This is a genomic window from Azonexus caeni (assembly GCF_048146105.1).
Classification (GTDB): Bacteria; Pseudomonadota; Gammaproteobacteria; order Burkholderiales; family Rhodocyclaceae; genus Azonexus; species Azonexus aromaticus_B.
The window spans coordinates 1-53243 of record NZ_JBKJAD010000001.1 but is presented as its reverse complement, the minus strand read 5'-3'; the positions used below and the strand labels follow the sequence as shown (position 1 = coordinate 53243).

The window sequence follows — 53243 nt, the reverse complement described above, 5'->3', positions numbered from 1 at the left end:
TTCAACGTGATCGCCGCCGCCGCGTCGTCGGGCAAGGTGCGCGAAGGCCTGGCCAAGCTCAAGTACCTGGTGGTGATGGACCCGCTGCAGACCGAAACCTCGTCGTTCTGGCAGAACCACGGCGAGTTCAACAACGTCAATCCGGCCGACATCCAGACCACGGTGTTCCGCCTGCCGTCGTCCTGCTTCGCCGAGGAGAACGGTTCGATCGCCAACTCCGGCCGCTGGCTGCAATGGCACTGGGCGGCGCAGACGCCGCCGCACGAAGCCTGGCACGACGGCCGCTTCCTCGGCACCCTGCTGATGAAGCTGCGCGAGCTCTATGCCAAGGAAGGCGGCGTCTGCCCCGAGCCGCTGATGAACGTGGACTGGAACTACCACGATCCGAAGGACCCGCATCCGGAAGAAGTCGCCAAGCAGCTCAACGGCTACGCGTTGGCCGACCTGTTCGACGACAAGGGCAACCAGATCGCCAAGAAGGGCGAGCTGCTGTCGAGCTTCGCCCACCTGCGCGACGACGGCACGACGACCAGCCTGTGCTGGATCTACACCGGCCAGTGGACGCAGGCCGGCAACATGATGGCCCGCCGCGACAATACCGACACCGGCCTCGGCAACACGCCGGGCTGGGGCTTCGCCTGGCCGGCCAACCGCCGCCTGCTGTACAACCGCGCTTCGGCCAACCCGGCCGGCGAGCCGTGGGATCCGAAGCGCAAGTTCCTGCACTGGGACGGCGTCAAGTGGAGCGGCGCCGACGTCCCCGACTATCCGCCGACGGCCGCGCCGGACAGCGGTGTCAGCCCGTTCATCATGCTCCAGGACGGCGTCGGCCACCTGTTCTCGATGGGCGCGATGACCGACGGGCCCTTCCCCGAGCACTACGAACCCGAGGAAAGCCCGATTCCGGCCAATCCGCTGCATTCGGGCAGCGGCAAGAGCCCGGTGGCGCGCGTGTTCAAGGACGACAGGGACAGTTTCGGCAGCCGCGAGGAGTTCCCCTACGTCGCCACCTCGTACTCGATCACCGAGATGTTCCGCCACTGGACCAAGCACTCGCTGCTCAACGCCATCGTCCAGCCCGAGCAGTTCGTCGAAATCAGCGAGAAGCTGGCGGCGAGCAAGGGCATCAAGGCCGGCGACCTGATCAAGGTGTCGAGCAAGCGCGGTCACATCCGCGGCAAGGCGGTGGTGACCAAGCGCGTGATGACGCTGCAGGTGGCGGGGCAGGAAGTCGAGCAGGTCGGCATCCCGGTGCATTGGGGCTTCGAGGGCACGGCGCGCAAGGGCTACCTGGCCAACACGCTGAGCCCGCGCGTCGGCGACGCCAACACCCATACGCCCGAATACAAGGCCTTCCTGGTCAACATCGAAAAGGCTTGAGGAAACCATCATGTCCATGCAATCCCAAGACATCATCCGGCGCTCGGCCACGTCGAGCCTGACGCCGCCGCCGCAAGTCCGCGACCACAAGCTGGAAGTCGCCAAGCTGATCGACGTTTCCGTGTGCATCGGCTGCAAGGGCTGCCAGGTCGCCTGTTCGGAGTGGAACGACATCCGCGACGAAGTCGGCCACAACCACGGCGTCTACGACAACCCGGTCGACCTCAGCGCCAAGAGCTGGACGGTGATGCGCTTTGCCGAACACCAGGACGAAGGCGGCCGCCTGCAGTGGCTGATCCGCAAGGACGGCTGCATGCATTGCGCCGATCCCGGTTGCCTGAAGTCCTGCCCGTCGCCCGGCGCGATCATCCAGTACGCCAACGGCGTCGTCGATTTCCAGTCCGAGCAGTGCATCGGCTGCGGTTACTGCGTCACCGGCTGCCCGTTCAACGTGCCGCGCATCAACAAAGACGACAACAAGGCCTACAAGTGCACGCTGTGCTCGGACCGCCTGGCTGTCGGCCAGGAGCCGTCCTGCGTCAAGACCTGCCCGACCGGCGCCATCCAGTTCGGGACCAAGGAAGACATGAAACTGGTCGCCGAGGACCGGGTCAAGGACCTCAAGGAGCGCGGCTTCGCCAATGCCGGCCTGTACGACCCGCAAGGGGTGGGCGGCACGCACGTCATGTACGTGCTGCATCACGCCGACCGGCCCGAGCTGTACAGCGGCTTGCCGGCGAATCCGGCGATCAGCCCGCTGGTCTCGATCTGGAAGGGCGTCACCAAGCCGCTGGCGACGCTGGCGCTGGCCGGCATCGCGCTGGGCAGCCTGTTCCACTACGTGACCAAGGGTCCGAACGAGGTTTCCCGCGAAATCGAGGAAGAAATCGAAGCCGAAGACAAGGAGGCAGCAAAATGATCCGCGATCCCAAGGACCTCAAGCGCTACAACGCATCCGAGCGGGCCAACCACTGGCTGATCGGCATCAGCTTCATCCTCCTGGCGCTGTCCGGGCTGGCCTTCTTCCACCCGGCCTTCTTCCCGCTGACGCAATTGTTCGGCGGCCCGGTCTGGGCGCGCATCATCCATCCCTACCTCGGGGTGATCATGGCGCTGGCCTTCCTGGTCATCTTCTTCCGCTTCAAGCATCTGAACAAAATGACGCCGGCCGACAAGGAATGGCTGGCCAAGGCGAAGAACATGGTCGACGGCAACGACCACGACATGCCGGAGCAGGGCAAGTACAACGGCGGGCAGAAGGTGATGTTCTGGGCGCTGGCCGTGTGCATGCTGCTGATGGGGGTGTCGGGCCTGCTCATCTGGCGCGCCTGGTTCGGTTTCGACATCACGCTGGTGCGGTTGGGGGCGGTGGTTCACGCCGCTGCCGGGGCGGTGATGATCGGCCTGATCATGGTGCACGTCTATGCCGCGATCTGGGTCAAGGGCACGATCCGCGCCATGTGGTACGGCACGGTCACCCGCGCCTGGGCCAAGCAGCACCATCGCGGCTGGTACCGCCAGGTCTCCGGCAAGTAAGCCGCACCTTTGCAGCGATTGTTTACCTTGCGTTATCGGGGCTCTGCAGGTTTTCCTGCATCCCCGCTTTTTTGGCAAAACGGATAGCGCCATGAGTCTGCGGAATTTGAGCCTTGCCGACACCGGCTCGGAAGAGAAAATGCCGGCGGTTGTCAGCACCGGCGTGCATCGTCTGCGCGGCGATGCCTGGTCGGCAACGAGCGACGACCTGATTGAAGAAGTTCCGGTCGCGCTCGTCTATAACGGCATCTCGCACGCCGTGATGCTCGCCTCGCCGGCTGACCTGGAGGATTTCGCGCTCGGCTTCAGCCTCTCGGAGGGCATCCTCAGGCGCCCGGGCGAGCTGTACGACATCGAGATCGATAGCGCCTGCGATGGCATCACGCTCGATCTGAGCATCGCCCACGAACGCTTCGCCGGCCTCAAGGAGCGGCGGCGCCAGCTCGCCGGTCGCACCGGCTGCGGGCTGTGCGGCGTCGATAGCCTGGCCGCCCTGCCGGCCATGCCGCAATCCGTCCCGCCGGGCGCGGGCGGCATCTCGCTCGCCGCCATCCGCGAAGCGCTGCGCCAGTTGCCGCACTGCCAGACCCTGCGCCAGCGCTGTGGTTCGGCGCATGCGGCGGCCTGGGCCGATGAGCAGGGCAACATCGTTTGCGTGCGCGAGGATGTCGGTCGGCACAATGCGCTCGACAAGCTGATCGGCGCCTTGGCGCGCGGCAAGGTGGCGAGCGCCGGACAGGGCTTCGTCGTGGTCACCAGCCGGGCCTCCTACGAAATGGTCCAGAAAACGGCCAGCGCCGGCTTGTCGGCGCTGGTCGCGGTTTCCGCGCCGACTGCGCTGGCGGTCCGCCAGGCCCGTGCCGCCGGCCTGCTGCTGGCGGGTTTTGCGCGCGCCGAAGGCTTGGTCGTTTATGCTGGCGCCGAACGCCTGTGCGGCGACGGGGTCGGCCCGGCGCCGGCCATCCTGATGTAACCCGAGAAAACACATGCAATTTTCCCCGCAAACCCTGCCTTCAACCGACGATTACCCGAGCCTGCTGCGTCCGGGAACCAGCGTCTTCGCCCGCCGGGCCAGCCGCCTGCGCACGCTGGCTGGCGCCTCGCCGGCGGCCGACTGGCTGAATCGCCTGGCACTGCTGTGCGACGCGCAGCAGACGGCGTTCGACGCGCTGGGCGACCTCGGCCTGCGCTTGCCGGCCGGTTTTGACTGGCAGCAGGCCGCGGTGGCCGGTCGCCAGAAGGAAATCGAAGCGGCGTGGCCGGCGATCTACCCGCAACTGGCCGGCGCCATGGCCGCCGCGGGCGTTGCCGTCGCCGACCTGGAAGCGGCCAAGGCCAGCCTGCCGGCAGTGCGCGCCTTGCTCGAGGGCGAGGCCGAGGCCGCCTTGCGGGCGCCGACCGAAGCGGTGCTCGCCGCCGCGCTGCAGGTGGTGTGGACGCGCTTTGCCCAGGGGCTGGACGTGCCGGCCGGCAAGGTCTTGCTGGCCGAACGGGGGCATTGCCCGTGCTGCGGCAGCATGCCGCTCGGCAGCATCGTCTTTGCCGGGCAGGGCCGGGGCGGCGCCCGCTATCAGGAATGCAGCCTGTGCGCGACGCGCTGGAACGCGGTGCGCGCTCGTTGCACCTTGTGCGACGATCCGGGCGTGGTCGCCTACCTCGGCATCGAGGACGCCTTTCCGGCGGTCCGCGCCGAGGCCTGCGAACACTGCAAGGGCTACAGCAAGCTCTATTTCCAGGACAAGGACCTCGCCGTCGATCCGCTCGCCGACGATCTGGCGAGCCTCGCGCTCGATGTCCTGGTCGGCGAACAGGGCTATGCCAGAGGCGGGCCGAATCCCTTCCTGCTGCTCGGCGGGAATGCTGAACCGGACTGAAACGAAGGCTGGGTGAATGCACAACAAATGCTCATCTGAGCGCTCCCGGATCACCGGCGTCGTCCTGGCCGGCGGTCTCGGCCGGCGCATGGGCGGCGTCGACAAGGGCCTGCAGGAACTCGACGGGCGGCCGCTGGTGGCGCACGTGATTGCCCGGCTGGCGCCGCAGGTGGGCAGCCTGCTGATCAACGCCAACCGCAATACCGAGCGTTACGCCGCTTTCGGTCATCCGGTGGTGGCCGACGCCATCGACGGTTTCGCCGGGCCGCTGGCCGGGTTGCACGCGGCACTGGCGGCGGCCACGACGCCCTACGTGGTGACGGCGCCCTGCGATTCGCCCTTCCTGCCGGACGACCTGGTTTCCCGCTTGTTTGCGGCCTTGACCGCGAACGCCGCGCAGATCGCCGTCGCCCGCACCGGCGAGCAGGCGCACCCGGTGTTCTGCCTGTGCCGGCGCGAACTGCTGCCGTCGCTGGCGGCCTGGCTGCAAGCAGGCGAGCGCCGCTTCGGCGGCTGGACGGCGACGCTGGCCGCGGTCGAGGTCGCTTTCGACGACCAGCCGGCGGCCTTCGAGAACATCAACACGCGCGAAGAACTGGCGCGTTACGGCGGCGCCTAGCGCCCTTTCTGTTCGATGCGCTGGCCGGCTTTGCGCAGCGTGCCGTCGCCGAGGTCGAAGTGCGCCGAGAAATAGGTCTCCTCGGTCGGGATGTCGCCGGCAATGTGCCATTCCCAGACCTCTTCGCCGAGATTGCTGAATACCTCGCGGCGCGCCGGCTGGCCGAGTCGGCGGCGCAACTCCTGCTGCGTCATGCCCGGCGCGACGCGTGCCAGGTTTTCCGGAGTCAGGACCTGTTCCAGTTCGCTGACGATGTCGCGGCCGTCGAAGCTGATCATGTAGCAGTGGATGCCGGCTGGCTGGCGGCTGTATTCCCAGGTCGCCGTACCGTCGTCGTTGCGGTGGATGAAGCCGGGCTCGCCCATGCGGCTGCGCACTTCGGCCAGAGTAGTGATGCCCGGCTTGATCTCGGGCAGATTGACCGCATCGCAGGCCGGCAGGAGGGTGGCGGCAAGGGCGGAGAAGACGGTGGCGATCCAGCCGGGCAGTTTCATCGAAATTTCCTCTTGGGTGATGTTGCTCAGTTTACGCAAATTGCCGTCGGGCTTTCATAATAGGGCTCCTGACCCATTTTCCGACCGCCAATGCAGCATCTCGACCCCCACGCCGCCCACCTTTTCCTGCAACAGACGCCGGAGGCGGTCCTGGTCGACTGCCGGACCGAGATCGAGCACATGTACGTCGGTCACCCGATCGGCGCCGAACACGTCGCCTGGCAGGAAGGCCCGGACTGGGAAATCGACCCGGATTTCGCGGCCAAGGTGAAACGCCTGCTCAGGGGCGAGCTGGCCCGGCCGGTGCTGCTCATCTGCCGCAGCGGGGTGCGCTCGCTGGCCGCCGGCGAGGCGTTGGAGGCGGCGGGTTTCACGCAGGTGATCAACGTTGTGGAAGGCTTCGAGGGGCCGCTCGACGAGGATTTTCATCGCGGCACGCTGGGTGGCTGGCGCTATCGCGGCCTACCCTGGCAGCAATCTTAGCCGCCGGTGGGCGAGGGCGGCCAGGCCGCCGATGGCGAGCAGGCCGGCCATTCCCAGCGCCAGATGCAGGGTTGAACTCCACAGGGCCGGTGCAATCAAGGCCGCGGCGACGCCGTTGAAACCGGACTGGAAGAAGGTCTGGCAGGACGCTGCCAAGCCGCGTTGGGCGGGGAAGGGGTCGAGCGCGAACAGCGTCAGGTTGGGCATCGCCAATGACATGCCGAGGGTGTAGACGAAAAGCGGCGCGACGCTCCACGGCAGGCCGGGCGGCAAACTCAGGTTGAGCGCCAGGTTGAAGCTGGCGGCGCAGCCCATCACCAGATAGCCGACGGCGATCGTGCGGCCAGGGGCAAGGCGGCCGGCGAGCCGACCGGAGCACCATGAACCGCTCATCAGTCCCAGCATCGCCGGGCCGAACAGCCAGAGGAAGGCGGTTTCCGGCAGACCGAGGTGACGCATCAGGAATACCGGCGACGACAGCACGTAAATGAAGAAGCCGCCGAAATTGAGCGCCAGCGCGGCGCAGGCGAAAAGGAAGCGGGGCGAGCTGAAGACCTTGCGATAGGTGCTGGCGAGATAGGCCGGGCGTAGCGACTGGCGCTTTTCCGGCGGCAGGGTTTCCGGCAGCAGGTGGAGACAGGCGATCAACAAGACGATGGTCGACAGGCTCAGGAAAGCGAAGACCGAGCGCCAGCCGAAAGCGCTTTGCAGCCAACCGCCGATTACCGGCGCAATGGCCGGCGCCAGTGCGAACATCATCGTGATTTGCGCCATCAGGCGTTGCGCGTCGGCGCCATCGTAGAGATCGCGGACGATGGCACGGCTGATGACGATGCCGGCGCCGGCGGTGATACCCTGGATGGCGCGCCAGAACCACAGTTGCCCGATGCTGCTGGCGAGCATGCAGCCGAGCGAGGCGACGCCGAACAGCGCGAGCGCGCCGAGGATCACCCGACGGCGCCCGAAGCGGTCGGCAATCGCGCCGTGCCACAGGGTCATCGCGGCGAAGGAGAAAAGGTAGGCGGACAGCGTCTGCTGCACCTCGATCTGCGTCGCGCCCAGGCGTTGGGCGATGTCCGGGAAGGACGGCAGGTAGGTGTCGATCGAGAACGGACCGAGCGCGGACAGGCAGGCGAGCAGCAGCGCCAGGCCGCGGGTACTGCGGGAGGATGGGGGCATGGAATCAGTCGGCGGCGAAGCGTCGGTACTGGATCGCTTCGGCAATATGGGCAGCCGTGATGATATCGCTTTCCGCCAGATCGGCGACGGTGCGCGCCACGCGCAGCACGCGGTGCCAGGCGCGCGCCGACAGGCCGAGCCGCTTGGTCGCCTGCTGCAGCAGGATGCGGCCGGCAGTGTCCGCCTGGCAATGCGCATCGACGCCAGCGCTGTCGAGACGGGCGTTGGCATCGCCCTGGCGCTGCTGCTGGCGGGCCCAGGCGCGGTTGACCCGCTCCCGGACCACCGCCGAGCTTTCGCCGCTGGCCGTTCCGCTCAGCGCCTCGCCGGGCAGTGCCGGGACCTCGATGATCAGGTCGATGCGGTCGAGCAGCGGGCCGGACAATTTTCCCCGGTAGCGGGCGACCTGCTCGGGCGTGCATTGGCAGCGGGCGTCGCCGTGGTGGCCGCAGGGACAGGGATTCATCGCCGCCACCAGCTGGAAACGGGCGGGAAATTCGGCCTGGCGGGCGGCGCGGGCGATGTGGATGCGGCCGGTTTCGAGTGGTTCACGCAGGGTTTCCAGGACTTTGCGGTCGAATTCGACGATTTCGTCGAGGAACAGCACGCCGTGGTGGGCCAGGCTGATTTCGCCGGGGCGCGGCGGGTTACCGCCGCCGACCAGCGCCGCCGCCGACGCGGTGTGGTGCGGACTACGGAAAATGCGCTGGCGATAGCGTTCGGCGCGGAACTGGCCGACCAGCGACAGCACGGCGGCCGATGCTCTTGCTTCGCCGTCGCTCAACGCCGGTAACAGGCCGGGCAGACGGGCGGCGAGCATCGACTTGCCGGCGCCGGGCGGGCCAATCATCAATAGCGAATGGCGCCCGGCGGCAGCGACTTCGAGCGCCCGTCGCGCCTGCGCCTGGCCGCGCACGTCGGCGAGGTCGGGCGGGGCGTCCGCGGGCGCTGCCGTGGTCGGCGCCGGGGGCGCCAGCGCACTCTGTCCCGCAAGATGGGCGCAGACGGCGAGCAGTGAAGATGCGGCGAGGATGTTGCCTTGCCCGGTCAGCGCCGCTTCGCCGGCGCTCGCCGCCGGCAGGATGAAGGTCTTGCCGTCGCCGGCTGCCTGCAGGGCCATCGCCAGCGCGCCGCGTACCGGGCGCAGTTCGCCGGAGAGCGAGAGTTCGCCAGCGAATTCGTGGCCGTTCAGGCTGGCCGCCGGAATCTGCCCGCTGGCGGCGAGGATGCCGAGGGCGATGGGCAGGTCGAAACGGCCGGATTCCTTGGGCAGGTCGGCCGGCGCCAGGTTCACGGTGATGCGGCGGGCCGGGTATTCGAAGCCGGAATTGACGATCGCGGCACGGACGCGGTCGCGCGCTTCGCGCACTTCGGTGTCGGGCAGGCCGACCAGGGTCAGTCCGGGCAGGCCGTTGGCCAGGTGCACCTCGACCGTGACCGGCGGCGCATCGAGGCCGTCGAGTCCCCGGCTGAGGGCGACGGCCAGCGCCATGAATTTATTGCGGGCTGTCGCTGCGCGCCTTTTCCAGCGCCTCGACGCGGGCTTCCAGCGCCTGCAGGCGCTCGCGGGTGCGGGCCAGCAATTGCGCCTGGATGTCGAATTCCTCGCGGGTGACCAGGTCGAGCTTGCCGAACAGGCCGCCGAGCAGCGCCTTGGCATTCTTCTCGATGTCCTTGGCCGGCGAATTGGCGAGCAGGGCACTCATCTTGTTGCCGAAATCTTCCAGGATCTTGGGGTCGAGCATGGTTTTCCTCCGTGGCCGGCGAGTTTAGCACAGCGGTATTTGCTGCGTTTTACCCCGTCGCTCGTCGCTGGTGCGTAACGGAGTGTAACTGCACCGCCTTGGTGCTCTGTTTCGGTGCGCATTCCTGGTGCGGCGCAGCAAGTCAATGAAAAAGCAGGGAAATGTGATGTTGGCACGGGTCATGCATTAGTGGCAGTACAAAACGTTTTCCTTTTCAATTTTCCTTTACAGGAGAGACACCATGAAGAAATCCCTGATCGCCGCGGCATTGCTTGGCGCTTTCGCAGCACCCGGTGCGATGCAGGTTGCGATGGCCGACGAAGCCAGCCCGCACACCATCACCGGCAACCTGACGCTGGCCAGCAGCTACCGTTTCCGCGGTATCGACCAGACTTTCGGCAAGCCGACGCTGCAGGGTGGTATCGATTACTCCCACGCCAGTGGATTCTACGCCGGTAACTGGAACTCGAACGTTTCGTCGGGTGCGGGCTTTGCCGAAGGTAACCTGGAAATGGACTTCTATGGTGGTTATCGCACCGCCTTCGGCGACGTTGGTGTCGATGTTGGTGGCATCTATTACTACTATCCGGGCTCCCATTCCCAGCCGCTGTCCGGCACCAATGCCAAGCATCCGACTTCGAACGCCAGCGGTACCGTGGACAACACTGAACTGTATGTTGCCGCCAGCTACAAGTTCCTGAGCGCGAAGTACAGCTACTCCGTCGGCGATTATTTCAATCTGCCGAAGTCCAAGGGCACCAGCTATCTCGAATTGAACGCCAACTACGATCTGGGTAACGGTTGGGGTGTCAATGGTCACGTCGGTCACTTGTTCCCGAGCGGCTACAAGTACAACACCGCTGGCTCGCAGAGCATTTCCTACACCGACTGGAAAGTTGGCGTGACCAAGGATGTCAGCGGCTGGCTGGTTGGTTTGGCCTATGTTGGTACCAATGCCAATGGTTCTTGCAGCAGCGGCGAGTTCTACTGCTTCGCCAGTTCGCTGGACAAGTCCGGTGCTCTGGGTAGCAAGACGAAGGATGCCGGTCGTGGCATCGCCGTCCTGTCGGTGACCAAGTCCTTCTGATTCATCAGTCATCTCTCCGCCGTTGCACGGGCCCGGGCGGCGGGGAGATAAAAAAAGTTTTAACCAGTTAGGGGAACACTCATGAAATTCGTTACTGCCATCATCAAGCCGTTCAAGCTTGACGAAGTGCGTGAGGCGCTGTCCGCCATCGGCGTGCAGGGCATCACGGTAACCGAGGTCAAGGGTTTCGGCCGCCAGAAAGGTCATACCGAGCTGTATCGCGGGGCCGAGTACGTCGTCGATTTCCTGCCCAAGGTGAAGCTGGAAGCTGCCGTCAAGGCCGACCAGATCGACCAGGTCATCGAAGCCATCGAGAAGTCCGCCAGCACCGGCAAGATCGGTGACGGCAAGATCTTCGTCTTCGATCTTGAACAAGTCGTCCGCATCCGCACCGGCGAGACCGGCGGCGATGCCCTGTAAGGAGTCGTGACATGAAACGAATTTTCGCAATGCTGGCCCTGCTGGGCGCGGTGACCTTCGGGGCGCCGGCCTGGGCCGAGGAAAAGGCGGCGGATGCCGCGCCCGTGGCCGCTGCCGTTGCCGAAGCGCCGGCCGCTGAAGCCGCTGCTCCCGCTCCTGCCGCTGAAGCCGCCGCTCCGGCGGAAGCGCCGGCCGCTGCGGCGCCGGTTCCCGACAAGGGCGACAACGCCTGGATCATGATCTGTGCCGCATTGGTGATCCTGATGTCGATCCCCGGCCTGGCGCTCTTCTACGGCGGTCTGGTGCGCGCGAAGAACATGCTGTCGGTACTGATGCAGGTCTTCGTCGTGTTCTCGCTGATCTCCGTCCTTTGGGTGGTCTATGGCTACTCGCTGGCCTTCACCGAGGGTAACGCCTTCTTCGGCACGCTCGACAAGTTGTTCCTCAACGGAATCACGATCGAGTCGGTTGGAGCAACCTTCACCAAGGGCGTGGTGATCTCGGAACTGATCTTCGTGATCTTCCAGGGGGCTTTTGCGGCCATCACCTGCGGTCTGATCGTCGGTTCCTTCGCCGAACGCGCCAAGTTCTCCGCGATCCTGGTCTTCATGGTCATCTGGTTCACCCTGTCCTACCTGCCGATGGCTCACATGGTCTGGTACTGGGCCGGTCCGGACGCCTACACCGATGCCGCCGCGGCTGAAGCTGCCGGTGCCACCGCTGGCTTCCTGTTCCAGAAGGGTGCCCTCGACTTCGCTGGCGGTACGGTCGTCCATATCAATGCCGCGATCGCCGGTCTGGTCGGTGCCTACATGATCGGTCGCCGTACTGGTCTGGGCTCGGTTGCCATGGCTCCGCACTCGCTGACTTTCACGATGATCGGTGCCTCGCTGCTGTGGTTCGGCTGGTTCGGTTTCAACGCCGGCTCGGCGCTCGAAGCTTCCGGCGGTTCGGCCCTGGCGATGGTCAACACCTGGGTTGCCACCTCCTGCGCGACGCTGTCCTGGATGTTCGCCGAGTGGATCTTCAAGGGCAAGCCGTCGATGCTGGGTGCCGCTTCCGGCGCCGTCGCCGGCCTGGTGGCGATCACCCCGGCTGCCGGTTTCGTCGGTGTCATGGGCGCCATCGTCATCGGCCTGCTCGCCGGCATCGTCTGCCTGTGGGGCGTCAATGGTCTGAAGCGCCTGCTCGGTGCTGACGACTCGCTCGATGTCTTCGGCGTCCATGGCGTCGGCGGCATCCTCGGTGCGATCCTGACCGGTGTCTTCGCCGATCCGGCGCTGGGCGGTACCGGTGTCTATGACTACGTTGCGAATGCGGTTGGCAGCTACGACATGGTTGCCCAAGTGACGGCCCAGGCCTGGGGCGTCGGCACCGTGATCGTCTGGTCGGGGGTTGTCTCCCTGGTCGCCTACAAGCTGGTCGATATCGCGATCGGTCTGCGGGTGCCGGAAGACGAAGAGCGTGAAGGTCTCGACCTCACCTCGCACGGCGAAAGCGCCTACCACCACTAAGCAGATTCGTAGTCTCTCTCCCTTCACGGGCACCCCAGGGTGCCCGCTTTTTTTTGTTATTCTGGCGCCATGCGCATCGTCCAGATATCCGACCTGCATCTGCAATCCGATCTCCTGTCAGGCGAGATCGATCCGTGGGCGGCGCTGGCCATGGCGCTGACCCGTCTTGCCGGTCTGCAGGCTGACGCGCTGTTGATCAGCGGCGATATCGCCGAAGCGGGTGATTCCGGCTCTTACACGCGACTGGCGTCGATCCTGGCCGGTCTGCCCCTGCCGCTGGCATTGTTGCCCGGCAATCACGACCGGCGCGCCGCGCTGTTCGCCGCTTTTCCCGGGCACTGGGACAATCCCGAAATGCTCTGTCGACGCCTCGATCTTGGGCCCTTGACCCTGCTCCTGCTCGACAGCCTGGTGCCGGGCAAGCCTTGGGGCGAGATCGGCAACGCCCAGTTGCGCTGGCTGGATGCAAATTGTCCGGAACGCCGGCGCAGCATTGTCGTCCTGCATCATCCGCCGTTTGCGGTGGGCATTCCCGGCATGGATGGAATCGGCTGTCGGGGTGGCGAGGGGCTGGCGAACTGGCTATCGCAGCGACCGCAGGTCGAGGCCGTCTGGTGTGGCCACGTGCATCGCCCGGTGTTTACCTGTTTTGCCGGAAAAATGGCGGCAACGGCGCCGTCCACCGTGCATCAGATCGCCCTGCAGGACGGGGCGTTGTCCTGGACACCCGAGCCACCGGGGCTGCTGGTGCATGACTTGCTGCCGGGCTCGCCGTTGCGCAGCCATTATCTGCCGCTGCAGGCGGCGCCAGTCATTCCCTACTGACGCGTTCAGCGAATCAGCGGCAGCAAGGCTCGGAACTCGTCCGTCCCGGCGCGCTGCAGCCATTCGAACAGCACCATCTCGGTACTGACGATGTGTACGCCGGCGCTGCGTAGGCGCTCGATCGCCAGTTGGCGGTTCTCTGGTGTGCGGGACGACGCGGCATCGGCGACGAGAAATACCGAAAAACCCTCGCCGAGCATGCCGAGCGCCGTCTGCAGCACGCAGACGTGGGTTTCGGTGCCGGTCAGGACAATCTGCCGGCGCCCGCTGGCGCGCAGCAGGTCGGTGACGCCGGGTTCGGCGGCGCAGGAGAAGTGGATCTTTTCGAAAAAGCGCGCGGTGCTGGCGGCTTCGCGGATCGCCGCGAGGCTGGGGCCAAGTCCCTTGACGTACTGTTCTGAAACGAAGGCCGGAACCTTCAGCTGGCGGGCGGCTTCGAGCAGGCGTACCGAATTGGCAGTGACTGTCTCGCTGTCGTGGATCGCCGGCGCCAGCCTCTCCTGAATGTCGACGACAAGGAGCAGCGAATCGGTGCGGGAGAGCAACATCAGCGGAAGACCACCGTCTTGTTGCCGTGCACCAGGACGCGATCTTCCAGGTGGTAGCGCAGGCCGCGCGCGAGCACCGTCTTCTCGATGTCCTTGCCGTAACGGACCATGTCTTCCGGCGAATCGGAATGGTCGATACGGATCACGTCCTGTTCGATGATCGGCCCGGCGTCGAGTTCGCTGGTCACGTAATGGCAGGTCGCGCCGATCAGCTTGACGCCGCGCTGGTAGGCCTGATGGTAGGGGCGGGCGCCGACGAAGCTGGGCAGGAAGCTGTGGTGGATGTTGATGATCTTGCCGGACAAGGCGTCGCAAAGTTCCGGCGAGAGGATCTGCATGTAGCGGGCAAGCACCATGGTGTCGCCGCTCACATCGTCGAAGATACGCTGGATTTCGGCGTAGGCGGCGGCCTTGTTGTCGGCGTTGACCGGCACGTGGATGAAGGGAATGCCGTGCCACTCGACGAAACCCTTGAAGGTGTCGTGGTTGGAGATGACGCAGGGAATCTCGATGTCCAGTTCCTTCGACTGCCAGCGCGCCAGCAGGTCGTAGAGGCAGTGCTCCTGCTTGGAAACCAGAACGACGACGCGTTTCTTCACCGCGCTGTCGTTGATCCGCCAGTCCATCGCCAGCGGTTCGGCGACATCGCGGCGGAAGCGCTCACGGAACTCGGCGAGCAGGAAAGGCAGCGAATCGGCCTTGATCTCGATGCGCATGAAATAGCGACCGGTCAGGTCGTCCGCGTGGAAACTCGATTCGAGAATCCAGCCGCCATGCTCGGCGATGAAGCCGGAAACGCGGGCGATGATCCCGACCTGATCGGGGCAGGAGGCGGACAGCGTGTAAAAACGATCTCTATGCATGGTGTTCACAGGCTATGTCGAAGCGTCCAGCCCCCCCGGGGGGCGGCGAACGCAGTGAGCGGGGTGGTGCAATGCGCCGCTGGCTTGCGCCAATGGCCGTCAGGCCTTGGCGAAAGCCTTGTCGATTTCGGCGCGCAGCGCGTCGTAATCGCGCACCACCGGGAACTGCGGGAATTCGCGGACGACGTTTTCCGGCGGGTGGAAGAGGATGCCGCCGTGGGCTTCGCCGAGCATCGCCGTGTCGTTGTACGAATCGCCGGCAGCGACGATGGTGAAGTTCAGTTCCTTGAAGCGCTTGACCGCTTCCTGCTTCTGGTTCGGCATGCGCAGGTGGTAGTTGACCAGCATGCCGTCGGCGTCGGCTTCCAGCGAATGGCAGAACAGCGTCGGCCAGCCGAGTTGGCGCATCAGCGGATGGGCAAATTCGTAGAAGGTGTCGGACAGGATGACCACCTGGTAGTCCTCGCGAAGCTGGTCGAGGAAGGCGCGGGCGCCCTGCATCGGGCCCATTTCGGCGATCACCTTCTGGATGTCCGGCAGGCCGAGCTGCTTCTCGCGCAGCAGGTTCAGCCGGTAGGTCATCAGCGTGTCGTAGTTCGGCTCGTCGCGCGTCGTCCGCTTCAGTTCGGGGATGCCGGTACGCTCGGCGAATTCGATCCAGATTTCCGGAACCAGGACCCCTTCGAGGTCAAGACAGACGATTTTCACGGGCAACTCCCTGAGACGGCGAAAAAAGCGGGATTTTACCCGAACGGACGGCGTCTCAGCGGAAATGAAAGCGGAATTGCTTGTCCCGGGAGGGCAAACGTTTCACGGGAAACCGGTAACCCGGCGACAGCCTTCAATCCACCGCCGGCAGTGCGTCCAGTGCCTCGTGCAGTTCCAGCCAGCGCAGCTCGGCGGTGTCGATCGCTTCGCCGAGTTCGCCGGCGCGGCGGTGCATTTCTTCGTTTTTCTGGCGGTCGACCGTGGCGTAGAAGTCGGGATCGGCGAACTGGGTGTCCAGCGCAGCCTTTTCTTCCTGCCATTTGGCCAGGTTGCGGTCGATTTGCTCGATTTCCTTGGTCAGCTTGCGCCGTTCGGCGAGTAGCGCTTGCCGGTTGGCCTTGGCGTCGGCGCGTTGTTGCAGGCGTTCGGCTTTTTCGGCCTGGGCGTCGGCGGCCGGCGCCTTGTCGGCGCTGCGCTGGGTGGCGAGCCAGGCGGCGTAGTCGTCAAGGTCGCCGTCGAAGGGCGTGGCGGCGCCGTTGTCGACCAGCCACAGTTCGTCGGTGCAACTGCGCAGCAGGTGGCGGTCGTGCGAGACGACGACCATGCCGCCTTCGTAGTCCTGCAGCGCGAAAGCGAGCGCTTCACGCATTTCGAGGTCGAGGTGGTTGGTCGGCTCGTCGAGGAGCAGCAGGTTGGGTCGGGTGCGGATGAGCAGGGCGAGCGCCAGGCGCGATTTTTCACCGCCGGAGAAGGGGCCGACCGGGCGGCTAGCCATCTCGCCACGGAAATCGAAACCGCCCAGGTAGTCGCGCAGTTCCTGCTCCGGCGTCAGCGGTTCGAGCTTTTGCAGGTGCCAGAGCGGGGTTTCTTCGGGGCGCAGTTGTTCCAGCTGGTGCTGCGCGAAGTAGCCGATGTTGAGCGCCTTGGCTTCCTTGCGCTCGCCGCCTTGCTGGGCGATGCTGCCGGCGAGCAGCTTGATCAGTGTCGATTTGCCGGCGCCGTTGCGCCCGAGCAGGCCGATGCGGCAGCCGGGGCGCAGGGTCAGCGTGAGGTTTGCGAGAATTTTGCGGTCAACGTAACCGGCGGCGGCATTTTCAATCAGCAGCAAGGGGTCGGGCAGGCTGTCCGGGGCGCGGAAACTGAACTGGAACGGCGAATCGGCGTGCGCGGCGGCGATGATCTCCATCCGTTCGAGCATCTTGACCCGGCTTTGTGCCTGGCGCGCCTTGGTCGCCTTGGCCTTGAAGCGCTCGACGAAACGGCTCAGGCGGGCGATTTCCCGCTGTTGCGCTTCGTAGGCCGATTGCTGCTGGGCCAGGCGGGCGGCGCGGGCGCGCTCGTAATCGGAGTAGCCGCCGGTGGTCAGCGTCATCCGCTGCTGGTCGATGGCGACGATCTGACCGACCACGGCGTCAAGGAAATCGCGGTCGTGCGAGATCAGCAGCAAGGTGGCCGGCGTGCTCTTCAGCCATTGTTCGAGCCAGAGTACGGCGTCGAGGTCGAGGTGGTTGGTCGGCTCGTCGAGGAGCAGCAGGTCGGCGCGGCAGGAGAGAGCGCGCGCCAGGTTCAGGCGCACCCGCCAGCCGCCGGAAAAATCGGCCACCGGACGGGCGAAATCGGCGTCGGTGAAGCCCAGGCCGTGCAGCACCTCGGCGGCGCGCGCCTTGGCCGAATAGCCGTCGATGTCGGCGTAACGCGTGTGCAGATGGCCGATCGCCTCGCCGTCGCCGGCCGCTTCGGCGGCCGCCAGCTCGCGCTCGACGCGGCGCAGTTCGACGTCACCGTCGAGCACGAACTCCAGTGCCGGGGTCGGCAGCGCTGGCGTCTCCTGCGCCACGCGGGCAATCTGCCAGACGGCCGGGATGTCGCAGTCGCCCTGTTCGGCGTGCAGTTCGCCGGCAAGCAGGGCGAACAGGCTGGATTTGCCGCAACCGTTGGCGCCGACCACGCCGACCTTCCAGCCGGGGTGAATCTGCAGGTTGGCGTCGACGACCAGCGGGCGGCCGACGCGGGCGAAAGTGAGTTGGCGCAGGGAGATCATGGCGGGGCGAATTATAGCGGCGGGCTGCTAGAATTCCCGCATCGCCGGCCGGGTTTGTCCCGAAATGCCGCCGTTTTCCGGGTCCATGGCATGAAATATCGATACTGCGCAGCGTTTGCTGCTCTCCTGTTGCCTTGTTGCGCGACGTTTGCGGAAGATTCCGGCTGGGAGGAGCGTCTCCAGCGTGCCGCCGCCATCAAGGCCGAGGCCGCGCGGCAGCAGCGTGCTGCCGATAGCGAGTTCGAGCGGCGCAAGATTGCCTGCCAGGAGAAGTTCCTGGTCAACGATTGTGTCAACGAGGCGCGCGGCGAGCAGTTACGGGCTCGCCAGGCGAATCAGGCGCTGGAACGTGGCGCCGAGGAGATGGAACGCCAGGTCAAGCGCGAACAACTGGCCGCGCGCAAGGCGCAGGTCGCTGCCGATGCCGAGGAAAAGGCGCGCAGCCTGACGCAGCGCGAACAGGATATTGCCGCCCGCGACCAGGCGGATGCTGCGCGGCGCGATGCAATTGCCGCGCGCAAGGCGCGCCAGGCCGAAGCCGGCGCTCGTCGCAGCGCCGAACGCGAGGCGGCGCACCAGCGCAAGGTCGAGGCACACGCCCGCAAGCTGGCCGAGGCCAAAGCCAAGGCGGCCGCCAGGGCGGCGAAGCAGCAGTAGGGGCGGGAGAGGTCGGGGCGATGATCCGCAAGATTGTCATCGACCAACTCCGGCCCGGCATGTACGTCGTCGATCTGCACAAGCCCTGGCTGGAGCACGGGCTTTGGTTGAGCCGCTTTCCGGTCCGCGACTGGGTGCAGATTCGGCGCTTGATCGACGCCGGTTTTACCGAGATCAGCATCGATACCCGGCGTGGTCGCGATGTCGACCTGCCAGGCAGTAGTCCGCCGCTGCCGGTGCCGCCTGAGCCGCGCCCACTGCGGCGGCCGCCGCCGACGGTTTCGCTCGGCGAGGAGCGGCGGCGGGCCAGCCGCCTGCTCGGCGACGCCTGCCGCCAACTCGACGAGATGGCACGGGCGGCGCGCGCCGGCGAACGGGTCGATGCGCTGGCGCTGGAAGTGGTGGTCGACAAGCTGATCGAATCGGTTGCCCGCAACCCGGACGCGCTGGTGCCGCTGGCCCGGATCAAGCGGCCGGAAACCTACGATGCCGGCCACGCTGTCGCCACCGCAGCATTGACCGTCGCCCTGGCCCGTCAGCAGCAGGTCGCCGCCGCCGAACTGGAGAAGATGGCGCTCGGCGCGCTGCTCAAGGACATCGGTCTGGCGGCCATCGACGAACGCCTGGTGAGCAAGCAGGGGCAACTGTCGCAGGCCGAGTACGCGATCGTCCAGAGCCACGTCGAGGAAGGCCTGGCGGTTCTGGAAGCGACGGTCAGCCTGCCCGAGACCACGGTCGCGGTGATCCTCGAGCACCACGAACGCTACAACGGTGCCGGTTACCCCTACCGCATGGCGGGCGACGACATCACGCTGGCCGGGCGCATCGCCGCCGTCGTCGATGCCTACGACGCGATGACCTCGGACCGCCCCTACCGCGCCGCCCTGGCGCCGACCGCCGCGCTGCGCCAGCTCTACGAGCAAGGTGGGGTGCAGTTCGACCCCGGGCTGGTCGCCGGCCTCGTCCATGCCCTCGGCGTCTATCCGGTCGGCACCCTGGTACTGCTGGAAAGCGGCCACCTGGCAGTGGTCGAGCAGGGAACGCCGGGCGATCCGCTGCGCCCGGTGGTCAAGGTCATCTATCACGCGGCGCGGCGGCAATACGTCGAGCCGGTGCGCGCCGACCTTTCGCGCAAGGTCGGCAACCATTACGGGCGCATCCTGCGCGCCGAAAGTTTCGAGCGCTGGGGGCTCAGTCCTCTGCGCTGGCAACCTGCCTGATCAGCTTGCGGATCGGCGTCGGCACGCCGGCGGCGGCAGCCTCGGCCAACGGCAGCCATGCGTCGCCCGGTTCGCCTGCCGAGAGCGGCGGCGCGACGCGGCAAAGCAGCGGTTTCAGGGTCAGCCGGAAATGCGTGAACACATGTTTGAGCGGTGGCAGTTCGCGCTGCTCAGATGCGATCAGGCCGCGCGCGGCGAGGATCGTCGCCGGATCGCCTTGCGGCGGTACCAGCAGACCGCCCCACAGCCCGTGCGGCGGCCGTCGTTCGAGCAGCAGCCGGTCGCCAGCCAGAAGCAGCACGAAAACCGCCTCGCGCTCGGGCAGCGGCGGTCGCGGCTTGGCTTCCGGCAGGCTGCGCTGACGGTTCTCGCGGCGGGCGACGCAGTTTTCGGCAAAGGGACAGGCCGGGCAATTGGGCAGGCCGCGCGTGCATAGCGTCGCTCCCAGATCCATCAATCCCTGCGTGTAAGCGCCGATCTCCGTGGCGTCCGGCAGCAGGCTTTCGGCCAGTGTCCACAGGCGCCGCTCGACCGCCGTCGCGCCGGGAAAGCCGGCGATCCCGAACACCCGGCACAGCACCCGCTTGACGTTGCCGTCGAGAATCGCCGCCCGTTCCCCGAAACAGAAGGCGGCAATCGCCGCTGCCGTCGAGCGACCGATACCGGGCAATTCAGCGAGCGCCGCGGCATTCTCCGGAAAACGCCCGCCGCATTCGGCAACGATGCGTTGCGCGCAGCGATGCAGGTTGCGCGCCCGGGCGTAGTAGCCCAGGCCGGCCCAGTGCTCGATGACCTGCTCGATGGGCGCCGCCGCCAGCGCGCCGACGTCGGGAAAACTGGCCAGGAATCGGGCGTAATACGGCAGCACCGTTGCCACCTGGGTCTGCTGCAACATGATCTCCGACAGCCAGACCCGGTAAGGGTCGCGTGTTCCCTGCCAGGGCAGGTCGTGGCGTCCGGCGCTGCGCTGCCAGGCGATCAGGCGTTGGGCAAAGCTTTGTTCTTGCGGCAAATTTCGTCTCGACGCGGAAAGCGGGAGCCGGGATAATACGTCCTTTTTTCCGCCAGCGACGCCCATGACCCAGCCCGTTACCGATACCCGCGCCCTGCGCAATGCCCTCGGCCGTTTCGCCACCGGCATCGCCGTCGTCACGGCCATCGACCCGGATGGCAAGCCGATCGGACTGACGGTCAACTCCTTCTCCGCCGTCTCGCTGCAACCGGCGCTGGTCCTCTGGTGCCTGGGCAGCGGTTCGGCCAACCTGGAAGCCTTCCGCAAGGCCAGCCATCACGCGATCAACATCCTCGCCGCCGACCAGCAGGACCTCTCCAACCGCTTCGCCACCTGGCCGACCGACCGCTTCGCCGGCTTGCCCTGGCACGGCGGCTACGGCGGCGCGCCGGTGCTGGAAGGCTGCTGCGCCAGCTTCGAAGTCGCTAACGAAAGCGAAGTCCCCGGCGGCGACCACAGCATCTTCATCGGCCGCGTCGAGCGCTACGGCGAAAACCCGGAACTTGCCCCGCTGCTCTTCCACGCCGGCCAGTACCGCCGCCTCGCCGAGCTCTGACAACGATTGAACCGGACGCGAACTCGGCATAGAATCGCGTCCTTGCCGCCCGAGCGGGCGTCGTATAATGGTAATACCCTAGCTTCCCAAGCTAGAGCCGTGGGTTCGATTCCCATCGCCCGCTCCAACCATTTCCTAACTAGCTGTTCGGTATAGGAAATCGGTCGGTAAATCCCGCCGCTACGTAACACTACTACGAAAGGGTAGTGCGAATGGCGAGGTCGGGTTATCTTTACCGCCGCTCAAGCGGTATCTACGTTGTCCGTATCTGTGTTCCCAAGCGCCTCCAGGCCGTTATAGGTCGTGGAGAGATTCATGTCTCTACCGGAGTTCGCGATCCAGCAACGGCTAAGGCTGCTGCGTTTCGTCTGCTGTCGCAGTGGCAGCAGCGTGTTTTGGAACTGGATGAAATGGACGTTCTCAAGGTTGTAGAAGGCTCTCCACTTCTGGCTGGTGATGGCGTGATTCGTCTTGCTGACTTTGCGCTGGCGCTTGGCATGGAGTCTAAGGCTCTGCTCGTGGAGGTCGCCAATCATGGCGTAGCTCTCGTTTGCGTCGCCGATGGCTGGCAAGGTGTAGAGGTTGCCGATATTGCCGAGGTCGAGCGCGAGTCGGACGGTCAGTTCATTTTGAACAGTGTGGAAGAGATTGGCGAACCTGTCATGCTGACGGGCCAGCTTGTCTTGTTCGACACCCGACTGGCTGTCAGCCGATTGCTGAAGGACGGCGAATATCTGGGTGAAGTGTTCTTCCGAGACGCGAAGCGGAAGCGTGCTGTCTTTCTCGATCCGGGTGAAAAAGTCGGAATCGATGCGCTGATGCTATCCAAGCGCGATGCAGAGCGTATCCGGCTGGCACTGAGCGTGGGAGTCACACCGTCCATGTTGGACGCGGCCAAAGCGCTCCGGCAACCTTCCTTGCCCGTTCATGCTGTTGCTCATGTCCATCCGTCTGTGGTTGCTGGTCACAAGTATGGAGCGATGCGCGTTTCCGAGGTGCTGGATCGATTTCTCGCTGATAAGAAGGCGAGTTGGAAGGACGATCAATATAACCGCATGAATGGTATCTGCGGGACGTTTGTCGAATTGATGGACGATCCGATATTGGCTGACCTGGATCGTCCGATGATCGCCGAATATCGGCGTCGGCTTCAGCAGTTGCCGGACAATTTGTGTCAGGCTAGGCGCCGCTATGGATTGACGAGCTTGACCGAATTGATCGGCGCTGTGGAATCTGCTGGCGACCCAAGAATGGAACTGTCTTCGGCCAACCTCTACATTCGCAGATTGTCGGAAATGCTGAATTGGGCGGTGAGAGAAGAGTTGTTGCCGAGGAACCCCGCTGCAGGGGTGGGTGGTGCAGGCAAGCGTGACAAGAGGGAGCAAGACGAGCGCGGCATTTTCGATGCCACCGATCTGGCCAAGATATTCAGCGTGGAGTGGTTCAAGGAAGGCAAAGGAAAGACATCGGCGCGTGGCGGGTTCCACAGCTACCAGCCGCACTACTATTGGCTACCGTTGTTGGGACTCTATACAGGTGGCCGTCTGAACGAACTAGCCCAGTTGTATCTGGATGATATCCAGCAAGACGAGGCCGGCTGCTGGTATCTCGATTTCAACCTGGATGGCTCGGACAAGATCGATGCCGACCCCAAGGAAGAGCGGTCAGAGGGTAGCGACAAATCGCTGAAAACGATCAACTCCCAGCGTGTTGTTGCCCTGCATGATCGATTGGTTGAGCTTGGGTTGCCGGATTATGTCGAGGCTTTGCGCCGTGCGGGGCATGTTCGACTTTTCCCGGAATTGCGGTTTGACAAGATCAAGGGCTACGGCAAGGCCGCTGGCTCTTGGTTCAATGAGCGGTTTCTTGGAGCACGGCTGGAAATTCCCCGCGATGGCACCAAGACCTTTCATTCACTGCGCCACATGTTCATTACGGGGTTGTTCGACGCCGAAGTGCCGGAAGCGACGGTGGCCCAGGTCGCCGGACATGAGCGAGGCAAAACGATGTCGGCAAAGCGCTACCGGAAAGATCAGGTTGCCAGCAAACTGCAGCCGTATATCAATCGCGTTGAGTATCCGCTACCGACGTTGGCGCCATTCGATGTTGCTGCTGGTGTGCAGGCTGTCGCGAGTGCTTTGGATCGAAAGGAACGGCGCCGGAAACAGCAAGTCCGTAGCGAAAGCAGAACTGCTAATCAGCCCTAGTTATAGGGACGCTCTTGGTCTTGTTCTGAAATCAAGGCTTGGCGAGGGGTGCGAGGCAGTTTGCCCTGCATGCTCAAGCTGGATTTTCCGACTTTTCGCCACCGGTTGCTGCTTTAGCCTTGTCGGGGCGCGGGCAGGTCGAGCGTAGTCCGTCGATATGTTCCGTCAGCCCAGCGGAGATGGTCCGCCACATTGGGTCCAGAACGAAATCAATGCCTTCACGGCGAGCCAGCTTGGCGGCAGGGACGAAGTCGGCGTCGCCTGCGAACAGGATGATCTGATCGACCTGCTTCTTGTAGGCGAGAGAGGCAATGTCCAGCCCAATTCGCATATCGACGCCTTTTTGCCGTGCCTGCGGGATCACGTCGTCCTCAGTCAAGTCCTCGAACTTGATCTTCTTTTTCAACAGCTCGTCGATTTTCGTGGGCTTGATCGTCCAGGGTGTATCGCTGGCAAGATGGCCAAGTCGTAGCGCAACCTTGCGCTTGGTCAGGAGTGCTGCATGCAGCGCCAGACGGAACTTGGCCTCGTCCGATTTTTTGAAATCGCATGCCGTGCCAGAAATTGGGTTGTGGAGTTTCTTGTCCAGCGGAGGGCAGTCGTAGAAGAAAATTCGATACAGGTCGCGCCGCCGTCGGTGGGCGCGATTGCCGTTTTCCTTCTGTGGGGAGCCATCGGAAAGATGTAGCATGGCCCAGCGACAGGCCAAGTCTGCGGCGCGAGCGGCGTCATGGGCGTTGTGCGGCTCGATAGCGCGGAAGCGGCGCACAAAGTAAGCCCCATCAATCAGAATGGCGGTAGGCATCGGCACTCCAAACGAAAACGCCCAAGGGGTCGGCACGTCCAAATATGTGGAGGACGGCTTACTGCCAAGGGCGGGATGGTTTTATCGTATCACGATAGCTAAATTTTTAGGTAAATTATTTATCTACCGAACGCTTCTATAAGATTTTACGTTTCCGACCTGGAACGATGGACAGACCACTTTCAACCCATTGCCGTCCAGCTAGGACTTCGCTCTGTTCCGGCGCAGGGGCATATTTGGTTGCGCGGCGATTTCGGCACTAAGTTAGCACTAACTTATACTAAGTTTTCCCAGGGGCGCAGGTGTTGGATAGCGACCGTATTCCGGCAGTGTCGGCACTTGTTTCTATCATGTGTTGGAAATATAGCCCTTGGCTTTCCTAACAGTCCGTCCTATTCTGACACCGTTTTCCGACATTTCAGACAGGGCGAAGGTGATGATGTATTTCGGATATGGGCGGGTCTCTACTGGACAGCAGACGACGGACAACCAGCGGCTTGAGCTTGAGCAAGCCGGCTACAAGATCGAATCGGATTTCTGGTTTGCTGACGAAGGCATCAGCGGCAAGGTCGCCGCGTCTCAGCGCCCGGCTTTCAAGGCGATGCTCGGGCAGATTCGGAAGGGCGAGACCTTGGTTGTCTCGAAGTTGGATAGGCTCGGGCGTGACGCCATCGACGTGCTTCAGACCGTCCGGCAACTCGGTGAGCGCGGCATCAAGGTCGTCGTGCTGCAACTCGGCAATACCGACCTCACGGCACCGGCAGGCAAACTCCTGCTGTCCATGCTGGCAGCGGTAGCTGAGATGGAGCGCGACCTGCTGGTTGAGCGCACCCAAGCCGGACTGGCTCGTGCGAAAGCCGAAGGAAAGACCCTCGGCAGACCATCAAAAACGACGCCTGCCGAACGATCAGAAATCCGACGCAGGCTGGGTGCGGGTGAATCCGTTAGCGCTCTGGCGCGCGCCTACGGGGTCTCTCGGGCGAATATCATTGGCATTAGAAATGGCTGATGCCAATTGCTAATTTCTGAAGCTTGAGTGTCAGTAGGTCTGATCCATGCAGTTTGCCCAAGCCTTCATGTGGGCATCTTTGCCATCGGTGGCTTGGTCATAGCCATAGTCGATAGCGAACCTAATCATTGCGTCGCCACGATCACCCGCATTCATAGCACTAGCAGCCAGATCAAGGTATTTCTGTTTTGGCTCTCCTCGCTGTCGTGCCTCATAAACAGTGCGTGCCATGCCACCCATGCTGGAACAAAACCGGCCACGAGAAACAGAATCGGAGTAGTTGCCGGCCTGTGCAATGCTGACAAGGCAGGTTGAGAGAATGATGGTTGCGATAATCTTGATGCTCATTACTCGACCTTGCTCATGATGCGAACCATCTTGCCATCCTTGTCAAAGGCGATCTTGGTGCCACGCGCCCCGAGAGCAGTAGCATAGATCCACGTAACGGTTTTTGAGCCATCAGCGGCAAAGTTTTGCGCCTTGGGTTTGCCCAACTTCTGAACTGCTTCGTCATAGGTCGTGACGCCCGGCTGCATCGCCTCGACATCAGCCATATCAAAGCGGGTGCCGTGAGATGCGCAGGCTGTAAGTGCGAACATTGCGACGACGATCATCAACTTCTTCATTTTGGTTTTAACTCTCCTTAGTGTGCCTATTTGGCACGATTAGTGCGTGGCCGATAAGAATACAATAAATGACATTCGCGGGGGTGAAGATACCTCTGCGAAAACGATTCGGACAGCGTGTAAAGGAGTTGCGACAAGCGACTGGGTTGTCGCAGGAGGCGTTCGCCGACCGTTGCGGGTTTGCTCGCAGTTACATGAGTCGGGTAGAGCGAGGAAGAGCTAATCCGTCGCTGGACGCGATAGAGACGCTGGCCGATGCATTGGACGTTGAAGTCGCAAAGTTCTTTCAGGCAGATGAAGGTGCAGAGCCAGGCGTTGTGATGGTTCCATTTGCCGCTGACGGCACTTGCTTCAATCCGACGTTGCGTCGAACCAAAGCGAAAACCTACGGCGTAGGAGAGAAAAGTCGGACGTTGCGCTTCCAAACCTTCGAGGAGGCGCTTGCCCACTTGAAGTCCATGAAGCCTGCAAAGTGGTGGCGTCCGAATCGTAATGGCAATTGGGGATTGGTGACGGCGGTTCGCTGGGCACCACTACCAAACAAGCAGGGCGAGGCTACCAGCTACCCCATGACTCACCGTAACCAGTAGTTTTCCGACCTTTTGCGAATTTCCTTGTCAGGTCGTCCAAGCGAATCTGGATCATGCGGTTGCCGAGCTTGTGCCGATGATGTCCATCAACGTTAATTAGAGGCTCATGGCTGGCGCCGTGGCTTCCGACATTTTGCAGAGTATCCAGGGCTAAGCGCTTTCTAGTCGCTTCGAGTAAATTGGCCATGCGTGGATTCCACGATCTCAACTTGGGCATGGCATATTGCTTGATCTCGGGTCTTGTCAGCCGGAAGTAAGGCCCCACTTGCCGGAAATCGAAGCCAAATAGACTGCTCGGGTCAGACAACCCGAAATGCCGACATCCGGCACTGTTCAGGTTCAGTTCTAGCCGACACCGCCATTTTTCGGGTAGCAAGGCAGTCTTGTTGTCTGTGACCTTCGCATAGAGGCGCATGAACGCATAATTGGCTTGATCCGGGTCGGCATAGATCGGGTTTGCGTGGCCGAGATACATCGTTTCGTTGGCGTTGGCTCGCCGCTCAACAACGTGCGTAAAGACCGGCTCGACGTGTTTCCGACCTTTTGATACACGCGTGGCGATTTGTAGTCCAGGGCCTTGCCACGGATAGAGATGGGTAATCAGCCATTGGCGAATGGTCTCGATCATTGCCTTGCGCTGTTCGGGCGAAGAGCAGCCTTTGGGCGTGAAGTCGTAAAAGACCTCGATGCCGTCAAACTGTGCTTCCGGCAGTTCCCTCGCAACCGTTTCAATTTCACCGACCGTTGGCTCCTGAATGGTCAGTAGCATGCCGTCTGTGCCACCTGCGCGGATTGGGGTGGTTTTTGTTTTTGACGCGGGAAGCGTCAGTGCCTTTGCCGTGCTGCTGAAAAATCGGACGAAATCGACGCCACAGCTTTTCTTGTAGGAATCGAAGTCGGGATCGGACGGCATGGTTGTCATGGCGGCAGAGGTAAGCGAAAGGCCGGCATTGTAGAGGCCGGGAGCAGGCAATAGAACCCTCGAACGCAGGGCAGGATCGAGACCTTCCCGGAAGCCGCACGTGAAGTGCATAATCGACAGCGTTGGGCTACTACGAATGCATCCTACGATGCTGACGGGAGTAGATTGCAGTTTCTATTTAATCAACATGTTACGTGGTGCTTGGGTTTGGGGTAGTCTCCCATCGCCCGCTCCACATCGAATACAAGCAGATTGTTGATCTGCAGCAGAAAAGCCAACCTTCAGCGGTTGGCTTTTTCGTTTTCCGGGCGAATTCAAGGTGAGCCGGATAAACTATGCGGATAGTAGGGATTTATACTGCGCGTTCGTCGTCCGTTGGGGGCGGGGCGTTTAGGTTCCGATGTTGATGGCGGCGCCGAACGACATGCTTTTTCCGAAGTGGATTGGCTCAGGGATATTTCATGCAGCTTCGACATCGCTTGCGCTGGCTGTTTTGGGGCCTCGCATTGTGTCTGTGCGGCACGGTGAGCGCCGAAAATGCCTATAAGGTTGGGGTGCTTTACTGGTCGATGAGCATTCCCGGCCAGGTGGCGATGCGCCAGGGGCTGGAGGCGGAAGCCAAGAGGATCAACGCGCAGGCGGCGCGCAGCGGCGGGCGGGGCGTTGTCCTGCTGCCGGAGGTGGCGGGCGACGGCGGCGATGGGGTCGAGCGTCAGATTCGCCAGATGCGGGCCATGGTGGCGGCCAGACCGGACATCATCGTCGTCCAGCCGTCCGACAATGCGGCGCTGGCCGAGCCGCTGAAGGCGGCCAACGCCGCCGGGATTCCCGTCGTGGCCTACGACCAGTACATCAGCGGCGGCAAGCTGGCCTCCTACGTTACCTCGGACAACCGGCAGGCCGGCTATCTGGGCGGCGAGTACATCGCCGCCCGCTTTCCCGGCAATACGCCCTTGCGGCTGGTGCTGGTCGAGTATCCACTGGTCTCGTCCACGGTCGAACGCCTGAACGCTTTCCTCGATGCCCTGCGCGATCATGGCAAGGCCTTCAGGATTCTCAAGACTTACCAGGCGGTCGAGCCGGTCGGCGGACGCAAGGCGGGCGAGGCGATCCTGCGCGATTTTCCACAGCGCGACAGCGTCGATGTGGTGTTTACGGTGAACGATGGTGGCGGGCTGGCCGTCGTCGATGCGCTGGCCAAGGCTGGGCGAAACGAGATCGCGGTGGCCAGTGTCGATGGCGATCCGGTCGCCGTCGGCAACATCCGGGCCGGGCGGTTGACCGTCATCGATGCCGCCCAGTTTTGCGGCCCGCTCGGCGCCGAAGCGATGCGTGTCGCCTATGCCGTACTGCGCAAGCAGCCGGTCGCCCGGCATGTGCTGGTCCCGGTTTTTCCGGTCACCCGTGAAACGGTGGACCGCTATCCCGGTTGGCAGGGGCCGCTGCCCCAGGCCTTTGAAAAGCCCTGGCCTGCCAATCAGCGGTCGTGGTCGGGCAAGATCGTCGAACCGAGATAACAGGCCGTATCGTGACAATTCACTCCAGCGTCAATTTGCCCGATGTCGCCGATGTAGACCGCCGCATGGCGTTCGCCTTCGGAGGGTTGATCTTCGTTTTGATGACCGTCATTCTGCTTGCCGGTGGCGGTTATCTGTATCAGGTCATGAGCCGCGAGCAGGACAAGTTGTCGTCGCTGACCACGCGGGTGCTGGCCAACGCGGTCAATCGCATCAGCTTTTCCGGCAAGTACCACGCCCGCCTGATGCTGGAAGAGGTCAAGGAATCGCACCCGGATCTCGTCTATCTGCGCTTGATCGACACCAGTGGCCGGGTGATTGCCGATAGCGATCCGGCGCACAACGACGCCCAGGTCGATGCCGAACTGCAGCCGCTGATCGACCAGGTGGTCTCGGGAAAAACGCCGGAAGTGGTGCGGCAACTGATGCGCGATGATGTGCCGATCCGCGAAGTGACGCTGATCTACCGCGGTGGCTACGACAATGCCGTGCTTGGCGTCATCCAGGTCGGCCTGTCGGAAGCCGAGAGTTCGCAGGCCCTGCGCACCGGCATGGTGTTCGTCATCGTGCTGACCTCGGGCCTGCTGCTGATCGGTATCTTCCTGACCTTGCGTCTGAGTTCGTACTTCGCCATGCCGGTCCGGCGCGTTGCCCAGGAGCTCGATCAGGAGCGCATGTTCTTGCGTACCGTCATTTCGACCATTCCCGATCTGGTCTGGCTGAAGGATGGGAACGGGGTCTACCTTTCCTGCAACCGCGAGTTCGAACGTTTCTTTGGCAAGTCGGAAGCGGAGATCGTCGGGCGGACCGATTACGATTTCGTCGATCAGGCATTGGCCGACAGCTTCCGGGCCAATGACCAGGCCGCCGTCGAGGCCGGCCGACCGTTGGTCAACGAGGAGTGGATCACCTACGCCTCGGACGGCCATCGGGCCTTTCTCGAAACGACCAAGACACCGATGTTCGCGCCCGACGGGACGCTCATCGGGGTGCTCGGCATCGGCCACGACATTACGGAAAGCCGGGCCAACCAACTGGAGATCGTGCGCAACCGCGATCACTTGGAAGAAGTCGTCGCCGAGCGTACTGTCGAACTGAAACAGGCCAAGGACGCGGCCGAAACGGCCAACATGGCAAAGAGCGCCTTCCTGGCCAACATGAGCCATGAAATCCGTACGCCGCTCAACGCCATCACTGGTATGGCGCACGTCATCCGGCGCGGCGGGGTCAGCGAGAAGCAGGCCGAGCAACTGGACAAGCTGGAGGGGGCGGGGCATCACCTGGTGGAAATCATCAACGCGATTCTCGACTTGTCCAAGATCGAGGCCGGAAAATTCGTCCTCGAAGAGGAACTCGTCAGCATCGAGGAAATCACCGAGAACGCGCTGAGCATTGTCGCCACCAACCTGCGCGCCAAGGGCCTGCAGCTAGCGGTCGACAACGCCGCCATGCCGCTCGGCTTGATGGGCGACCGGACACGTCTGCAGCAAGCGCTGCTCAACTATCTGTCGAACGCGGTCAAATTCACTGAGCGCGGCACGATCACCTTGCGTTCCTTCGTCGTCGAAGACACGCCGGACAACGTGTTGCTGCGCTTTGAAGTCAGCGATAGCGGGATCGGCATCGAAGCCGAAGCTCTCAGGCGATTGTTCTCGGCCTTCGTGCAGGTCGACAGTTCGACCACCCGGAAATACGGTGGTACCGGCCTCGGGCTGGCGATCACCCGGAAACTGGCCGAGCTGATGGGGGGCACCGCCGGCGCCAGCAGCGTGCCGGGGCAGGGCAGCACTTTCTGGTTCACGGCACGCTTACGCAAGGGGCTGGAGATCGACACGACCGCCGGCACGCCGCTGACCCAGGCCGAAGCCATCCTCTGCCGTGATCATGCCGGCGCCCGTGTCCTGTTGGCCGAAGACGAACCGATCAACCGGGAGATCGCCCTCGACATGCTGCAGGATATCGGCCTGATCGTCGATTCTGCGGTGGATGGCGCGGTCGCCTTGCGTCTGGCGGGAGAGAGCGATTACGCGCTGATCCTGATGGACATGCAGATGCCGAACATGGACGGTCTGGAAGCGACGCGGCGCATCCGGCAACTGCCCCGTCACGCGCATACGCCGATTCTCGCCATGACCGCCAATGCCTTCGCTGAAGACCGGCGCCGTTGCTTTGACGCCGGCATGGACGATTTCATCGCCAAGCCGGTACGCCCCGAGCAGCTTTACCTGATGCTGCTCAACTGGCTGGCCAAGCGCCAGCCAGTTGAGATGGAAAGCTAGGCGACAGTCACCTGAGTTGATCCGGCGGCGATCCGGATCGTCGTTTCGCTGGCCACCACCGGCCCGTTCGGCGCTTCGCCGCCGATCAGCCGATGCATCTTGCGCAGGCGGCAGACCAGTTCGCTCGGCGTCAGCGTGACCACGCCGTAACCCTGGGCGTCGCTGTCGATGTGCTTGAGCCAGGGGTTGCCGTCGAGTCCGGCGAGGGTCTGGGCGAGGCCGAGCAGGCTGGTGTTGAAGGCCGGGTCGGCGGCCAGGCCGTTCACCACGGCGTCGGTCGTCGCGTCGATCTGGGCTTCCGGCACGCCCTTTTGCGCCAGCGCGCTACGTACCGGGTGGCGCACCTGCTGCTGCAGGTCGGCTAGCGTCGGCGCCGGGCGACCGAGGGTGTAGTCGAGCAGGTTGACGTCGAAGCTGATGTCGCCGACACCGGGTACCGGCAGGTTGCTGATCGGGTAATAGACCAGCGTGGCGAGGTCGCTGGACAGCGCGGCGACGGCGCTCTTGAGGTAGGAGAAGAAGGAATCGCTGGAGACGCCGGCGACGACGATCTCGTTCATCACCGGGTTGCCGCCGCCGACGGCGCGGTAGTTGTCGCGCACTTCGCCGGCGTAGAAGGCGTGGATGTCGCCGGTCAGGGCGACGACGTTGGCGATGTTGTTGCTGGCGATGAAGTTCATCAGGTCGCGCCGTTCGGCGTCGTAGCCGTCCCAAATGTCGGCGTTGAGGACGAATTTCTGGAAGTAGGGGGCCAGCGCAGCCTTGTCGGCGGCCGGGATGTAGGCCGAATTGACGCCGTTGGCGACGATGTCCGGCATGATCACGCCGAAGGCGGTGGCGGCGCCTACCGTCGACACCGCCTGCAGGGCGATCAGCGCGGCGATGGCGCGCGTGCCGTCGAGGCCGAGCTTGAGCAGCATGACTTCCGAGCCCCACAGTTTCCAGGTGGTGCTGGCGTTGCCCAGCGTCGTCTTCCACCAGTCGCGCTGCGTCGCGCCGAGCATCGAAACCAGCGCCAGCGGGTCGCCGAGGGCGGTGCCGGCGGCGATCTTGGCCGCTTCGACCTGATCGTAAAGGAGCGCTTCGGGGACCATGTAGCGGCTGCCGATCGAGCCCGTCGCGCTGCCGGTGGCCGGGTTTGGCGCCGCTTCCGGGATCAGGTGGTCGCTGCGGTAGAGGCGTTCGTCGGTCATCAGCAGGTGGGCCAGGGTGCCGAAGCGGAAGTCGCGGTAGAGGCCGATCGTCGCGAAGCCGGCGACCGAGTCGTCGAAGCTGACGTCGGCCGGCATGTATTCGAACCAGGCCTGGTTGGCGACGCGGCGGCGGGCAGTGGCGTGGCTGTTGTCGCCGGCGCCGCTGGCCGGGTCGTAGCTGCCGTTGTCGTAGGTTACGGCGTCGCCCCAGCAGTCGTCGGAAAACTCGTGGTCGTCCCAGATGGCGATCATCGCGAAACGTTCATGGACCGCCTGCAGACGCGGGTCGGAGCGGTAGCGCTTGTACAGGTAGCGGTAGTCGTCGAGGCTGGTCGCGTAGCTCGAACCGTCGGCGTTGGCGGTGCCGTTGGGGAAGACCAGCGCGCTGTGGCGACTTTCGACGCTGCCGCTCTGGAAGGCGGCGCCGACCGTCTCGTAGATGTAGTCGCCGAGGTGGATGAAGAAGTCGAGATCGTCGTCGCGCGCCAGCAGGTCGTCGAAGCCGGCCCAGTGATTGACGCTCCAGTCCTGGCAGACGAGCAGGCCGAACTTGAGTTGGCCGATGGCGGCGTCTACGGCCGGTGCGGTGCGGAAACGGCCGACGCGGGAGCGGCTGCCGTCGACGCGGAACTGGTAGTAGTAGGTGGTCGCCGGGTTGAGGCCGCCCAGCTTGTGGCGGATCGTGTGGTCGTAGCGTTGCTGGGCGGCGACGCCGACGGTGGCGATGCCCTTGCCCTGCAGCGCCTGGTTGCCGCCGAGCAGGGCGGCGTTGGCGGGATCGCTCGAAATCAGCAACTGGGCGTCGATGTCGCCGCTGGTGGCGACTGCGATGTCGTCGGCGCTGTTCGGCAGGATGCGGGTCCACAGCACGATGCTGTCCGGGCGCGGATCGGCGGCGGCGACGCTTTGCGGAAACTTGTGGCGGTCGGCACTGCCGCCACCGCTGCTGCCGAGGCAGCCGGCCAGGCCGAAGCTGGCGATCGAGGCCGAGATGAAGCCGCTGGCGCGCAGGAAGTCGCGGCGGGTGACATTGACGCTCATGGGGTTCCCCTGACTGACGATGCGAAAAAGCGCAGTCTGCCGGGGCCAGGTTATCGCCCTGTGACAGTCCGGCGACGCGTCAGGAAATGCCGTAGCGGCGCAGCCGGGCGGCGATCGCCGTGTGCGAGGTGCCGAGCCGGCGAGCCAGCCGGCGGCTGGACGGGTATTCGCGGTAGAGGCGTTGCAGCAGCTTGCGCTCGAAGTCGGCGACCGCCTGTTCGAGACTGGCGACGGCGCCGCTATCGTCGCCGTCTTCCGGCACTGGGTCGGCTTCGTGCGCCAGTTCGAGGTCGGCAACGTCGATCTGGCGCCCTTCGCAGATGGTGACGGCGCGGAAGATCACGTTCTGCAACTGGCGGACGTTGCCGATCCACGGATTGGCCTGCAGTGCGGCGGCCGCCGCCGGGCTCAGACGGAGCGCCGGGCGCGCCGCCTGGGCGCAGGCGCGGGCGAGGAAATCGCGGGCCAGCGGCAGGATGTCGCCGGGCCGCTCGCGCAGCGGCGGCACGTGCAGGTTGAGGACGTTGAGGCGGAACAGCAGGTCCTGACGGAAACGGCCGTCGCTGACCATGCCTTCCAGCGCGCGGTGGGTGGCGCTGATGATGCGCACGTCGATGCGGATTTCGCGCTCGCCGCCGACACGGCGGAAGCTGCCGTCGTTGAGGAAGCGCAGCAGCTTGGCCTGCAGGTAGGGCGACATTTCGCCGATCTCGTCGAGGAAGACGGTGCCGCCGTCGGCCAGTTCGAGCAGGCCGGGCTTGCCGCCGCGCAGCGCGCCGGTGAAGGCGCCGGCGGCGTAGCCGAAGAGTTCGGCCTCGGCCAGGTTTTCCGGCAGGGCGGCGCAGTTGAGGGCAAAGAAGGGCTGCTGGCGGCGGCCGCTGCCGGCGTGGCAGGCGTGCGCCAGCAGTTCCTTGCCGGTGCCGGTCTCGCCGGTGATCAGCAGCGGCGCATCGACCATCGCCATGCGCGCGGCGCGCTGCTTGAGTTGGGCGATCGCCGGCGAATCGCCGAGGATCGCCTCGAAGCCGCCGGCGTCGTAGTTCTGCAGCGCGCTCATGCGTTCGCCGAGGCGGCTCGGCGTGTGCAGCATCAGCACGGCGCCTGCCACCTGGCCGCCGCTTTCCTGCAAGGGTTTGCTTTCGAGCAGGTAGGGTTCGCCCCGGATCAATACCTCGCGCACCGGCAGGCGGTAGCCGCTGGCGAGCAGTTCGCCGGGCAGCGCGGGATCGTCGATGACGGCCGCCAGCGTACTGCCGACCAGGTTCGCCGGGGCGGCGGCGAGGGCGGCCTGGTTGGCGACGACGACGCGGCCGTCCTGGTCGACGGCGAGGATGGGGTCGGGCTGGGCATCGAGTAGGGCGTCCAGGTAAAGCCGGCGTTGCGCGCCGGGCAGCATGGCGACCGGCTCGACCCGGTCGACGCCGGCGACGCCGAGCAACTGGGCGCGCAGTTCGGCGAGTTCGGCTGGGGCGACGGCCGGAGCCTCGATGTAGATGTGTGGCGGATCGACCTCGACCGCCGTCACGTTGAGGGCGCGGCCGGCCAGTTGGGCGAGGACTTCCTGGGCGATGCCGACGCGGTCGGCGAAGTGGACGGCGATACGCATGGCAGGTGTGTTGCGAAATCAATACGGTGTAGCGATATTAATACAGATTGTCAAAGTGTAGAAAAATTCATGATTAACAATGGCGTGCAAGATTTGCTCGGGCTGATGGTGTTGCGAATTCATTACGATAGCCGGCAGGGGAACTTTGGTGGGGTTTTGCAAGTCATTGAATGCAAAGGGGTTGTTTTCCTGGCACGGGAATCGCTGAATGGATCGCATCAGGAATACGAAACCTTCGGCAAGGAGAGTCGGCATGCATGTTCTCGTTCTCGGCAGCGGCGTCATCGGCACCAGCGTCGCCTACTACCTGGCGCGCGCCGGGCATCGGGTCACCGTCGTCGACCGGCAGCCCGGTCCGGCGCTGGAAACCAGCTACGCCAACGCGGGCGAGGTTTCGCCCGGTTATTCGGCGCCCTGGGCGGCGCCCGGCGTACCGTTCAAGGCGATCAAATGGCTGTTGATGAAGCACGGGCCGCTGGTCATCAAGCCCGGCTTCGACCCCGCGCTGTGGCGCTGGATGCTGGCCATGCTCGGCAACTGCAACGCGGCGGCCTACCGGACCAACAAGCGGCGCATGGTGCGCCTGGCCGAATACAGCCGCGACTGCCTGCGCGAACTGCGTGCCGAAACCGGCATCGAGTACGACCAGCGCAGCCAGGGCACCTTGCAGTTGTTCCGCACTCAGAAGCAGCTCGACGGCATCGCCGGCGACATCGAGATCCTGCGCGAATTCGGCGTGCCCTTCGAACTGCTCGACCGCGCCGGCTACCTGCGCCACGAGCCGGCGCTGGCGGCGGTCAGCGACAAGTTCGTCGGCGGCCTGCGCTTGCCCGGCGACGAGACCGGCGACTGTTTCAAGTTCACGCAGAACCTGGCCGGGCTGGCCGCCGGACTGGGCGTCGACTTCCGCTTCGGCGTCGATATCGGCGGGCTGGAGCATGACGGGCGGCGGATTTCCGGCGTCCGCACGACGCGCGGGACGCTGACGGCGGACCATTACGTGCTGGCCCTGGGCAGTTATTCGACCGCCCTGCTGCGGCCGCTCGGCATCGACATCCCGGTCTATCCGGTCAAGGGCTTCTCGCTCACCGTGCCGATCGTCGATCCGGCGGCAGCGCCGGAGTCGACGGTCATGGACGAAACCCACAAGGTGGCGGTGACCCGGCTCGGCGACCGCATCCGTGTCGGCGGCACGGCGCAGCTTTCCGGCTTCGATCTCAGCCTGGCCGAAGGGCGGCGGCGGACGCTGGAATTCGTCGTCGGCGACCTCTTCCCTGGCGGCGGCGACCTCGCCCGGGCCGAGTTCTGGACCGGCCTGCGGCCGATGACGCCGGACGGCACGCCGATCGTCGGCCGCACCCGTTACGACAACCTGCTGCTGAGCACCGGCCACGGCACGCTGGGATGGACGATGGCGGCCGGCACCGGGCGCGTCGTCGCCGATCTGGTCTGTGGCCGGCAGCCGGAAATCGCCGTCGACGACCTCGGCGTCGCGCGTTACGCCGGTGCTCAGCTACGTCGTCCGGCACCGCGCCCGGTTTCTGCGGCGCCGGCCTGAAACGTTACAAATCGGCCGCCAATTCGCTGCAACTTCTGCGTCGGCAACCGGTCAGTCCTCTGGTAGTGCAACCCACCATTACGAGGAGACGAAGATGCCGAACAGAGCTGTCATCAAGATTGTCCAGAATCGCGAATTCCTGGTCTGCCAGCCGGCCGACGACGTGCGGACCGTCGCCGCGCACATGAAACGGCACGGCCAGGCGGCGGTCCTGGTGGTGTCGCCGGAGGGCCTGCTGCTCGGCATCTGCACCGAGCGCGACCTGGCCTACAAGGTGCTGGCCGAGGGGCTGGACGGGACGACCCCGGTGTCGGCGGTGATGACGCCGGAGCCGCGCACCGTGCCGCCGGAGATGATCTTCGGCCATGTCCTGCACTTGATGTACGAAGGCGGTTTCCGCCACATGCCGGTGGTCGATCCGGGCGGCCGGCCGCTCGGCCTGGTTTCGGCGCGTGACGCGCTGGGCTTGGAAATGATCAGTTTCGCCGGCGAGATGGCGCAGCGCGAGGCGCTGGCGGAAGTTCTCTAGGCTGCTGCAGGCGCCGCCGCCTGCAGCAGTTCGCCGATGAATGCCGAGGCGGGCAGGGACAGCACCTTGCCCTTCAGATGCACGATCGACCACGGCTGCTGGATCGGAAAGCCGGCGACGTCGAGCAGGCAGAGACCGTTGTCGGCCGGATCGGCGGCCAGCGCGTGGCGCGACAGGATGGACAGGCCGACGCCGCTGGCGACGAGGTCGCGGATCGCCTCGTTGCTGGCGACCGTCAGCCTGACCTTGAGCGTCTGGCCGCTCGCCTGCAGATGACGGTCCACCGCCGCCCGCGAACCGGAGCCGGCTTCCCGTAGCAGGAAGGGCTCGTCGGCCAGGGCGGCGGCGTCGATCCGCCGGCCGGCCAGGCGATGGCCGAGCGGGGCGACGACGTGCAGCGGATTGTCGAGGAAGGGGCGGACGACGACGTCGATGTCCTGCGGCGGGTAGGACATGATGTAGAGGTCGTCCTCGTTCTTGCGCATCCGGTCGACGACGCCGGCGCGGTTGGTGATCTCGAGCCGGACGTCGATTTCCGGGTAGCGGCGGCAGAAGGCGCCGAGCATGCGCGGCAGGAAGTACTGCGCGGTATTCACCAGGGCAACGCGCAGGCGGCCGCTGTGCAGGCCTTTCAGCGCACCGATCGCAGCGTCGAGGCGGTTCCATTCGTGGTCGAGGACGCGCACCGTCGCCAGCAATTCCTCGCCGGCGGCGGTCAGGCGGATGTCGCGGCCGATCTGCTCGAACAGCGGCAGGCCCAGCGTATCGGCCAGTTGGCGAATCTGGATCGAGACTGCCGGCTGGGTCAGGTGCAGGGTCTCGGCGGCGCGCGAGAAACTGCCCAGACGGGCTACCGTGGCAAAGGTTTCGAGCTGGCGCGGGGTGATGTGGCGCTTCAATGTATAAGTTTCAACAAATGATCGGCGCGTCAAGTTTAATTGGATTTAATCGATGGCAGAAGGGATAGTCACGCCGTCGCGGCCTTGCCGCCTGCCGGATTGCCTTCATGCCCTTCGAACCCGTCATCCTTTTCTTCCTGCTCGGCGCGCTGGCCGGGCTGATCCGTTCCGACCTGCGCATCCCCGCCGTCCTCTATGAGTCGCTGAGCATCTTCCTGCTGCTCGCGATCGGCCTCAAGGGCGGCGTCGAACTGGCACGCTACCCGGTCGGCGAGTTGCTGTTTGCCGCCGGTGTCGTCGTCGCTGCCGGCGCGTTGATTCCGCTGATCGCCTTTCCGGTGCTGGCCCGCCTGGGCAAACTGCCGCGCGCCGACGCGGCGTCGATCGCCGCCCACTACGGTTCGGTCAGCGTCGTCACCTTTGCCGTCGCCTCGACCTTCCTGCTCGGCCGCGGCGAGAGCGCCGAGGGCTACATGACCGTGTTCCTCGTCCTGCTCGAATTCCCGGCGCTGATGATCGGCATCTGGCTGGCGCGGCGTGGCGAGGGTTCGGCTGACTGGGGCAAGGTGCTGCACGAGGTCTTCGCCGGCAAGAGCATCGTCCTCCTGCTCGGCGGCCTGGCGATCGGCTGGGTCGCCGGCAGCGAGGGACTGAAGCCGCTCGACAAGCTGTTCTTCGACCTGTTCAAGGGGATGCTGGCGATCTTCCTGCTCGAGATGGGCCTGGTCGCCGCCAGCCGCATCGGCGACCTGCGCCGGGCCGGCGTTTTCCTCGCCGGCTTCGCCGTCGCCATGCCGCTGGTCGGGGCCGGGCTCGGCATCGTCATCGGCCTCTTGCTCGGCCTGTCGGTCGGCGGTACGACGCTGCTCGCGACGCTCTACGCCAGCGCTTCCTACATCGCGGCGCCGGCGGCGATGCGCATCGCCGTGCCGGAAGCCAATCCCGGCCTGTCGATCGGCGCCGCGCTCGGCATTACCTTCCCGTTCAATCTGCTGCTCGGCATTCCGGCCTATCATTGGGCGGCCGTCACCCTGCATGGAGTCTTCGCATGAATCGCCCGCTGCAAACCCGCAAGCTGCTGACCATCGTCTGCGAGGCGGCGCTGGAAAAACGCCTGGAAAAGGAATTGCCGGGTTTCGGCGCGCACGGCTACACGATTTCCGATGCCCGCGGCAACGGCGCTCACGGTCGCCGCGATGCCGCCTGGCCGGCGAGCGCCAACATCCGGGTCGAGGTGCTGTGCGATGAGGCGGTCGCCGAAGCCGTCGTCCGTCATCTGGAAGCGCAGTATTTCAGCAGCTACCAGTTGGTCGTCTTCCTGTCCGACGTCCAGGTGCTGCGGGCGGAGAAGTTCTAGGGCGTGTTCATAGTAAGCAGCGGGCGGCTGGTTACTGCAAATACGCCCTAGCCGAGCAGCTTGCGCTGGTCGAGGAAGGTCTCGAGGAGTTCCAGGCGGGCCAGCGGGTCGTCGAGTTCGAGCAGCTTCTGCTTGGCCAGGTTCTGGATAGGCAGCACCTCGGTCAGCCGGTAGCCGACCCAGCCGGCGTCGTCGTAGCGGTGCGGTTCCGGCATGCGCGCCGGGCCGAGGTCGCCGACGACGCGCTGGAGCAGTGGCAGCAGGCGTTCGCGGTTCTGCGGCAGCGGGACTTCCGGTTCGGCGAGCAGTTCGACGGTGGCGCGCAACAGCCGGTCGGCGCCGACCTCGTGGTCGAGGATGCGGAAGCGGCGCCCGCCGATGGCGTCGAGCATCAGGATGCCGAGCTGCTCCATTTCCCAGTTGGCGATGCTGGCCAGCGTGCCGACGGTGTGCGGTACCGCGGCTTCGCCGACTTCGGCGCCGGCGTCGATCAGGCAGATGCCGAAGGGCGTGTTGTCCTTGAGGCAGGCGGCCGCCATGTCCAGGTAGCGTTGCTCGAAGACCTTCAAGGGCTGCACGCCGCCGGGAAAGAGCACGGTGTTGAGCGGAAACAGCGGAATTTCCAGCGTCTCGACGCCGCCGCCGCCGGGGGCGCGGATGAAGTCGAACCAGCCCATCAGCGGTCCTCGCCCCAGCGCTGCATCAGCGTGTGTGGAACGGAGATCTGATCGAGCACACGGGCGACGACGAAATCGACGATGTCCTGCACGCTCTGCGGATGGTGATAGAAGCCCGGGCTGGGCGGCAGGATGACGGCACCGGCGCGCGAGAGGCGCAGCATGTTTTCCAGGTGGATCGCCGAGAACGGCGTTTCACGGGGAACCAGCACCAGCTTGCGGCCTTCCTTGAGCACCACGTCGGCGGCACGCTCGATCAGTTTGTCGGAAAGCCCCTGGGCGATCGCCGCCAGGGTGCCCATCGAACAGGGGCAGACGACCATCGCGTCGGGCGGGTTGGAGCCGGAGGCGACCGGGGCGAACCATTCCTCGCGGCCGAAAACCTGCAGCTTCTCGCCATCGACCGCCGGCAAGCGGGCGAGCAGCGCGGCCTTGGCGTCGGCCGGGCGCGACGGCAGGTCGAAGTCCAGTTCCTGACGGGCGACGATCTGCGCCGCCTGCGAATACAGCAACTGGACGCGACAGCCGGCGCCGAGCAGGCATTCGAGCAGGCGCAGGCCGTAGGGCAGGCCGGAGGCGCCGGTCAGGGCGAGGCAGACAGTGGCACTCATGGAGTGGATTCCGGGGCGGGAGAGTCAGCCAGCAGTTTAGCCGCGATCAGGCCGTTGATGGTGCCGAAGAACAATGCGGCGGCGGCGAAAACCGGCAGCAGCAGGAAGACGCCGTCGTGCGGGATCAGCCAGGCGCGGGCGAGCAGCAACTGGCCGCCGATGTGCGCCAGCGCGGCGAGGATGGACAGGCTGACCGGTCCGAACCAGCGCGCTGGCAGATGGCGGGCGAGGCCAAGCGTGAGCAGGCTGAGCGTCGTGCCGGCGGCCGACAGGAAGAAGCCGGGGGCGAGGAAGTAGCCGAGCAGCAGGCTGCCGGCGAGGACGCGCAGGACGCTGACCCAGACCGCGGTACCCCAGCCGTAGCGGAGCAGGACGATCAGCGTGACGATGTTGGCGAGCCCCGGCTTGATTCCCGGCAACGGTGTCGGGATCGCCGCGTCAACGAGCGACAGGCCGACCGCTGCGGTGGCCAGCCAGGCGACCCGGCGGTCCTCCGGGGTGACCGCGAGTTCAATAACTGAGCGAGTCATAGACCTTGGTCCGGCCGGTGATCTGCAGGCTGACGCGGTTGGGGGCGCAGATGGCGATTTCGCCGGGACGCATCAGCCAGCCCTGCTTGACGCAATACTGGCGCGGTCCGGGATCGGCGACGACCCGGGCGCGGCCCGGCTCGACGGCGATCCGGGTGACGCCGAGCGGGCCGGGGACGAGGATTTCGCGCCGTGTCCGCAGATCGACTTCGGCGAATACTTTTCCTTCCTGGCGGACGATGGCGCGGTCGGCGAGGCCGCCTTGCCAGAATTGCGGAATGCTGAAACCGACCAGCGCCGCGACAAGCAGGAAAACCAGCCAGTCGCCGGGGCGGATCAGCGCCAGCCAGCGCATCAACCGGCCAGCGTGCGATGCCGGACCAGCACGCGGGCCTGGCCGGCGAAGCGGCGGGCCAGCGTTTCCGCCAGATAGACGGAGCGGTGCTGGCCACCGGTGCAGCCGATGGCTACCGTCAGGTAATTGCGGTTGTCGCGGATGTAGCTGGGCAACCAGTCGGAGACGAAACGGCCGATGTCTTCGCGCATGCGGACGACGTCGGGGTCGCATTCGAGGAATTCGGCGACCGGTCGGTCGCGCCCGGTGAGCGGGCGCAAGGCCGGGTCGTAATGCGGATTGGGCAGGCAACGGACGTCGAAGACGAGGTCGGCGTCGAGCGGCAGGCCGTGCTTGAAGCCGAAGGACTCGAACATCAGCGTCAGGCCCTGGCCGGGCTGGCTTTCTATGAACTGGCGCACCCATTCCCGCAGGGCGCTGGCCTTCAGGCCGCTGGTGTCGATGCGGTGGCCGAGACCGGCGATCGGCGCCAGCAGTTCGCTCTCCAGGCGGATCGATTCGGCCAGCGAGCGTTCGTCGTCGGCCAGCGGATGGCGGCGTCGCGATTCGGAATAGCGCTTGAGCAGCGTTTCCTCGTTGGCGTGCAGGAACAGGAAGGTGACCTGCACACCATCCTCGCTCAGTCGCTTGAGTTTGCCGGGCAGCAGTTCAATGCCGCCGCCGGAGCGGGCATCGATGGCAACCGCCACCTTGCTGACCTGTTCTTCCTGCAGCATGCCGACCAGCACGGTCAGAATGACAACAGGCAAGTTGTCGACGCAGTAATAGCCCGAGTCTTCAAGCAGGTTGAGGGCGACGGACTTGCCGGAGCCGGAAAGTCCGCTGATCAGTATGAGTTCCATGGTCGGCAGGATAAAGGAAGGCGCCGCCGCGCCGCAACCTTTAACGGTTGTCCTTAGGCGATTGGCATGTTGCCGTGCGGCCGCGGCCCTCGACCCTGAAAGGCAGGGCGTTTTTCCGGGAGTGTTTAAAGGATAATACCGGGAGAAGAAAACCCGTGGAGAGACACCATGACCCCGACCCTTCCCCTGCCCGAGTTGCCTTTCCTGGCTGAACTGACAGCGCTGCGCCGCGACATCCATGCCCACCCCGAACTGGCTTTCGATGAGCGCCGGACGGCCGATATCGTCGCCGCCGAACTGGCCCGCTACGGTCTCGAAGTGCATCGTGGCCTAGCCAAAACCGGCGTCGTCGGCGTCCTCAAGGCCGGCAATTCGCCGCGCATGATCGGCCTGCGTGCCGACATGGACGCGCTGCCGCTCGCCGAGCTGAACGAATTCCCGCATCACTCGAAGCACCCCGGCAAGATGCACGCCTGCGGCCACGACGGCCATACCGCGATGCTGCTGGGCGCTGCCCGTTACCTGGCGGAGAACCCGGATTTCGACGGCACCGTCGTTTTCATCTTCCAGCCGGCCGAGGAATCCGAGGGCGGCGCGGCGGTGATGATCGAGGACGGCCTGTTCGAGAAATTCCCGGTCGAAGCGGTGTTCGGCCTGCACAACTGGCCAGGCATCCCGGTCGGCGAGATGATGGCGATGCCGGGGCCGGTGATGGCCGGCACCTGCGGCTTCGAGATCCACGTGCGCGGCCACGGCTGCCACGCGGCGATGCCGCACCAAGGGATCGACGCCATCGTCACCGGCGCGCAACTGGTGCAGGCGCTGCAGACCGTGGTCAGCCGCACCTTGCATCCCTGTGATGCGGCGGTGGTCAGTGTTACCCAGTTCCACGCTGGCGAGGCCTGGAACATCATTCCGGAAGAAGTGGTGATGCGCGGCACCATCCGCAGCTTCAAGCCGGAAGTCCAGGAGAGCATCGAGCGCGCCATCGAGCGCCTGTGCAGCGGCATCGCCGCCGCCAACGGGGCGCAGATTTCGGTGCGTTTCGAGCACCGCTATCCGCCGACGGTCAACAGCCCGGCCGAGGCCAGATTCTGCCAGCAGGTCGCCGCCGAGTTGTTCGGCGCCGAGCGGGTGCTGACCGACATCCTGCCGTCGATGGGCGCCGAGGATTTCGCCTACATGCTGCGCGAGAAGCCCGGCTGCTACGTCTGGCTGGGCAACGGTCCTGGCACCGGTGGCTGTACCCTGCACAACCCGCACTACGATTTCAACGACCAGTTGCTGACGCTGGGCGTCGCTTACTGGTCGCACCTGGTCAGGCGCGCCCTGCCAAGGGCGGCCTGAGAACTACAGCCGGAACTGGGCGATTGCCCGGTTGAGTTCGCCGGAAACGGCATTCAGGCGGTCGGCGCTGGCCACCACCTGACGCAGCGCCTGATCGTTGCTGGCGATCAGGTTGCGCACCTGTTCGACATGCGACTCGATCTGCTGTTCGCTGGCGTTTTCGGCGCTGATCGCCTGGGCGATGCGCCCGACCACCACCGTCACTTCCTGCGCGCTGGCCTTCATGCGGTCGAAGGCTTCGCGCGATTGTTTGGATAATTCGACACTTTCCCCGACCTGCAGCAGGCCGGCTTCCATGCCCTCGACGGCACGTTGGGTACCGGACTGGATGCTGGCGACCATGGTCGAGATTTCGGATGTCGATTGTGTCGTCCTTTCGGCCAACTTGCGCACTTCGTCGGCAACCACGGCGAAGCCGCGGCCCTGTTCGCCGGCACGGGCGGCCTCGATGGCGGCGTTGAGGGCGAGCAGGTTGGTCTGACCAGCGATGTCGGAAATGACGCCGAGAATTGAGCTGATTTTTGCCGACTGGGCACCCAGTTCCCGGATGTGGGTCGCCGTCGTTTGCACCGAACCCGCCATTTCGGCAGTCTCCGCCGCCGCCTTGCTGGCCAGCGCGGCGCCGCTGTCGGAGGTGGCGCCGGAATCGCCGACGATGCGTTCAGCCTCGCTGACCGCCCGCATGATGTCGTTGAGGCCGCTGGTCGCGACATGGACATTGCTGACCATTTCCTGGGCGTAGTTCAACTGTTGCTGGCTGCCGGCGGCGACCTGGCGCGTTGCGTCGTCGACCAGACGGGCGCCTTGCTCGACTTCCCGGGCGTGGCTGGCCAGCGAGCCGACCAGTTGCCGTAGCTGATCCTGCATGCGGGCCAGCGCACCGAGCAGGCTGGCGCCGTTGCTGCCGTCGAGGGCGATCGTCCGGCTCAGGTCGCCGGTAGCAACGGCGCTGGCAACCTCACGGGCGTAGGCCGGTTCGCCGCCCAGTTCGCGGCGGACGTAGGCGAGCGTGGTCCACACGCTGCCGATACCGATCAGGATGGCAATCGCCGTCAGCACCAGGGTCAGCATTTCCTGATTGTGCGCGGCATCTTCCACACGCTGGCGTTCTTCCAGCGTTTTCTGTTTCAGGATGTCGAGATCGTCGAGCAGCACCTGCTTCAACTTCCGCCAGGCCGGCGTTTCCTTGGCATTGATCAGCGCCTTGGCCTCATCGAAACGGCCTTCCTTGAGTGCTGCCAGCACTTCCTTCTGGGCGCTGGCCTGGGCTTCGGCCAGCTTTTCCAGTCCGCCGATCGTTTCGGTGAAACCTTCCACCTTCGCGGCATTGACAACGGCCGACTGGCGCGCCTTGGCGAAATCCTCGCGCGCCTTGTCGAGGTTCTGGTAGGCCTTGGGGTTTTCCGGATCGAGGGTGATGTTGCGTAGTGCCTGCCCCATCTGCAAGCCCTGGGCGTACATCTCGCGGTAATCCTGGCGCAACGCACTGGGACCATCGAGGAAGCGGCCAAAACTGGCCGAGGTTCCCAGCATGCCCTGATACGCCACGGCAACGGCGCTGACGAAAGCGGCCATGATCAGCGCCATGCCCAACAACAATCGATTGCGAAAGCTCATCACTGTCCTCTTATATTTGATCACTATTACCATTGTAAGAGGCTGCGCCGGGTTTGGGTCAGCGAAGGATGAGCATATCTTCCCGATGAACGAGTACACCGGCGCCGCTCAGGTCGGCGAGCAGGCGGGCGGTCAGTTCGTCTTCCGCCAGCGCCAGATAGCGCTGGTTGATATCGACCGCGAACGGCAGGCTGGCCAGGAAATCGGCAAAACCCGTTGCCGGCAGTTGCTGCCTCTCCATCAGTGCGAAGGCGACGATCACCTTGAGGGCGTGCCAGGCGAGCCGCTCAATGTCGGCGCAATAGCCATCAAGCCGGCGGAAGGCGGTGGCGAGCGCCCGATCGACGTCGGCAAAGGGGGCGCCGTGGCCGGGGATGACGATGTCGATCGGCAGGCGGCCGAGCATTTCCAGTGTCGCCCGGGTGGCCGTCAGGCCGTCGGCGGTGCCGAGCAGTTCCGGGAAGACGACGCCGAAGCCGTTTTCCCACAGCGCATCGCCGGAAATCAGCAGGCGTCGTTCCTGGTTGTAGAAGGCGAGCGCTTCCATGTCGTGCCCCGGTACCGCCAGCGCCTGCCAGTTCAGTCCGGCGAACTCGATGGCGCTGCCCGCCTCGATCAGCGCGTCGTGGCGGAAGGGGGCTGCCTGCTGGCCGAGCGGCGAGAGCAGCAGGGCATCCTCGTCCCATTCGGCGATGCTTGCCTGGAGGCCGGCGGGTACCGCGATCGAACAGCCGAAAGCGGCCTGCACCGCAGCATTGCCGCCAATATGGTCGGAGTGCGAATGGGTGTTCAACAGGCGCTCAAGCTGGCAACCGGCGAGCGCATGGCGGAGCAGGTCGACCGTCTGTTCGGCGTGCGTGACGTAACCGCTGTCGATCAGCGTCGCCCGCTCGCCGTCGAAAGCGAGGATGTTGTTGGCCGACAGCCAGCCGCGCTCGATGACCAGGAGGCTGTCTGGCAGCTTCGCCGTCATGCCGGGCGCGGAGTCTCGTCTGCGGTCGGCGCTGGCGTCTGGGGTGGGACGGCGGTTTCCGGCACCTCTGCCGGCGGCCGCCCGCAGCCGAGGCAGTAGCCGCTGTCGGGGTCGGTGGTGCAGATGCCGACGCAGGGGTAGAGGTCTTCGCTGGGCTCGCTCATGCTCATTCAGTGGGGCGGGGAGATGCCGCTTGCCGGTCGCGCAGCGCGGCGAGCACGGCCAGGCGTGCCGGCGCATCGAGGCGCGACCAGTTGGCAATTTCGTCGAGGCTGCGCCGGCACCCGACGCAGAAACCGCTGGCCGGGTCGATGCGACAGGCGTTGGTGCAGGGCGAGGCGGGCAGGGCAGGCATCAGAAGAGGACGTAACGTTTTTGACGGTCGATGGCGTTGGCGACGGCGGTCTGCGCTTCCTCACGCGTGATGCGGACCAGCGTCGCCAGATGCTGACGTCGGTCGCGGCTGGAAAGTTCCGGAAAACTGATGGTCTGCGCGTCGTCGCCGGGTTCGGACGGCTCATGGACGATTCCCATGCGGTCGATGCGGATGCTGACCGGTGTCAGCGCCAGTGCGCTTTCCGGGTGGCGCAGGAAGTCGGCCAGCACCTCGACCAGATGCTCGGGCATCAGGGCCTCGCTGTTTTCGCGCAGGCGCAGGTCGAGTTCGACCAGGTGACGGGTGTGGCGTTCATCCTCGTCGGGGTGATGTTGTTGCTGCAGGACGAGCAACTGGGCGTGTTCGATCGAGAGATCGGCGCGCAAGCCCTGGCGTTCTCGGCGCAACTGTTCGACGTGGGCGTTGAAGCTGCGCAGCAGGCTCTCCAGCGCCCGCGCCTGCAGCCGCTGGCGCGTTGTTTCCAGGTTGCAACTGGGTTCGATCAGCGTCTGGTCGGAGAAATAGACGATTTCTTGCGGCACGTCGCTGCGTATCACGTTGCCCTGCTGCGCCAGGCCGAACTGCCGCTTCTGCTGGCGACGCGCCGCCAGCATCGCGCAGAAGCAGTCGCTGGCCCAGCACTCCGGGCGTTGCAGGAAATCGCGCACCGCCTGGCTGCGGCCGAGCATTTCGTCGATGTCGGCCGGCGTGGCGAACAGCGCATGCACCAGCATGTCGTTGGCGAAGCTGCGCCGGTTGATCTCGATCGGCCCGGGCAAGGCACTGACCAGGCCGTGGCAATAACCCAGTGCATGTTCGACGGCGGCCAGCAGGTGCTTGTCGAGGCGTGGCGCGGCGCGGACCAGCGGATCGACCATGCCGATCACGCGATCAAGCGCCGCCGTCACCTCGGGGTCGGGCTGTGGTGCGGGTTTCAGCAGATCGGCAAGGGCGGAAAGGAAAGTCAATCGGACTTGGCGCAGAGCGCCCGGCCGGCCCTGGCGCCGTTCGGGCGGTTGATGGTGGCGGCGATCCATTCGCCGACTGCCGCCAGTTTAGCCAGATCGATGCCGGTTTGTATGCCCAATCCGTCGAGCAGATAGACCACGTCCTCGGTGGCCACGTTGCCGGAGGCCCCTTTCGCGTAGGGACAGCCGCCCAGTCCGGCGACCGAGGCGTCGAAGACCGCCATGCCGGCCTGCAGTGAAGCGTAGATGTTGGCGATCGCCATGCCGTAGGTGTCGTGATAATGGCCGGCTAGCCTGTCGATCGGCACGACGCGGGCGCAGGCTTCGATCATGCGGGCGATCGAAGCCGGATTGCCGACGCCAATGGTGTCGCCCAGCGACACCTCGTAACAGCCCATGTCGAAAAGGATTTTCGCCACTTCGGCGGTTTTCTCCGGCGCCACCGCCCCTTCATAGGGGCAACCGACGACGCAGGAAACATAGCCACGCACCGGGATTTCCAGCGCCGAAGCGGCGGCGACCACTGGCTCGAAGCGTTTCAGGCTTTCGGCAATCGAGCAATTGATGTTCTTGCGCGAAAAAGCCTCGGAAGCGGCAGCGAAGATCGCCACCTCGTCGGCCTGGGCCGTGACGGCACCGTCAAAACCTTGCAGATTGGGCGTCAGCGCGGTGTAGGTGACGCCCGCCCGACGCCTGATGCCGGCCAGCACGGCGGCGTTGTCGCCCATCTGCGGCACCCACTTCGGCGAGACGAAGGAGGTCGCCTCGATCACCGACAAACCGGCCTCGGCCAGGCGTTCGATCAGTTCGATCTTGATCTCGGTCGGGACGACCTGTTTTTCATTCTGCAGGCCGTCGCGCGGGCCGACTTCGACGATTTTGACGTGGGTGGGGAGGTGTGTGGAATTTGTTTGGTGTGGTGACATATTGCTGGTATCAAGAGGCGAGGTGATATTTAGGAAAGCTATTTTGGTGTTGCTTTCGTTCGCAATGTTTCATAAGAAACTATATGGTCAATAATTAAGCTGATTTCTTTGGCGGAATTGCTCTTGGCTATTAGGAAATTGTCGCCAGAATGGATCAGATAGGTATCGTCGCTGCCTTTCGCTGACCAATAGTTTGGCGAAGGGTACCGGATGTTTTTTATCTCAGAAATAGGTACAAAACGAGCTGATCTTCTTACTTCAGCCATTGCTTCATTGGCTAGGTGGAGTTTTGTTATTGCCTCGTTGGCCATTCCTCCTGAAACAACACGCTCTAGAACAGATGTGGCAGCGAGGCCGGTCAATACCCAACCAGGCGATCCCAAAAATCCTATTGGAGACGACCAACCCTTCATTTTTTCGTTCGCTGAAGTTATGAGTTGTTCTGTTTCTGCAATTTTTTTTGCGTCGGCTAGGAGCAATTCGGTGATTTCGATTGTTTCTCCTGATGTCAAACAAATGCGAACGGCGTTTATCGGGTGTATTTGATTATCGTCAATTTGCACCGTCTCAACTGAGATCTGCAATTTTCCTGCGTTGACGGATATTGCCTCGAGATCATTACCCCGCAGTAAGGAGATGACTGCTGAAGAGTTTGGATTATTGTCAATGCATGCCAGTAAAGAATTTAGGCTGTCAAGAGGATGGTTGTTGTAGCTTAATAAAATGTCCCCGGTTTTAAGACCAGCGCGCGCCCCTTGGCCGTCAATTGCTAACGAGGTTATTTCTATTCTCTGCATAGGTTGGTAGTCAAAAAATTCACTAGGGAAAATTTCTCGATGCGATCTGTTATTAAAAAGCAAATCGGAAATTGGTTACCTCCCCGATGAAGATATAGGTCAAAAACTATCCTCCGATTCCGCTCTAGGCAGGTGCGCGAGTTCGTGCTCCAGTTCTTCCACCGTCGGCAACTGGGATTGCACTGCCAGCGGGATATCCTTGGTGATGTAGGAACTGACGCCCATCGGTTTGGAGATGTCGCGCAGGGCGTATTCCACGTCCAGGCGGTCTTTGTCCTTGCACAGGATCAGTCCGATGGTCGGTTGGTCGTCGGTTCCGCGCAGCAGGTCATCGACCGCTGAAAGATAGAAGTTGAGCTTGCCGATGTATTCCGGTTTGAACGCACCCGCTTTGAGTTCAATCACCACATAGCACTTCAGTTTTGCGTGGTAAAAGAGCAGATCAAGGCGATAGTCCCGTCCGTTGATCGTGAGCGGATATTGCCGGCCGAGGAAGGCAAAGCCCTTGCCGAGTTCAAGCAAAAAGCGCGTGATCTGCGCCACCAACTGGCTTTCTATATCGCGCTCGACGGCTTGTGGTGTCAGTGTGAGGAAATCGAAAACATAGGGATCTTTCAGGCTTTGCTGGGCCAGTTCCGATTGCGGTACGGGCAAGGTCTGGGCAAAGTTGCTGATGGCTTGCGCAGCGCGCTCATGGAAACGCTGCTCAATTTGCCATTCGAGGACGCTGCGGCTCCAGCCATGTTCCACGCAGGCCCGGGCGTAGATCAAGGCGGTTTCCAGGGTTTTGACCTTGGCTAACAAGGTCCGTATGTGGCCCCAGGGAATCTGTCCCACAGCCTGTGGGACAGATTCGAACGCAGGCCGGAAGAAGCTGTGAAACTGCCGCATGGCAAACAGGCTGGTGCGCGAGAAGCCCTTGATGCCGGGGTAGGCGTCCTGCAAATCCCTGGCCATTCGCTCGACGACCGCCGCGCCCCACCCTCGTTCGTCCTGCCATTGCTGCAGTTGGCGGCCAATTTCCCAGTAAAGCTCCAGCAACTCGGCATTCACCGCCAGGACAGCCCGCATCTGGGCGGACTGGATGCGTTGTTTGATCGCTTCCAGCGCTTGCCGATAGTCTTGTTGATGAAGGATGCCGGTCATGAATTAGCAGAATCGAGGTGGCCCCTGAATGATCTTGCGTCGCCGCACGCCGTTGCCAAAGTAGCGCGACTGGCAGCGGCATGCAATCGGTCTACTCTCCTTCAAACTCCACAAGCGCCGCCCCATCGCTCACCTGTTCGCCGGCGGCGTAGCAGAAGGCCTTGAGGGTGCCGGCGGCGGGGGCGGTGATGGTGTGCTCCATTTTCATCGCTTCGAGGATCAAGAGCGGCGTGCCTTTTTCCACCTTCTGGCCGGGCTGGGCGAGCAGGGCGACGACCTTGCCGGGCATCGGTGCGGTCAGGCCAGCGCCGTGGCTGTCGCCGGCATCGACACGGTGCAGCGGGTCGTCGCGCAGGAGTGAGTACGTGCTCCCCTGCAAAAACACCGTGCGCTTGTCGTCGACGGCGACCACCGAGGCGATCAGGCGGCGGTCGTCGAGTTCGACGGCAAAGCGGTCGCCTTCCAGCTTCCTGCCGCTGGCCACGGTCGTTTCACCGCCGAGCGTGATTTCCCAGCGCTCGCCGAGGTAACGCACGCCAGCCTCGACCAGCGTCTCGCCATCCATGAAGCTGATCGTGCGCGCTGCCGACAGGTTCATCCGCCAGCCGTCGCGCGCATGCCAGGGCGAGTACGGGTCGCCGCTGTGTTGCGCGGCCAGTTTGGCAGCGTGCTGCTCCCAGAGCAGTTCGCCGACCGTGGCGACGAGCAGCGCGTCGCGCGGCACCGGCTGCGCGGCCGGGAAGAGGAAATCCTTTTGCCGCTCGATCAGGCCGGTGTCGAGGTCGGCCTTGGCGAAGGCCGGGCAGGCGACCAGGCGGGAGAGGAAGTCGATGTTGGTGGTCAGGCCGGCGACGCGGTAGTCGGCCAAGGCCTTCCTCATGCGCGCTAGCGCGCCGTCACGGGTTTCGTCCCAGACGATCAGCTTGGCGATCATCGGGTCGTAGAAGGGCGTGATCTCGTCGCCTTCCTCGACGCCGGTATCGACCCGCACGTTGATCGACTCGGCCGGCGGCACCAGGCGCACCAGCTTGCCGGTGGCGGGCAGGAAGCCCTTGCTGGCGTCCTCGGCGTAGATGCGTGCTTCCAGCGCGTGGCCGCGGATTTCCAGTTGTTCCTGCCTGAGCGGCAGCGGCTGGCCGGCGGCGACGCGCAACTGCCATTCGACCAGGTCCTGGCCGGTGATCATTTCGGTGACCGGGTGCTCGACCTGCAGGCGGGTGTTCATCTCCATGAAGAAGAAGCTGCCGTCCTGATTGGCGATGAATTCGACCGTGCCGGCGCCGACGTAGCCAACGGCCTTGGCGGCGGCCACCGCCGCTTCGCCCATCTCGCGGCGGCGGGCTTCGCTCATGCCCGGCGCCGGGGCTTCTTCCAGCACCTTCTGGTGGCGGCGCTGCACCGAGCAGTCGCGCTCGAAGAGATAGACGCAGTGGCCCAGCGTGTCGGCGAAGACCTGTATTTCGACGTGGCGCGGCTTGGTGATGTATTTCTCGATCAGCACATGGTCGTCGCCGAAGCTCGACAGCGCCTCGCGCTTGCAGGAGGCCAGTGCGTCCGGGAAGTCCTCGGACTTCTCGACCAGGCGCATGCCCTTGCCGCCGCCACCGGCTGCCGCCTTGATCAGCACCGGGTAGCCGATCTTCTCGGCCTCGGCGTGCAGCAGCGTCGGGCGCTGGTCGTCGCCGTGGTAGCCCGGCGTCAGCGGCACGTTCGCCGTGCCCATCAGTTTCTTGGCTTCCGACTTCGAGCCCATGGCGCGGATGGCCGCGGCCGGCGGGCCGATGAAGACCAGGCCGGCCTGGGCCAGGGCTTCGGCGAATTCCTCGTTTTCAGAGAGAAAACCGTAGCCCGGATGCACCGCCTGGGCGCCGGTGCGCTGGCAGGCCTCGATGATCTTGTCGGCGACCAGATAGGACTCGCGCGCCGCCGCCGGCCCGAGCAGCACGGCCTCGTCGGCCAGACGGACGTGGCGGGCATTGGCGTCGGCCTCGGAATAGACGGCGACGGTGCGGATGCCCATGCGGCGGGCGGTTTTAATTACCCGGCAAGCGATCTCGCCGCGATTGGCAATCAGAATCTTGGTGAACATCGTTTTACGCCTCCATCCAGTTGGGCGAACGTTTTTCGAGGAAAGCGGCGATACCTTCGCGTGCCTCCGGCGTCGCCCGCAAATGGGCGATGCGGTGGGCAGTTTCCTCGACCAGGGTGTGGTTGACCGGCTGGTGATCGACGGCGCGGATCAGGTCCTTGGCGGCGGCCTGCGCGTTGGGGCCGCCGGCGAGCAGCGCGCTGACGACCTCGGCGACTTTGCTGTCGAGCGCTTCCGGCTCGGCGACTTCATGCACCAGCCCGATTTCGCGGGCGCGGGCGGCATCGATGCGCTCGGCGGTCTGGAAGTAGCGCGTCGCCTGGCGGGCGCCGATGGCGCGCAGTACGTAGGGCGAAATCGCCGAGGGAATGATGCCGAACTTGACCTCGGAGGTGGCGAACACTGCCTTGGTCGAGGCGACGGCGATGTCGCAGGCCGATGCCAGGCCCATGCCGCCGCCGAGTGCGGCGCCCTGCACGCGGGCGATGGTCGGCTTCTTCATCTCGGCCAGGGTGCGCAGCATGCCGGCCAGGGCACGGGCGTCGTTGAGGTTCTCATCGATGCCGTTGTTGGCGGCACGGCGCATCCAGTTGAGGTCGGCACCGGCCGAGAAACTCTTGCCGCGGCCGGCGAGGACGACGACGCGGATGTCGGCGTCCTGGTCGAGGGCGATGCAGGCGGCGGTCAGTTCGGCGATCAGGGTTTCGTCGAAGGCATTGTGGAGGTCGGGCCGGTTCATCCAGATCGTGGCGACCGGGCCGGCGAGTTCGATTTCCAGGGCTTGGAAGGGCATTTGGGTTTGTCTCCTGCTTATTGGTCTGTTTTTTTACGGGTGTGTTTTTGGTTTGATGCGGGTGGCTTCTGTATTTTTAGCGCCGTGTTCCGCGCCTGACGCGCGGGCGTACTTTTTCTTGTGTGGCCAAGAAAAAGTAGCCAAAAAGAAGGCCACCCCTGGGTCGGCGCCCCGCTGCGCGGGTACCCTGCGCTACTCGTCGTTGGCGGGGGCTGCGCAACTCGGGGCTTTGCCCCTCAGACAGTGCTCGCCCTTTATCCGCCAACGCCTGCGTTGCTCGGCGCCTCCCAAGGGGCC

56 protein-coding genes, 1 tRNA gene and 1 pseudogene (1 of these 58 running past the window's edge) are annotated in these 53243 nt (G+C 64.3%); 26 read left to right on the top strand and 32 right to left on the bottom strand.

Features of this window, described 5'->3' with window-relative positions:
• The 6 genes from fdnG to mobA all read left to right on the top strand — a co-directional run.
• Positions 1-1380, top strand: partial view of a formate dehydrogenase-N subunit alpha gene (gene fdnG / locus ACLIIZ_RS00290; RefSeq protein ID WP_416690110.1) — the end only. 1668 nt of this gene lie to the left of the window's left edge; the window shows 1380 of its 3048 coding nt (coding positions 1669-3048); the start codon falls outside the window, past its left edge; it ends in the stop codon at positions 1378-1380.
• Between the two features lie 10 nt (positions 1381-1390).
• On the top strand, positions 1391-2299 hold the full coding sequence (gene fdxH / locus ACLIIZ_RS00285) for a formate dehydrogenase subunit beta (RefSeq protein WP_416690108.1): 909 nt from the start codon (positions 1391-1393) through the stop codon (positions 2297-2299).
• Positions 2296-2916 carry a formate dehydrogenase subunit gamma gene (locus ACLIIZ_RS00280; protein WP_416690107.1) on the top strand — a complete coding sequence of 207 codons (621 nt, stop codon included), beginning with the start codon at positions 2296-2298 and terminating at the stop codon, positions 2914-2916. Before fdxH ends, ACLIIZ_RS00280 begins: the two co-directional genes overlap by 4 nt.
• Positions 2917-3007: 91 nt before the next feature.
• Positions 3008-3889: a formate dehydrogenase accessory sulfurtransferase FdhD gene (gene fdhD, locus ACLIIZ_RS00275; RefSeq protein ID WP_416690105.1), complete on the top strand. Its 882-nt coding sequence runs from the start codon at positions 3008-3010 to the stop codon at positions 3887-3889.
• 13 nt (positions 3890-3902) lie between these two features.
• Positions 3903-4790, top strand: a complete 888-nt coding sequence (fdhE, locus tag ACLIIZ_RS00270) for a formate dehydrogenase accessory protein FdhE (protein WP_416690103.1) — start codon at positions 3903-3905, stop codon at positions 4788-4790.
• A 16-nt stretch (positions 4791-4806) separates the two neighbouring features.
• Positions 4807-5409 carry a molybdenum cofactor guanylyltransferase MobA gene (mobA, locus tag ACLIIZ_RS00265; RefSeq protein ID WP_416690102.1) on the top strand — a complete coding sequence of 201 codons (603 nt, stop codon included), beginning with the start codon at positions 4807-4809 and terminating at the stop codon, positions 5407-5409.
• Here mobA and ACLIIZ_RS00260 read toward each other — a convergent pair.
• Positions 5406-5903 carry a hypothetical protein gene (locus tag ACLIIZ_RS00260; protein ID WP_416690100.1) on the bottom strand — a complete coding sequence of 166 codons (498 nt, stop codon included), beginning with the start codon at positions 5901-5903 and terminating at the stop codon, positions 5406-5408. The genes mobA and ACLIIZ_RS00260 overlap by 4 nt on opposite strands.
• A gap of 90 nt (positions 5904-5993) precedes the next feature.
• Here ACLIIZ_RS00260 and ACLIIZ_RS00255 point away from each other — a divergent pair, with 90 nt between their 5' ends.
• Complete coding sequence (locus tag ACLIIZ_RS00255; RefSeq protein WP_416690099.1) at positions 5994-6386, top strand: rhodanese-like domain-containing protein; 393 nt, start codon at positions 5994-5996, stop codon at positions 6384-6386.
• Here ACLIIZ_RS00255 and ACLIIZ_RS00250 read toward each other — a convergent pair.
• The 3 genes from ACLIIZ_RS00250 to ACLIIZ_RS00240 are packed head-to-tail and all read right to left on the bottom strand — an operon-like array spanning position 6366 to position 9310.
• Positions 6366-7565 (bottom strand): multidrug effflux MFS transporter, encoded by a 1200-nt coding sequence (locus ACLIIZ_RS00250; RefSeq protein WP_416690098.1) that lies wholly within the window; start codon positions 7563-7565, stop codon positions 6366-6368. The two genes, ACLIIZ_RS00255 and ACLIIZ_RS00250, sit on opposite strands and share 21 nt — an antisense overlap.
• Positions 7566-7569: 4 nt before the next feature.
• Complete coding sequence (locus tag ACLIIZ_RS00245; RefSeq protein ID WP_416690096.1) at positions 7570-9057, bottom strand: YifB family Mg chelatase-like AAA ATPase; 1488 nt, start codon at positions 9055-9057, stop codon at positions 7570-7572.
• A gap of 4 nt (positions 9058-9061) precedes the next feature.
• Positions 9062-9310: an accessory factor UbiK family protein gene (locus ACLIIZ_RS00240; RefSeq protein ID WP_416690094.1), complete on the bottom strand. Its 249-nt coding sequence runs from the start codon at positions 9308-9310 to the stop codon at positions 9062-9064.
• A gap of 241 nt (positions 9311-9551) precedes the next feature.
• Between ACLIIZ_RS00240 and ACLIIZ_RS00235 the strand changes: the two genes are divergently transcribed.
• From ACLIIZ_RS00235 to ACLIIZ_RS00220, 4 genes are all read left to right on the top strand, one after another.
• On the top strand, positions 9552-10397 hold the full coding sequence (locus ACLIIZ_RS00235; protein ID WP_416690092.1) for a TorF family putative porin: 846 nt from the start codon (positions 9552-9554) through the stop codon (positions 10395-10397).
• 81 nt (positions 10398-10478) lie between these two features.
• Entirely contained in the window at positions 10479-10817 is a 339-nt protein-coding gene (gene glnK / locus ACLIIZ_RS00230) for a P-II family nitrogen regulator (RefSeq protein ID WP_416690090.1), read from the top strand.
• A gap of 11 nt (positions 10818-10828) precedes the next feature.
• A complete protein-coding gene (locus tag ACLIIZ_RS00225; RefSeq protein ID WP_416690088.1) occupies positions 10829-12331 on the top strand; it encodes an ammonium transporter in 1503 nt (500 codons plus the stop codon).
• 69 nt (positions 12332-12400) lie between these two features.
• Positions 12401-13156, top strand: a complete 756-nt coding sequence (locus tag ACLIIZ_RS00220) for a metallophosphoesterase (protein ID WP_416690086.1) — start codon at positions 12401-12403, stop codon at positions 13154-13156.
• Positions 13157-13161: 5 nt separating this feature from the next.
• On the opposite strand, the gene ACLIIZ_RS00215 is transcribed toward ACLIIZ_RS00220, so the two are convergent.
• From ACLIIZ_RS00215 to ACLIIZ_RS00200, 4 genes are all read right to left on the bottom strand, one after another.
• Positions 13162-13704, bottom strand: coding sequence for a hydrolase (locus ACLIIZ_RS00215; protein WP_416690085.1), 543 nt, complete (start codon positions 13702-13704; stop codon positions 13162-13164).
• A complete protein-coding gene (gene purU / locus ACLIIZ_RS00210) occupies positions 13704-14567 on the bottom strand; it encodes a formyltetrahydrofolate deformylase (RefSeq protein WP_416690083.1) in 864 nt (287 codons plus the stop codon). The genes ACLIIZ_RS00215 and purU overlap by 1 nt, the downstream gene beginning before the upstream one ends.
• A 99-nt stretch (positions 14568-14666) precedes the next feature.
• Positions 14667-15275 carry a bifunctional phosphoserine phosphatase/homoserine phosphotransferase ThrH gene (thrH, locus tag ACLIIZ_RS00205; protein ID WP_416690081.1) on the bottom strand — a complete coding sequence of 203 codons (609 nt, stop codon included), beginning with the start codon at positions 15273-15275 and terminating at the stop codon, positions 14667-14669.
• A 133-nt stretch (positions 15276-15408) separates the two neighbouring features.
• Entirely contained in the window at positions 15409-17316 is a 1908-nt protein-coding gene (locus ACLIIZ_RS00200) for an ATP-binding cassette domain-containing protein (protein ID WP_416690079.1), read from the bottom strand.
• Between the two features lie 90 nt (positions 17317-17406).
• On the opposite strand from ACLIIZ_RS00200, the gene ACLIIZ_RS00195 reads away from it, so the two are divergent.
• Together ACLIIZ_RS00195 and ACLIIZ_RS00190 are read left to right on the top strand one after the other, a co-directional pair.
• Positions 17407-17973, top strand: coding sequence for a hypothetical protein (locus ACLIIZ_RS00195; protein WP_416690077.1), 567 nt, complete (start codon positions 17407-17409; stop codon positions 17971-17973).
• Between the two features lie 20 nt (positions 17974-17993).
• Positions 17994-19193 carry an HD-GYP domain-containing protein gene (locus tag ACLIIZ_RS00190; protein ID WP_416690075.1) on the top strand — a complete coding sequence of 400 codons (1200 nt, stop codon included), beginning with the start codon at positions 17994-17996 and terminating at the stop codon, positions 19191-19193.
• Here the strand turns inward: ACLIIZ_RS00190 and mutY are convergent.
• Positions 19165-20205 carry an A/G-specific adenine glycosylase gene (mutY, locus tag ACLIIZ_RS00185; protein WP_416690073.1) on the bottom strand — a complete coding sequence of 347 codons (1041 nt, stop codon included), beginning with the start codon at positions 20203-20205 and terminating at the stop codon, positions 19165-19167. The two genes, ACLIIZ_RS00190 and mutY, sit on opposite strands and share 29 nt — an antisense overlap.
• A gap of 64 nt (positions 20206-20269) precedes the next feature.
• Here mutY and ACLIIZ_RS00180 point away from each other — a divergent pair, with 64 nt between their 5' ends.
• The 4 genes and pseudogenes from ACLIIZ_RS00180 (at position 20270) to ACLIIZ_RS00165 (ending at position 22968) form a co-directional block, all read left to right on the top strand.
• Positions 20270-20761 (top strand): flavin reductase family protein, encoded by a 492-nt coding sequence (locus ACLIIZ_RS00180; protein ID WP_416690071.1) that lies wholly within the window; start codon positions 20270-20272, stop codon positions 20759-20761.
• A gap of 53 nt (positions 20762-20814) precedes the next feature.
• A tRNA-Gly gene (locus ACLIIZ_RS00175) sits at positions 20815-20888 on the top strand.
• 85 nt (positions 20889-20973) lie between these two features.
• Positions 20974-21144, top strand: a pseudogene (locus tag ACLIIZ_RS00170) (DUF6538 domain-containing protein); the annotation flags it as partial.
• Between the two features lie 12 nt (positions 21145-21156).
• A complete protein-coding gene (locus tag ACLIIZ_RS00165; RefSeq protein WP_416690685.1) occupies positions 21157-22968 on the top strand; it encodes a tyrosine-type recombinase/integrase in 1812 nt (603 codons plus the stop codon).
• Between the two features lie 73 nt (positions 22969-23041).
• On the opposite strand, the gene ACLIIZ_RS00160 is transcribed toward ACLIIZ_RS00165, so the two are convergent.
• Positions 23042-23773 (bottom strand): NYN domain-containing protein, encoded by a 732-nt coding sequence (locus ACLIIZ_RS00160; protein ID WP_416690070.1) that lies wholly within the window; start codon positions 23771-23773, stop codon positions 23042-23044.
• 370 nt (positions 23774-24143) lie between these two features.
• Here ACLIIZ_RS00160 and ACLIIZ_RS00155 point away from each other — a divergent pair, with 370 nt between their 5' ends.
• Complete coding sequence (locus ACLIIZ_RS00155) at positions 24144-24782, top strand: recombinase family protein (RefSeq protein ID WP_416690068.1); 639 nt, start codon at positions 24144-24146, stop codon at positions 24780-24782.
• Between the two features lie 30 nt (positions 24783-24812).
• Here ACLIIZ_RS00155 and ACLIIZ_RS00150 read toward each other — a convergent pair whose 3' ends face one another.
• Entirely contained in the window at positions 24813-25130 is a 318-nt protein-coding gene (locus ACLIIZ_RS00150; RefSeq protein WP_416690066.1) for a hypothetical protein, read from the bottom strand.
• Positions 25130-25408, bottom strand: a complete 279-nt coding sequence (locus ACLIIZ_RS00145; protein WP_416690065.1) for a hypothetical protein — start codon at positions 25406-25408, stop codon at positions 25130-25132. The genes ACLIIZ_RS00150 and ACLIIZ_RS00145 overlap by 1 nt, the downstream gene beginning before the upstream one ends.
• Before the next feature lie 68 nt (positions 25409-25476).
• Here ACLIIZ_RS00145 and ACLIIZ_RS00140 point away from each other — a divergent pair, with 68 nt between their 5' ends.
• Entirely contained in the window at positions 25477-25998 is a 522-nt protein-coding gene (locus tag ACLIIZ_RS00140; protein WP_416690063.1) for a helix-turn-helix domain-containing protein, read from the top strand.
• On the opposite strand, the gene ACLIIZ_RS00135 is transcribed toward ACLIIZ_RS00140, so the two are convergent.
• Positions 25964-26971, bottom strand: coding sequence for a hypothetical protein (locus ACLIIZ_RS00135; RefSeq protein WP_416690061.1), 1008 nt, complete (start codon positions 26969-26971; stop codon positions 25964-25966). The two genes, ACLIIZ_RS00140 and ACLIIZ_RS00135, sit on opposite strands and share 35 nt — an antisense overlap.
• A gap of 410 nt (positions 26972-27381) precedes the next feature.
• Here ACLIIZ_RS00135 and ACLIIZ_RS00130 point away from each other — a divergent pair, with 410 nt between their 5' ends.
• Together ACLIIZ_RS00130 and ACLIIZ_RS00125 are read left to right on the top strand one after the other, a co-directional pair.
• Entirely contained in the window at positions 27382-28437 is a 1056-nt protein-coding gene (locus tag ACLIIZ_RS00130; protein WP_416690059.1) for a sugar ABC transporter substrate-binding protein, read from the top strand.
• Positions 28438-28448: 11 nt separating this feature from the next.
• Positions 28449-30716, top strand: a complete 2268-nt coding sequence (locus tag ACLIIZ_RS00125; RefSeq protein ID WP_416690058.1) for a response regulator — start codon at positions 28449-28451, stop codon at positions 30714-30716.
• Here ACLIIZ_RS00125 and ACLIIZ_RS00120 read toward each other — a convergent pair.
• The 3 genes from ACLIIZ_RS00120 to ACLIIZ_RS00110 all read right to left on the bottom strand — a co-directional run bounded on the left by ACLIIZ_RS00120 (position 30713) and on the right by ACLIIZ_RS00110 (position 34811).
• Positions 30713-32950, bottom strand: a complete 2238-nt coding sequence (locus ACLIIZ_RS00120) for an alkaline phosphatase D family protein (protein WP_416690056.1) — start codon at positions 32948-32950, stop codon at positions 30713-30715. The genes ACLIIZ_RS00125 and ACLIIZ_RS00120 overlap by 4 nt on opposite strands.
• Before the next feature lie 79 nt (positions 32951-33029).
• Positions 33030-34556 (bottom strand): sigma 54-interacting transcriptional regulator, encoded by a 1527-nt coding sequence (locus ACLIIZ_RS00115; protein ID WP_416690054.1) that lies wholly within the window; start codon positions 34554-34556, stop codon positions 33030-33032.
• A gap of 18 nt (positions 34557-34574) precedes the next feature.
• Positions 34575-34811 (bottom strand): hypothetical protein, encoded by a 237-nt coding sequence (locus ACLIIZ_RS00110; protein WP_416690053.1) that lies wholly within the window; start codon positions 34809-34811, stop codon positions 34575-34577.
• Here ACLIIZ_RS00110 and ACLIIZ_RS00105 point away from each other — a divergent pair.
• On the top strand, positions 34810-36114 hold the full coding sequence (locus ACLIIZ_RS00105; protein ID WP_416690051.1) for a D-amino acid dehydrogenase: 1305 nt from the start codon (positions 34810-34812) through the stop codon (positions 36112-36114). The two genes, ACLIIZ_RS00110 and ACLIIZ_RS00105, sit on opposite strands and share 2 nt — an antisense overlap.
• Positions 36115-36208: 94 nt before the next feature.
• A complete protein-coding gene (locus tag ACLIIZ_RS00100; protein WP_416690049.1) occupies positions 36209-36643 on the top strand; it encodes a CBS domain-containing protein in 435 nt (144 codons plus the stop codon).
• On the opposite strand, the gene ACLIIZ_RS00095 is transcribed toward ACLIIZ_RS00100, so the two are convergent.
• Positions 36640-37542, bottom strand: coding sequence for a LysR family transcriptional regulator (locus ACLIIZ_RS00095; RefSeq protein WP_416690047.1), 903 nt, complete (start codon positions 37540-37542; stop codon positions 36640-36642). The two genes, ACLIIZ_RS00100 and ACLIIZ_RS00095, sit on opposite strands and share 4 nt — an antisense overlap.
• A gap of 107 nt (positions 37543-37649) precedes the next feature.
• On the opposite strand from ACLIIZ_RS00095, the gene ACLIIZ_RS00090 reads away from it, so the two are divergent.
• Both ACLIIZ_RS00090 and ACLIIZ_RS00085 read left to right on the top strand, forming a co-directional pair.
• The gene (locus ACLIIZ_RS00090) at positions 37650-38594 is read left to right on the top strand and encodes a sodium-dependent bicarbonate transport family permease (RefSeq protein ID WP_416690045.1); all 945 of its coding nucleotides are present in this window, start codon (positions 37650-37652) and stop codon (positions 38592-38594) included.
• On the top strand, positions 38591-38899 hold the full coding sequence (locus ACLIIZ_RS00085) for a P-II family nitrogen regulator (RefSeq protein WP_416690043.1): 309 nt from the start codon (positions 38591-38593) through the stop codon (positions 38897-38899). Before ACLIIZ_RS00090 ends, ACLIIZ_RS00085 begins: the two co-directional genes overlap by 4 nt.
• Before the next feature lie 47 nt (positions 38900-38946).
• Here ACLIIZ_RS00085 and ACLIIZ_RS00080 read toward each other — a convergent pair whose 3' ends face one another.
• The 5 genes from ACLIIZ_RS00080 to rapZ are packed head-to-tail and all read right to left on the bottom strand — an operon-like array spanning position 38947 to position 41914.
• Complete coding sequence (locus ACLIIZ_RS00080; protein WP_416690042.1) at positions 38947-39576, bottom strand: LON peptidase substrate-binding domain-containing protein; 630 nt, start codon at positions 39574-39576, stop codon at positions 38947-38949.
• A complete protein-coding gene (locus ACLIIZ_RS00075; RefSeq protein WP_416690040.1) occupies positions 39576-40187 on the bottom strand; it encodes a flavin prenyltransferase UbiX in 612 nt (203 codons plus the stop codon). The genes ACLIIZ_RS00080 and ACLIIZ_RS00075 overlap by 1 nt, the downstream gene beginning before the upstream one ends.
• The gene (locus ACLIIZ_RS00070; protein WP_416690039.1) at positions 40184-40717 is read right to left on the bottom strand and encodes a Gx transporter family protein; all 534 of its coding nucleotides are present in this window, start codon (positions 40715-40717) and stop codon (positions 40184-40186) included. Before ACLIIZ_RS00070 ends, ACLIIZ_RS00075 begins: the two co-directional genes overlap by 4 nt.
• Positions 40698-41072: a NusG domain II-containing protein gene (locus tag ACLIIZ_RS00065; RefSeq protein WP_416690037.1), complete on the bottom strand. Its 375-nt coding sequence runs from the start codon at positions 41070-41072 to the stop codon at positions 40698-40700. The genes ACLIIZ_RS00070 and ACLIIZ_RS00065 overlap by 20 nt, the downstream gene beginning before the upstream one ends.
• Positions 41072-41914: an RNase adapter RapZ gene (gene rapZ / locus ACLIIZ_RS00060; protein ID WP_416690036.1), complete on the bottom strand. Its 843-nt coding sequence runs from the start codon at positions 41912-41914 to the stop codon at positions 41072-41074. The genes ACLIIZ_RS00065 and rapZ overlap by 1 nt, the downstream gene beginning before the upstream one ends.
• A gap of 168 nt (positions 41915-42082) precedes the next feature.
• Between rapZ and ACLIIZ_RS00055 the strand changes: the two genes are divergently transcribed.
• Positions 42083-43261, top strand: coding sequence for a M20 aminoacylase family protein (locus tag ACLIIZ_RS00055; protein WP_416690034.1), 1179 nt, complete (start codon positions 42083-42085; stop codon positions 43259-43261).
• Positions 43262-43264: 3 nt separating this feature from the next.
• Here the strand turns inward: ACLIIZ_RS00055 and ACLIIZ_RS00050 are convergent, their stop codons facing one another.
• From ACLIIZ_RS00050 to ACLIIZ_RS00005, 10 genes are all read right to left on the bottom strand, one after another.
• A complete protein-coding gene (locus ACLIIZ_RS00050) occupies positions 43265-44878 on the bottom strand; it encodes a methyl-accepting chemotaxis protein (RefSeq protein ID WP_416690032.1) in 1614 nt (537 codons plus the stop codon).
• A 58-nt stretch (positions 44879-44936) separates the two neighbouring features.
• Positions 44937-45851: an MBL fold metallo-hydrolase gene (locus ACLIIZ_RS00045; RefSeq protein WP_416690031.1), complete on the bottom strand. Its 915-nt coding sequence runs from the start codon at positions 45849-45851 to the stop codon at positions 44937-44939.
• Positions 45848-46015 (bottom strand): DUF1289 domain-containing protein, encoded by a 168-nt coding sequence (locus ACLIIZ_RS00040; RefSeq protein ID WP_416690030.1) that lies wholly within the window; start codon positions 46013-46015, stop codon positions 45848-45850. The genes ACLIIZ_RS00045 and ACLIIZ_RS00040 overlap by 4 nt, the downstream gene beginning before the upstream one ends.
• A 2-nt stretch (positions 46016-46017) precedes the next feature.
• On the bottom strand, positions 46018-46206 hold the full coding sequence (locus ACLIIZ_RS00035; RefSeq protein ID WP_416690028.1) for a DUF1289 domain-containing protein: 189 nt from the start codon (positions 46204-46206) through the stop codon (positions 46018-46020).
• Positions 46206-47195, bottom strand: a complete 990-nt coding sequence (locus tag ACLIIZ_RS00030) for a hypothetical protein (protein ID WP_416690027.1) — start codon at positions 47193-47195, stop codon at positions 46206-46208. Before ACLIIZ_RS00030 ends, ACLIIZ_RS00035 begins: the two co-directional genes overlap by 1 nt.
• Positions 47192-48121: a hydroxymethylglutaryl-CoA lyase gene (locus ACLIIZ_RS00025; protein WP_416690026.1), complete on the bottom strand. Its 930-nt coding sequence runs from the start codon at positions 48119-48121 to the stop codon at positions 47192-47194. The genes ACLIIZ_RS00030 and ACLIIZ_RS00025 overlap by 4 nt, the downstream gene beginning before the upstream one ends.
• 38 nt (positions 48122-48159) lie before the next feature.
• Positions 48160-48918 (bottom strand): PDZ domain-containing protein, encoded by a 759-nt coding sequence (locus tag ACLIIZ_RS00020; protein ID WP_416690024.1) that lies wholly within the window; start codon positions 48916-48918, stop codon positions 48160-48162.
• Positions 48919-49017: 99 nt separating this feature from the next.
• Positions 49018-50064 (bottom strand): PDDEXK nuclease domain-containing protein, encoded by a 1047-nt coding sequence (locus ACLIIZ_RS00015; protein ID WP_416690022.1) that lies wholly within the window; start codon positions 50062-50064, stop codon positions 49018-49020.
• 91 nt (positions 50065-50155) lie between these two features.
• Positions 50156-52153 carry an acetyl/propionyl/methylcrotonyl-CoA carboxylase subunit alpha gene (locus tag ACLIIZ_RS00010; RefSeq protein ID WP_416690020.1) on the bottom strand — a complete coding sequence of 666 codons (1998 nt, stop codon included), beginning with the start codon at positions 52151-52153 and terminating at the stop codon, positions 50156-50158.
• A 4-nt stretch (positions 52154-52157) separates the two neighbouring features.
• Positions 52158-52946, bottom strand: coding sequence for an enoyl-CoA hydratase/isomerase family protein (locus ACLIIZ_RS00005; RefSeq protein ID WP_416690019.1), 789 nt, complete (start codon positions 52944-52946; stop codon positions 52158-52160).
• Positions 52947-53243: the final 297 nt, after the last annotated feature.

What these genes read in the sequence shown, in the direction of transcription:
- ACLIIZ_RS00195 (WP_416690077.1), top strand. Translation starts at nt 17,407, where the DNA reads ATGAAATATCGATACTGCGCAGCGTTTGCTGCTCTCCTGTTGCCTTGT.
- ACLIIZ_RS00050 (WP_416690032.1), bottom strand. Translation starts at nt 44,878, where the DNA reads ATGAGCTTTCGCAATCGATTGTTGTTGGGCATGGCGCTGATCATGGCC.
- ACLIIZ_RS00260 (WP_416690100.1), bottom strand. Translation starts at nt 5,903, where the DNA reads ATGAAACTGCCCGGCTGGATCGCCACCGTCTTCTCCGCCCTTGCCGCC.
- ACLIIZ_RS00235 (WP_416690092.1), top strand. Translation starts at nt 9,552, where the DNA reads ATGAAGAAATCCCTGATCGCCGCGGCATTGCTTGGCGCTTTCGCAGCA.
- ACLIIZ_RS00250 (WP_416690098.1), bottom strand. Translation starts at nt 7,565, where the DNA reads ATGCCCCCATCCTCCCGCAGTACCCGCGGCCTGGCGCTGCTGCTCGCC.
- ACLIIZ_RS00110 (WP_416690053.1), bottom strand. Translation starts at nt 34,811, where the DNA reads ATGCCGACTCTCCTTGCCGAAGGTTTCGTATTCCTGATGCGATCCATT.
- ACLIIZ_RS00055 (WP_416690034.1), top strand. Translation starts at nt 42,083, where the DNA reads ATGACCCCGACCCTTCCCCTGCCCGAGTTGCCTTTCCTGGCTGAACTG.
- ACLIIZ_RS00115 (WP_416690054.1), bottom strand. Translation starts at nt 34,556, where the DNA reads ATGCGTATCGCCGTCCACTTCGCCGACCGCGTCGGCATCGCCCAGGAA.
- ACLIIZ_RS00045 (WP_416690031.1), bottom strand. Translation starts at nt 45,851, where the DNA reads ATGACGGCGAAGCTGCCAGACAGCCTCCTGGTCATCGAGCGCGGCTGG.
- ACLIIZ_RS00015 (WP_416690022.1), bottom strand. Translation starts at nt 50,064, where the DNA reads ATGACCGGCATCCTTCATCAACAAGACTATCGGCAAGCGCTGGAAGCG.
- ACLIIZ_RS00240 (WP_416690094.1), bottom strand. Translation starts at nt 9,310, where the DNA reads ATGCTCGACCCCAAGATCCTGGAAGATTTCGGCAACAAGATGAGTGCC.
- fdxH (WP_416690108.1), top strand. Translation starts at nt 1,391, where the DNA reads ATGTCCATGCAATCCCAAGACATCATCCGGCGCTCGGCCACGTCGAGC.
- fdhD (WP_416690105.1), top strand. Translation starts at nt 3,008, where the DNA reads ATGAGTCTGCGGAATTTGAGCCTTGCCGACACCGGCTCGGAAGAGAAA.
- ACLIIZ_RS00200 (WP_416690079.1), bottom strand. Translation starts at nt 17,316, where the DNA reads ATGATCTCCCTGCGCCAACTCACTTTCGCCCGCGTCGGCCGCCCGCTG.
- ACLIIZ_RS00105 (WP_416690051.1), top strand. Translation starts at nt 34,810, where the DNA reads ATGCATGTTCTCGTTCTCGGCAGCGGCGTCATCGGCACCAGCGTCGCC.
- ACLIIZ_RS00180 (WP_416690071.1), top strand. Translation starts at nt 20,270, where the DNA reads ATGACCCAGCCCGTTACCGATACCCGCGCCCTGCGCAATGCCCTCGGC.
- ACLIIZ_RS00245 (WP_416690096.1), bottom strand. Translation starts at nt 9,057, where the DNA reads ATGGCGCTGGCCGTCGCCCTCAGCCGGGGACTCGACGGCCTCGATGCG.
- ACLIIZ_RS00220 (WP_416690086.1), top strand. Translation starts at nt 12,401, where the DNA reads ATGCGCATCGTCCAGATATCCGACCTGCATCTGCAATCCGATCTCCTG.
- mobA (WP_416690102.1), top strand. Translation starts at nt 4,807, where the DNA reads ATGCACAACAAATGCTCATCTGAGCGCTCCCGGATCACCGGCGTCGTC.
- ACLIIZ_RS00280 (WP_416690107.1), top strand. Translation starts at nt 2,296, where the DNA reads ATGATCCGCGATCCCAAGGACCTCAAGCGCTACAACGCATCCGAGCGG.
- fdhE (WP_416690103.1), top strand. Translation starts at nt 3,903, where the DNA reads ATGCAATTTTCCCCGCAAACCCTGCCTTCAACCGACGATTACCCGAGC.
- ACLIIZ_RS00120 (WP_416690056.1), bottom strand. Translation starts at nt 32,950, where the DNA reads ATGAGCGTCAATGTCACCCGCCGCGACTTCCTGCGCGCCAGCGGCTTC.
- ACLIIZ_RS00215 (WP_416690085.1), bottom strand. Translation starts at nt 13,704, where the DNA reads ATGTTGCTCTCCCGCACCGATTCGCTGCTCCTTGTCGTCGACATTCAG.
- ACLIIZ_RS00160 (WP_416690070.1), bottom strand. Translation starts at nt 23,773, where the DNA reads ATGCCTACCGCCATTCTGATTGATGGGGCTTACTTTGTGCGCCGCTTC.
- ACLIIZ_RS00075 (WP_416690040.1), bottom strand. Translation starts at nt 40,187, where the DNA reads ATGAGTGCCACTGTCTGCCTCGCCCTGACCGGCGCCTCCGGCCTGCCC.
- ACLIIZ_RS00225 (WP_416690088.1), top strand. Translation starts at nt 10,829, where the DNA reads ATGAAACGAATTTTCGCAATGCTGGCCCTGCTGGGCGCGGTGACCTTC.
- ACLIIZ_RS00005 (WP_416690019.1), bottom strand. Translation starts at nt 52,946, where the DNA reads ATGCCCTTCCAAGCCCTGGAAATCGAACTCGCCGGCCCGGTCGCCACG.
- ACLIIZ_RS00065 (WP_416690037.1), bottom strand. Translation starts at nt 41,072, where the DNA reads ATGCGCTGGCTGGCGCTGATCCGCCCCGGCGACTGGCTGGTTTTCCTG.
- ACLIIZ_RS00130 (WP_416690059.1), top strand. Translation starts at nt 27,382, where the DNA reads ATGCAGCTTCGACATCGCTTGCGCTGGCTGTTTTGGGGCCTCGCATTG.
- ACLIIZ_RS00025 (WP_416690026.1), bottom strand. Translation starts at nt 48,121, where the DNA reads ATGTCACCACACCAAACAAATTCCACACACCTCCCCACCCACGTCAAA.
- ACLIIZ_RS00010 (WP_416690020.1), bottom strand. Translation starts at nt 52,153, where the DNA reads ATGTTCACCAAGATTCTGATTGCCAATCGCGGCGAGATCGCTTGCCGG.
- ACLIIZ_RS00080 (WP_416690042.1), bottom strand. Translation starts at nt 39,576, where the DNA reads ATGGGCTGGTTCGACTTCATCCGCGCCCCCGGCGGCGGCGGCGTCGAG.
- ACLIIZ_RS00100 (WP_416690049.1), top strand. Translation starts at nt 36,209, where the DNA reads ATGCCGAACAGAGCTGTCATCAAGATTGTCCAGAATCGCGAATTCCTG.
- ACLIIZ_RS00150 (WP_416690066.1), bottom strand. Translation starts at nt 25,130, where the DNA reads ATGAGCATCAAGATTATCGCAACCATCATTCTCTCAACCTGCCTTGTC.
- glnK (WP_416690090.1), top strand. Translation starts at nt 10,479, where the DNA reads ATGAAATTCGTTACTGCCATCATCAAGCCGTTCAAGCTTGACGAAGTG.
- ACLIIZ_RS00145 (WP_416690065.1), bottom strand. Translation starts at nt 25,408, where the DNA reads ATGAAGAAGTTGATGATCGTCGTCGCAATGTTCGCACTTACAGCCTGC.
- purU (WP_416690083.1), bottom strand. Translation starts at nt 14,567, where the DNA reads ATGCATAGAGATCGTTTTTACACGCTGTCCGCCTCCTGCCCCGATCAG.
- ACLIIZ_RS00070 (WP_416690039.1), bottom strand. Translation starts at nt 40,717, where the DNA reads ATGACTCGCTCAGTTATTGAACTCGCGGTCACCCCGGAGGACCGCCGG.
- rapZ (WP_416690036.1), bottom strand. Translation starts at nt 41,914, where the DNA reads ATGGAACTCATACTGATCAGCGGACTTTCCGGCTCCGGCAAGTCCGTC.
- ACLIIZ_RS00255 (WP_416690099.1), top strand. Translation starts at nt 5,994, where the DNA reads ATGCAGCATCTCGACCCCCACGCCGCCCACCTTTTCCTGCAACAGACG.
- ACLIIZ_RS00085 (WP_416690043.1), top strand. Translation starts at nt 38,591, where the DNA reads ATGAATCGCCCGCTGCAAACCCGCAAGCTGCTGACCATCGTCTGCGAG.
- ACLIIZ_RS00035 (WP_416690028.1), bottom strand. Translation starts at nt 46,206, where the DNA reads ATGCCTGCCCTGCCCGCCTCGCCCTGCACCAACGCCTGTCGCATCGAC.
- ACLIIZ_RS00040 (WP_416690030.1), bottom strand. Translation starts at nt 46,015, where the DNA reads ATGAGCGAGCCCAGCGAAGACCTCTACCCCTGCGTCGGCATCTGCACC.
- ACLIIZ_RS00020 (WP_416690024.1), bottom strand. Translation starts at nt 48,918, where the DNA reads ATGCAGAGAATAGAAATAACCTCGTTAGCAATTGACGGCCAAGGGGCG.
- ACLIIZ_RS00190 (WP_416690075.1), top strand. Translation starts at nt 17,994, where the DNA reads ATGATCCGCAAGATTGTCATCGACCAACTCCGGCCCGGCATGTACGTC.
- ACLIIZ_RS00090 (WP_416690045.1), top strand. Translation starts at nt 37,650, where the DNA reads ATGCCCTTCGAACCCGTCATCCTTTTCTTCCTGCTCGGCGCGCTGGCC.
- ACLIIZ_RS00140 (WP_416690063.1), top strand. Translation starts at nt 25,477, where the DNA reads ATGACATTCGCGGGGGTGAAGATACCTCTGCGAAAACGATTCGGACAG.